42 protein-coding genes and 1 pseudogene (2 of these 43 cut by a window edge) are annotated in these 57,671 nt (G+C 60.1%); 11 read left to right on the top strand and 32 right to left on the bottom strand.

The features are described 5' to 3' along the window. The 4 genes from CKW18_RS12360 to CKW18_RS12345 all read left to right on the top strand — a co-directional run. Positions 1–976, top strand: partial view of an efflux RND transporter permease subunit gene (locus tag CKW18_RS12360; protein WP_095189054.1) — the final stretch only. The gene continues 2,132 nt to the left of window position 1, outside the view; 976 of the gene's 3,108 nt are visible here — the last part of the coding sequence; the start codon falls outside the window, past its left edge; its stop codon occupies positions 974–976. Continuing rightward, positions 973–2,442: an efflux transporter outer membrane subunit gene (locus CKW18_RS12355; RefSeq protein ID WP_095189053.1), complete on the top strand. Its 1,470-nt coding sequence runs from the start codon at positions 973–975 to the stop codon at positions 2,440–2,442. The genes CKW18_RS12360 and CKW18_RS12355 overlap by 4 nt, the downstream gene beginning before the upstream one ends. A 356-nt stretch (positions 2,443–2,798) precedes the next feature. Next, a complete protein-coding gene (locus tag CKW18_RS12350) occupies positions 2,799–4,880 on the top strand; it encodes a bifunctional diguanylate cyclase/phosphodiesterase (RefSeq protein ID WP_095189052.1) in 2,082 nt (693 codons plus the stop codon). Between the two features lie 189 nt (positions 4,881–5,069). Next, the gene (locus CKW18_RS12345; RefSeq protein ID WP_095189051.1) at positions 5,070–5,816 is read left to right on the top strand and encodes an SDR family oxidoreductase; all 747 of its coding nucleotides are present in this window, start codon (positions 5,070–5,072) and stop codon (positions 5,814–5,816) included. A gap of 122 nt (positions 5,817–5,938) precedes the next feature. On the opposite strand, the gene mapR is transcribed toward CKW18_RS12345, so the two are convergent. From mapR to CKW18_RS12330, 3 genes are all read right to left on the bottom strand, one after another. Next, positions 5,939–7,348 carry a GntR family transcriptional regulator MpaR gene (gene mapR / locus CKW18_RS12340; protein ID WP_095189050.1) on the bottom strand — a complete coding sequence of 470 codons (1,410 nt, stop codon included), beginning with the start codon at positions 7,346–7,348 and terminating at the stop codon, positions 5,939–5,941. 143 nt (positions 7,349–7,491) lie between these two features. Further along, complete coding sequence (ccoG, locus tag CKW18_RS12335) at positions 7,492–8,934, bottom strand: cytochrome c oxidase accessory protein CcoG (protein WP_095189064.1); 1,443 nt, start codon at positions 8,932–8,934, stop codon at positions 7,492–7,494. Between the two features lie 195 nt (positions 8,935–9,129). Then, a complete protein-coding gene (locus CKW18_RS12330; protein ID WP_095189049.1) occupies positions 9,130–9,378 on the bottom strand; it encodes a DUF3203 family protein in 249 nt (82 codons plus the stop codon). 122 nt (positions 9,379–9,500) lie between these two features. Here CKW18_RS12330 and CKW18_RS12325 point away from each other — a divergent pair, with 122 nt between their 5' ends. Beyond that, entirely contained in the window at positions 9,501–10,013 is a 513-nt protein-coding gene (locus CKW18_RS12325) for an MgtC/SapB family protein (RefSeq protein WP_095189048.1), read from the top strand. Between the two features lie 126 nt (positions 10,014–10,139). Here CKW18_RS12325 and CKW18_RS30570 read toward each other — a convergent pair whose 3' ends face one another. Continuing rightward, the gene (locus CKW18_RS30570; RefSeq protein ID WP_167394898.1) at positions 10,140–10,298 is read right to left on the bottom strand and encodes a hypothetical protein; all 159 of its coding nucleotides are present in this window, start codon (positions 10,296–10,298) and stop codon (positions 10,140–10,142) included. A 218-nt stretch (positions 10,299–10,516) separates the two neighbouring features. On the opposite strand from CKW18_RS30570, the gene CKW18_RS12320 reads away from it, so the two are divergent. From CKW18_RS12320 to glgB, 3 genes are all read left to right on the top strand, one after another. After that, positions 10,517–12,511, top strand: a complete 1,995-nt coding sequence (locus tag CKW18_RS12320) for an alpha-1,4-glucan--maltose-1-phosphate maltosyltransferase (RefSeq protein ID WP_095189047.1) — start codon at positions 10,517–10,519, stop codon at positions 12,509–12,511. Between the two features lie 169 nt (positions 12,512–12,680). After that, complete coding sequence (treS, locus tag CKW18_RS12315) at positions 12,681–16,022, top strand: maltose alpha-D-glucosyltransferase (RefSeq protein WP_095189046.1); 3,342 nt, start codon at positions 12,681–12,683, stop codon at positions 16,020–16,022. 2 nt (positions 16,023–16,024) lie between these two features. After that, on the top strand, positions 16,025–18,256 hold the full coding sequence (gene glgB / locus CKW18_RS12310; protein ID WP_095189045.1) for a 1,4-alpha-glucan branching protein GlgB: 2,232 nt from the start codon (positions 16,025–16,027) through the stop codon (positions 18,254–18,256). Between the two features lie 124 nt (positions 18,257–18,380). On the opposite strand, the gene CKW18_RS12305 is transcribed toward glgB, so the two are convergent. The 22 genes and pseudogenes from CKW18_RS12305 to CKW18_RS31485 all read right to left on the bottom strand — a co-directional run. Beyond that, positions 18,381–19,451, bottom strand: a complete 1,071-nt coding sequence (locus tag CKW18_RS12305; RefSeq protein ID WP_095189044.1) for an autotransporter outer membrane beta-barrel domain-containing protein — start codon at positions 19,449–19,451, stop codon at positions 18,381–18,383. Between the two features lie 395 nt (positions 19,452–19,846). Continuing rightward, entirely contained in the window at positions 19,847–20,629 is a 783-nt protein-coding gene (locus CKW18_RS12300) for an endonuclease/exonuclease/phosphatase family protein (RefSeq protein WP_095189063.1), read from the bottom strand. Between the two features lie 156 nt (positions 20,630–20,785). Next, complete coding sequence (locus CKW18_RS12295; protein ID WP_095189043.1) at positions 20,786–21,145, bottom strand: DUF6124 family protein; 360 nt, start codon at positions 21,143–21,145, stop codon at positions 20,786–20,788. 564 nt (positions 21,146–21,709) lie between these two features. Then, positions 21,710–23,257 carry a hypothetical protein gene (locus tag CKW18_RS30565; protein ID WP_170947242.1) on the bottom strand — a complete coding sequence of 516 codons (1,548 nt, stop codon included), beginning with the start codon at positions 23,255–23,257 and terminating at the stop codon, positions 21,710–21,712. A gap of 398 nt (positions 23,258–23,655) precedes the next feature. Continuing rightward, positions 23,656–24,015 carry a DUF6124 family protein gene (locus CKW18_RS12285; RefSeq protein WP_095189042.1) on the bottom strand — a complete coding sequence of 120 codons (360 nt, stop codon included), beginning with the start codon at positions 24,013–24,015 and terminating at the stop codon, positions 23,656–23,658. A gap of 472 nt (positions 24,016–24,487) precedes the next feature. After that, complete coding sequence (locus CKW18_RS30560) at positions 24,488–26,812, bottom strand: hypothetical protein (protein WP_170947241.1); 2,325 nt, start codon at positions 26,810–26,812, stop codon at positions 24,488–24,490. A gap of 257 nt (positions 26,813–27,069) precedes the next feature. After that, complete coding sequence (locus tag CKW18_RS12275; RefSeq protein WP_095189041.1) at positions 27,070–27,828, bottom strand: PIG-L deacetylase family protein; 759 nt, start codon at positions 27,826–27,828, stop codon at positions 27,070–27,072. Between the two features lie 186 nt (positions 27,829–28,014). Next, positions 28,015–28,674 carry a glycosyltransferase family 2 protein gene (locus CKW18_RS12270; protein ID WP_095189040.1) on the bottom strand — a complete coding sequence of 220 codons (660 nt, stop codon included), beginning with the start codon at positions 28,672–28,674 and terminating at the stop codon, positions 28,015–28,017. Further along, positions 28,671–29,270: an SAM-dependent methyltransferase gene (locus CKW18_RS12265; RefSeq protein WP_095189039.1), complete on the bottom strand. Its 600-nt coding sequence runs from the start codon at positions 29,268–29,270 to the stop codon at positions 28,671–28,673. The genes CKW18_RS12270 and CKW18_RS12265 overlap by 4 nt, the downstream gene beginning before the upstream one ends. Next, positions 29,267–30,037 (bottom strand): PIG-L deacetylase family protein, encoded by a 771-nt coding sequence (locus CKW18_RS12260; protein WP_095189038.1) that lies wholly within the window; start codon positions 30,035–30,037, stop codon positions 29,267–29,269. Before CKW18_RS12260 ends, CKW18_RS12265 begins: the two co-directional genes overlap by 4 nt. Further along, a complete protein-coding gene (locus CKW18_RS12255) occupies positions 30,034–31,032 on the bottom strand; it encodes an acyl-CoA dehydrogenase family protein (RefSeq protein WP_095189037.1) in 999 nt (332 codons plus the stop codon). The genes CKW18_RS12260 and CKW18_RS12255 overlap by 4 nt, the downstream gene beginning before the upstream one ends. Before the next feature lies 1 nt (position 31,033). Continuing rightward, positions 31,034–33,193 (bottom strand): glycogen debranching protein GlgX, encoded by a 2,160-nt coding sequence (gene glgX, locus CKW18_RS12250; RefSeq protein ID WP_095189036.1) that lies wholly within the window; start codon positions 33,191–33,193, stop codon positions 31,034–31,036. 225 nt (positions 33,194–33,418) lie between these two features. Continuing rightward, the gene (locus CKW18_RS12245; RefSeq protein ID WP_095189035.1) at positions 33,419–33,733 is read right to left on the bottom strand and encodes a DUF2934 domain-containing protein; all 315 of its coding nucleotides are present in this window, start codon (positions 33,731–33,733) and stop codon (positions 33,419–33,421) included. Between the two features lie 27 nt (positions 33,734–33,760). After that, on the bottom strand, positions 33,761–36,532 hold the full coding sequence (locus CKW18_RS12240) for a malto-oligosyltrehalose synthase (protein WP_095189034.1): 2,772 nt from the start codon (positions 36,530–36,532) through the stop codon (positions 33,761–33,763). Then, on the bottom strand, positions 36,529–38,607 hold the full coding sequence (malQ, locus tag CKW18_RS12235; RefSeq protein ID WP_095189033.1) for a 4-alpha-glucanotransferase: 2,079 nt from the start codon (positions 38,605–38,607) through the stop codon (positions 36,529–36,531). Before malQ ends, CKW18_RS12240 begins: the two co-directional genes overlap by 4 nt. Beyond that, positions 38,604–40,406 (bottom strand): malto-oligosyltrehalose trehalohydrolase, encoded by a 1,803-nt coding sequence (gene treZ, locus CKW18_RS12230; RefSeq protein WP_095189032.1) that lies wholly within the window; start codon positions 40,404–40,406, stop codon positions 38,604–38,606. Before treZ ends, malQ begins: the two co-directional genes overlap by 4 nt. A gap of 18 nt (positions 40,407–40,424) precedes the next feature. Beyond that, positions 40,425–42,011 (bottom strand): glycogen synthase GlgA, encoded by a 1,587-nt coding sequence (gene glgA, locus CKW18_RS12225; protein WP_095189031.1) that lies wholly within the window; start codon positions 42,009–42,011, stop codon positions 40,425–40,427. Between the two features lie 619 nt (positions 42,012–42,630). Then, on the bottom strand, positions 42,631–43,584 hold the full coding sequence (locus tag CKW18_RS12220; RefSeq protein ID WP_095189030.1) for a D-2-hydroxyacid dehydrogenase family protein: 954 nt from the start codon (positions 43,582–43,584) through the stop codon (positions 42,631–42,633). Positions 43,585–43,597: 13 nt separating this feature from the next. Continuing rightward, a complete protein-coding gene (locus CKW18_RS12215) occupies positions 43,598–44,650 on the bottom strand; it encodes an alpha/beta fold hydrolase (RefSeq protein ID WP_095189029.1) in 1,053 nt (350 codons plus the stop codon). Between the two features lie 87 nt (positions 44,651–44,737). Next, entirely contained in the window at positions 44,738–45,172 is a 435-nt protein-coding gene (locus CKW18_RS12210; RefSeq protein ID WP_095189028.1) for a YqaA family protein, read from the bottom strand. Beyond that, positions 45,172–45,618 (bottom strand): DUF411 domain-containing protein, encoded by a 447-nt coding sequence (locus tag CKW18_RS12205; RefSeq protein ID WP_095189027.1) that lies wholly within the window; start codon positions 45,616–45,618, stop codon positions 45,172–45,174. The genes CKW18_RS12210 and CKW18_RS12205 overlap by 1 nt, the downstream gene beginning before the upstream one ends. Before the next feature lie 311 nt (positions 45,619–45,929). Then, positions 45,930–46,451, bottom strand: a pseudogene (locus tag CKW18_RS31485) (methyl-accepting chemotaxis protein); the annotation flags it as partial. A gap of 981 nt (positions 46,452–47,432) precedes the next feature. Here CKW18_RS31485 and CKW18_RS12195 point away from each other — a divergent pair. After that, positions 47,433–47,960, top strand: a complete 528-nt coding sequence (locus CKW18_RS12195; RefSeq protein WP_095189025.1) for a hypothetical protein — start codon at positions 47,433–47,435, stop codon at positions 47,958–47,960. A gap of 57 nt (positions 47,961–48,017) precedes the next feature. Here the strand turns inward: CKW18_RS12195 and CKW18_RS12190 are convergent, their stop codons facing one another. The 5 genes from CKW18_RS12190 to CKW18_RS12170 are packed head-to-tail and all read right to left on the bottom strand — an operon-like array spanning position 48,018 to position 55,094. Beyond that, on the bottom strand, positions 48,018–48,959 hold the full coding sequence (locus tag CKW18_RS12190) for a GNAT family N-acetyltransferase (protein ID WP_095189024.1): 942 nt from the start codon (positions 48,957–48,959) through the stop codon (positions 48,018–48,020). Further along, entirely contained in the window at positions 48,947–50,248 is a 1,302-nt protein-coding gene (locus CKW18_RS12185; RefSeq protein ID WP_095189062.1) for a phenylacetate--CoA ligase family protein, read from the bottom strand. Before CKW18_RS12185 ends, CKW18_RS12190 begins: the two co-directional genes overlap by 13 nt. Before the next feature lie 44 nt (positions 50,249–50,292). Beyond that, positions 50,293–52,695, bottom strand: a complete 2,403-nt coding sequence (locus tag CKW18_RS12180) for an aldehyde dehydrogenase family protein (RefSeq protein WP_095189023.1) — start codon at positions 52,693–52,695, stop codon at positions 50,293–50,295. 1 nt (position 52,696) lies between these two features. Next, a complete protein-coding gene (locus tag CKW18_RS12175) occupies positions 52,697–53,827 on the bottom strand; it encodes an acyl-protein synthase (protein WP_095189061.1) in 1,131 nt (376 codons plus the stop codon). Between the two features lie 13 nt (positions 53,828–53,840). After that, positions 53,841–55,094, bottom strand: a complete 1,254-nt coding sequence (locus CKW18_RS12170) for an MdfA family multidrug efflux MFS transporter (RefSeq protein ID WP_095189022.1) — start codon at positions 55,092–55,094, stop codon at positions 53,841–53,843. A gap of 558 nt (positions 55,095–55,652) precedes the next feature. Between CKW18_RS12170 and CKW18_RS12165 the strand changes: the two genes are divergently transcribed. Continuing rightward, the gene (locus tag CKW18_RS12165; RefSeq protein WP_095189021.1) at positions 55,653–55,841 is read left to right on the top strand and encodes a hypothetical protein; all 189 of its coding nucleotides are present in this window, start codon (positions 55,653–55,655) and stop codon (positions 55,839–55,841) included. Positions 55,842–55,859: 18 nt separating this feature from the next. Here CKW18_RS12165 and CKW18_RS12160 read toward each other — a convergent pair whose 3' ends face one another. Next, positions 55,860–56,237: a fe2+ zn2+ uptake regulation protein gene (locus CKW18_RS12160; protein WP_095189020.1), complete on the bottom strand. Its 378-nt coding sequence runs from the start codon at positions 56,235–56,237 to the stop codon at positions 55,860–55,862. Between the two features lie 268 nt (positions 56,238–56,505). Between CKW18_RS12160 and CKW18_RS12155 the strand changes: the two genes are divergently transcribed. After that, positions 56,506–57,671: the 5' portion of an acylase gene (locus tag CKW18_RS12155; protein ID WP_095189019.1), read on the top strand. It continues 1,180 nt past the right edge of the window; the window shows 1,166 of its 2,346 coding nt (coding positions 1–1,166); its start codon is at positions 56,506–56,508; its stop codon lies off the right edge, out of view.

Here is a 57,671-nt window from a genome sequence, read left to right as displayed (position 1 = left end):
TGTCGACCGTGATCAGGCTAAACGCCTGGGCGTGGACATGAATATGGTCACGGCGGTGCTGAATAACGCTTACAGCCAGCGGCAGATTTCAACGATCTACGACAGCCTCAACCAGTATCAAGTGGTGATGGAGGTCAATCAGAAATACGCTCAGGACCCGATTACGCTGAAGCAGGTTCAGGTGATCACGGCCGACGGTGCGCGGATACCGCTGTCGACCATCGCGCACTACGAGAGCAGTCTGGAAGACGACCGCGTCAGCCACGAAGGCCAGTTCGCGTCCGAGGACATTTCCTTCGACATGGCCGAAGGCGTGACCGTGGAGCAGGGCAGTGCGGCTATCGAGCGGGCCATCGCCAAACTCGGCCTGCCGGAAGACGTGATCGCGAAAATGGCCGGTACCGCCGACGCTTTCGCCGCCACCCAGAAGAGCCAGCCGTTCATGATTCTCGGGGCGTTGCTGGCAGTGTATCTGGTGCTGGGTGTGCTGTATGAAAGCTACATTCATCCGCTGACGATTCTGTCGACCTTGCCCTCGGCCGGGGTCGGCGCGTTGCTGTCGATCTACGCGCTGGGTGGCGAGTTCAGCCTGATCTCGCTGCTCGGGCTGTTCCTGCTGATCGGTGTGGTGAAGAAAAACGCGATCCTGATGATCGACCTCGCGCTGCAACTGGAACGCCACCAGGGCATGACACCACTGGAATCGATCCGCAGTGCTTGCCTGCAACGCCTGCGACCGATTCTGATGACCACCCTGGCGGCGATCCTCGGTGCCTTGCCGTTGCTGCTCGGCCGCGCCGAAGGCGCGGAAATGCGCCAGCCATTGGGCCTGACCATCATTGGCGGGCTGATCTTCAGCCAGGTGCTGACCCTTTACACCACGCCTGTGGTTTACCTCTATCTCGACAAGCTGCGCCATCGGTTCAACAAATGGCGTGGCGTGCGTACTGACGCCGCTCTGGAAACTCCGCTATGACTGACCGTTCGCTTATCCAACTGGCCACTGTTCGCGGCTCGCGTCTGTTGAGCCTGTCACTGTGCGTGGCGATGCTCAGTGCCTGCGCCGTCGGCCCGGACTACCAGCGCCCGCAGACAGCCGAAATCGCCCAATACAAGGAAGCCGAAGGCTGGCGTCAGGCCAACCCGAGCGACTCGCTGGCCCGTGGCGCCTGGTGGGAGTTGTACGGCGATCAGCAGCTCAACGGCCTGATCGAGAAACTCAACAACGCCAACCAGACGGTCGCGCAATCGGAAGCGCAGTACCGTCAGGCACAAGCCTTGGTGCGCAGTGCGCGCGGCGCGTTCTACCCCAGCGTCGACCTGAGCCTGGGCAAGACCCGCTCCAGCCAGGGCACCGGCAGCAGCAGTTCGAGCCTGAGCAGCTCCTCCAGCGGCATTCGCGATACGTACAACGCGCAACTGGGCGTGAGTTGGGAAGCCGATATCTGGGGCAAGTTGCGTCGCGGACTTGAAGCCAATCAAGCCAGTGCCCAGGCAAGCTTTGCCGATCTGGCGGCGATGCGTCTGAGTCAGCAGTCGGAACTGGTGCAGAACTACCTGCAACTGCGAGTGATCGATCAGCAGAAACGTCTGCTCGAAGCCACAGTCGCGGCATATGAACGCTCATTGAAAATGACCCAGAACCAGTACCGCGCGGGCGTCTCCGGGCGTGATGCAGTGGCGCAGGCGCAGACACAACTGAAAAGCACCCAGGCCGATCTCGTCGATCTGATCTGGCAGCGCGCGCAGTTCGAGAACGCCATTGCCGTGCTGACCGGGCAAGCGCCGGCCAATTTCAACATCGCTGAAATCCAGACCATTCCGAAGCTGCCGCAAGTGCCGTTGAGCCTGCCGTCGCAACTGCTGGAGCGCCGTCCGGACATCGCCTCGGCAGAACGTTCGGTCATCGCCGCCAACGCCAACATTGGTGTGGCGAAGGCGGCGTACTACCCGGACCTGACCCTGAGCCTCAGCGGCGGTTACAGCAGCAGTACTTCAAATGACCTGATCAGTCTGCCGAACCGCTTCTGGTCGGTCGGGCCAAAACTCAACCTGCCGCTGTTCGATGGCGGTATACGCTCGGCAGAGGTTGACCGTAATGAAGCGCTGTACGACCAGACAGTGGCCAAGTACCGACAGACCGTGCTCGACGGATTCCGCGAAGTGGAAAACTATCTGGTGCAGTTGAAGGTGTACGAAGACGAAGCGGCGGTGCGCCAGGAAGCCCTGGACGCAGCGCGTGACTCCTTGCGCCTGACGGAAAACCAGTACAAGGCCGGGTTGATAGCCTATATCGACGTGGTCGTGGTGCAAGCCACGGCGCTGAGTAACGAGCGCAGTGTGCTGAATGTCTTGCAAAGCCGCTTGATCGCCAGCGTCCAGCTCATCGCGGCGTTGGGTGGCGGTTGGGATGGCCAGCTCGACACGACTGATGCCAACTGAACCATAACCTTCGGTAACACTGTAGGAGCTGCCGCAGGCTGCGATCTTTTGATCTTGATGTTCAGCAGACAAGATCAAAAGATCGCAGCCTGCGGCAGCTCCTACAGGGAGTCAATTGATCGTCCCACGCAGAGCGCGGGAATGATCAGGATCAAAAGATCAGGGAGTTAATCGATCTTTGGGGTGGGCTCTGAAAGGCGGGCCAGAGCCATTCAGGACGATCGAACAAGCGTTTCATCGGGATGATGGCAAATTGATCACTTAGTCAGTGCGTTCTTCTGCGCAATCAGTACAATCGCCGCTTTTGCCCGACCGAGAATGGACGCAGTCCGGATTGGGTAGTCACGAGAATCCCCATGCTCATCGGTAGTTATTCCTCCACCCTGGTTTTCATTTCGCTGTGCGTCGCGATCCTGGCGTCGTACACCGCTCTCGACCTCACCGGGCGCATCGCCACGGCAAGGGGCCGCGCGGTGCATTTCTGGACGGCCGGTGGCGGGTTTGCGATGGGTATTGGTGTCTGGTCGATGCACTTCATCGGCATGCTCGCCTTCAAACTGCCGATCGACCTCGGTTACGACATCACCCTCACGGCGCTTTCGCTGCTGATCGCGCTGCTGTCCTGTGGGTTTGCCCTGTGGCTGGTCAGTCAGCCAAAACTGCCAATCCTGCAATTGGCGTTTGGCGCACTGATCATGGGCGCCGGCATCAGTGCCATGCATTACACCGGCATGGCGGCAATGCGCATGACCCCCGGTATAGATTACGACCCCACACTGTTCAGCGCCTCATTGCTGATTGCGGTCGGCGCCTCTGCGGCGGCACTGTGGATCGCTTTCCGCCTGCGCCAGCATTCGCCTTACGTGCGTCTGATTCGCGCCGGTGCAGCAGTGATCATGGGCATTGCCATCGTCGGCATGCATTACACCGGGATGGCCGCCGCGCAATTTCCTGACGGCAGTTTCTGCGGCGCTACGCTCAATGGCCTGAAGGGCAACGGCCTCGACAGTCTGGTGCTGATCACCACACTGGCGGTGTTGTCGATTGCTTTGCTGACCTCGATCCTCGACGCGCGACTTGAAGCGCGCACAGCGGATCTGGCGCACTCGTTGACCGTGGCCAATCGCGAACTCACGCAACTGGCCCTGCACGACCCGCTGACCGGTCTGCCCAACCGCATGTTGCTGGATGACCGGATCAATCAGGCGATGAAAAAGGTCAATGAGCAGGGCGGCTGCTTTGCGTTGATGTTCATCGATCTGGACGGCTTCAAACCGGTCAATGACGCCTTCGGCCATCACATGGGCGATCAACTGTTACGCGAGGTCGGCGTGCGTCTGCGCGATGACTTGCGCAGCCTCGACACGCTGGCGCGGATCGGTGGCGATGAGTTTGTCTTGCTGGTGCGCCTGACCGAGCCCGATGACGCCTTGGGGCTGGCCGCACGACAGGTCAGCCTGATCGGGCAAGCGTTTCGCGTGGCTGAACATGATTTGCAGATATCGGCGAGCGTCGGCATCGCCCTGTACCCGGGCAATGGTCAGAGCCCCCAGGAACTGCTGATGAACGCCGACGCCGCGATGTATCACGCCAAGGGTGGCGGCAAGAACGGTTACAGTTTCTTTGACGCGTCGATGAACACCAACGCACGCAAACAGTTGCAGCTGTTGCAGGACTTGCGCGCAGCCCTGGAACACAGCCAGTTCAGTCTGTATTACCAGCCCAAGTTCGACGCCGCCAGTCGTCGCCCGGTTGGCGCCGAAGCGCTGCTGCGCTGGCAACATCCGGTTCACGGCATGCTGATGCCAGACAAATTCATCGATTTGGCGGAGAAAACCGGCCTGATCATCCCGATCGGTGAATGGGTGCTCAACGAAGCCTGCCGGCAGATGCGCGAATGGTATGTACTGGGTTATACCGACTGGCGCATCGCGGTGAACCTGTCGGCGTTGCAGTTCTGCCATACCGGGCTGGTGCGAAGCGTGGCCAAAGCGCTGGCCACGCATCATTTGCCGGCCAACAGCCTGACCCTGGAAATCACCGAAACCACGGCGATGAGCGACGCCGACGCGAGCATGACGGTATTGCAGGAGTTGTCGGACATGGGCGTCGACCTGTCGATCGACGACTTCGGCACCGGTTACTCAAGCCTCATGTACCTCAAGCGTTTGCCAGCCAATGAGCTGAAAATCGACCGTGGCTTCGTGCGTGATCTGGAGCATGACACTGATGATGCGGCGATTGTCTCGGCGATTGTTGCACTGGGCCAGACATTGGGTTTGCGGATTGTGGCGGAAGGTGTGGAGACCGGCTCGCAGCAGGATTTCCTCACGCAGCTGGGTTGTGATGCGTTGCAAGGGTATCTGCTGGGCCATCCGATGCCGGCGGATACGTTCATGCAGGGCATTGTACGGGGCGAGAAGCTGACGACAGTCTGATAGACCGCGTCAGCGTTCTTCGCGAGCAGGCTCGCTCCCACAGGGGGCTGCGTTGTGCACAGATCCAGTGTGGGAGCGGGCCTGCTCGCGAAGGCGTCCGGCCGGACGAAACACACCTCATGCAAAACCCGTCAATGGCGGTTATTCTTCCCCCCGACTGTTACGTGTGCATTTGGGGGAAAGGCCAGCATGGATAAAGTCATTGTGATCACCGGCGGCGGGCGCGGAATTGGCGCCGCTACGGCGTTATTGGCTGCCGGGCAAGGCTATCGGATCTGCATCAACTATCAGTCGGATGAACAGGCCGCGCAAAGCGTGCTGGAGCAAGTTCGTGCGTTGGGCGCGCAAGCCATTGCGGTGCGTGCCGACGTCAGTATCGAAGACGAAGTGATCGCGCTGTTTCAGCGGGTTGACGCCGAGTTGGGTCGGGTCACTGCGCTGGTCAATAACGCCGGCACCGTCGGGCAAAAGTCGCGGGTCGACGAAATGTCTGAATTTCGCATCCTCAAAACCATGAAAACCAATGTCCTGGCGCCGATCCTCTGCGCCAAGCACGCGATCCTGCGCATGTCGCCCAAGCACGGCGGGCAGGGCGGCAGTATTGTCAATGTGTCGTCGGTGGCATCACGCCTGGGTTCGCCGAATGAGTACGTTGATTACGCGGCATCCAAAGGTGCGCTCGACTCGTTCACCATCGGCTTGTCCAAGGAAGTGGCGGGCGAGGGGATTCGTGTCAATGCGGTACGCCCGGGTTACATCTATACCGATTTCCATGCCCTGAGCGGCGATCCGGATCGGGTCAGCAAACTTGAGTCGGCGATTCCGATGGCCCGTGGCGGGCGCCCGGATGAGGTGGCTGAGGCGATTGTCTGGTTGTTGTCGGACAAGGCTTCGTATGCCACCGGGACATTTGTTGATCTGGGGGGCGGGCGCTGAGCTTCAAAAGCTGTGTTGCCTGACCCGACCCCTTCGCGAGCAGGCTCGCTCCCACATTTGGAATGCATTTCCTGTGGGAGCGAGCCTGCTCGCGAAAGCAATAGTCAAGGCGACATCGCACTTCAGAACGAGCGCACAATCCGCCCCAACGTCTCCATGGCCTTTTCCGAATCCTCGGTCCACGGGCTGCCGTAGTTCAACCGGATGCAGTTGCGAAAGCGCTGGGTCGGCGAAAAGATCGGCCCCGGCGCAATGCTGATGCCTTGGGCCAGCGCCATCTGAAACAACTTCAATGAATCCATCTGCGGCGGCAGTTCCAGCCAGAGGAAGTAACCGCCGGCCGGTTGGCTGACCCGCGTCTGCGCCGGAAAGTAACGGGCAATCGCCGCGAGCATCGCACTCTGTTGCTCTTCCAGCGCATAACGCAGTTTGCGCAGGTGCCGGTCGTAGCCGCCATGTTGCAAATAGTCGGCAATCGCGGCTTGCGCCGGCATCGAGGCGCACAGCGAGGTCATGAGTTTCAGCCGTTCGATTTTCTGCGCGTAACGCCCGGCGGCGACCCAGCCGATGCGGTAGCCGGGGGCGAGGCTCTTGGCGAACGAGCCGCAATGCATCACCAACCCTTCGGTGTCGAAGGCCTTGGCCGGTTTCGGCGCCTGCTGACCGTAATAGAGTTCTGCGTAGACGTCATCCTCGATCAACGGCACCTGATGGAGACGCAGCAGTTCGACCAGCTCCTGTTTTTTCGCTTCAGGCATGGTCGCGCCCATCGGGTTCTGGAAACTGGTCATGCACCAGCAGGCTTTGATCGGGTGACGCTCAAGTGTCTGCGCGAGCACACCGAGGTCGATGCCGTCACGCGGGTGTACGGGGATTTCCACGGCTTTGAGTTTCAGCCGTTCCAATACTTGCAGGCTGGCGTAGAACGCCGGCGCCTCGATGGCCACCAGATCGCCCGGTTCGGTTACCGCTTGCAGGCACAGGTTCAGCGCTTCGAGGGCGCCGTTGGTGATCAGCAGTTCTTCCATCGGCAGCATCAATCCGCCGACCATATAGCGCAGGGCGATTTGCCGGCGCAGTTGCGGATTACCCGGCGACATGTCGGTGACGACCATGCGCGGATCCATCTCCCGTGCGGCGCTGGCCAGCGAGCGCGACAGGCGTTGCAACGGGAACAGCGTCGGGCTGGGGAAGGCCGAGCCGAACGGTACGGTGCTCGGGTCCTTGATTGATTCCAGCACCGAGAACACCAGTTCGCTGACGTCGACTTCAGTGGAATCGTTGACGTGGCTGCTGATCACCGGCTCCGAGAACGGGCTTGGCGCGTGGGAGTTGACGAAATAGCCGGAGCGCGGGCGGGCGCGGATCAGGCCACGGCGTTCGAGCAGGTAGTAAGCCTGGAACACCGTGGACGGGCTGACGCCGTAGGTCTGGCTGGCATAACGCACCGAGGGCACGCGCTGGCCGGGGCCGAGGACGCCGGAGCGGATCAGTTCAGCGATGTCGTCGGCGAATTTTTCGTAGCGTTTCATCTTGGGTCCGGTTTGATTTCATTCGGGAAGACCGCGTCGCCTTCATTCGCGAGCAGGCTCGCTCCCACATGGGTTTTGTGAACACTGCAGATCCAGTGTGGGAGCGAGCCTGCTCGCGAATGGCTGCGCCGCAGTCTAACGGCTCAGCGATTCATCGGCGCCACAAACCTGCTCTTCGCCACGCTGTAAACCTCAGGCTCATCGCTGTCGGCAATCTTGAAACTCAAGGTCTGCGAGCTGCTGCTCGGCCGATCCGTGGTCATCGCCACCGACACCGGCACATCGACAATCTCGCCCGGCGCCAGGCTCAGTTCGGTTTTGCCTTGCAGCTGGAAGCCATCGCCGTCGACCAGGCTCAGATGGTAATCCTGGCGCTGCTGGGTTTTGTTGATGACCTTAAGGGTGTAGATGTTTTCGATCTGGCCCTGACCGTTTTCGCGGAACAGCCCGCGATCCTTGGTCACGTCCAGCGATACCATCGGCCGCTCGACCAAGGCCAATGCCAGTGCACCGATCATCACCAGCAGCACCGCGACGTAACCGATCAGCCGTGGCCGCAGCAGATGCGTCTTGCCGCCCTGCAATTCGCGTTCGGAACTGTAGCGGATCAGCCCGCGTGGGTAGTTCATCTTGTCCATGATCGAGTCACAGGCGTCGATGCACGCCGCGCAACCGATGCACTCCATCTGCAAACCGTCGCGGATGTCGATGCCGGTCGGGCAGACCTGCACGCACAGCTGGCAGTCGATGCAGTCGCCGAGGCCGGCTTCTTTCGGGCTGACGTCACGTTTGCGCGGGCCACGGTTTTCACCGCGAGCCACGTCGTAGGAAATCGCCAGGGTGTCCTTGTCGAACATCACGCTCTGGAACCGCGCATAGGGGCACATGTGCATGCACACCGCTTCGCGCAGCCAACCGGCGTTGATGTAAGTGGCGGCGGTGAAGAACAGCACCCAGAACAGACTGACACCGCCGATTTGCAAGGTCAGCAGTTCTTCGGCCAGTGGTCGGATCGGCGTGAAGTAGCCGACGAAGGTCAGGCCGGTCATCACGCTGATCGCCAGCCACAGCGTGTGCTTGGCTGCACGCCGCGCCAGTTTGTTCAGGCCCCACGGCGCCGCTTGCAGTTTGATCCGCTGGTTACGCTCGCCCTCGGTGATTTTCTCGCACCACATGAAGATCCACGTCCACGAGCTCTGCGGGCAGGTGTAACCGCACCAGACTCGGCCGGCGAACACGGTAATGGCAAACAGGCCGAACGCGGCAATGATCAGCAGGGCCGAGAGCAGGATGAAATCCTGCGGCCAGAAGGTCGCGCCAAAGATGTGGAATTTACTTTCCGACAAGTCCCACAACACCGCCTGGCGACCGCCCCAGTTCAACCACACCGTGCCGAAAAACAGCAAAAACAGACACCCCGCGCCGCTTATACGCAGGTTGCGGAACAGGCCGGTGAAACTGCGGGTGTGGATCTGGTTGTCGCTGGATTTGGCCGTCGCCTTCATTGGGCGTGCGGGCACCTTCTTTATGTGAGGCGCTATTGTCGGCGTTGCTTCTACGGTTCGGACGGGGATTTGTTCGCTCATGGTCAGTCGCTCATCAGCCTCCATCAGGCCGATGCACTATGAGCGCCGATCTGTTTGCATAACAGACTCAGCTATTTCAATAAAAAGCGTATCAGATGGTCTTTGACGCAGGCCCTGCGACAACTTGAAGCAGCCCGCAGACAAAGGCGCAAACGCCTATCCCAGACGTTTGCGCGGGGTGTTGATCAGGGTCAGTCAAATCACCGAATCACTCTCGTCGGCTTTCAGGTGTTTGCGACCGTCCCTGGCGCCGGCAACCGTCAGCGCGTCGGCTTCTGCTTCGGTGATGTAAACGCGCCGGGCTTCAATCTCAACGAATGACATGGCTTTATCGCTATCTGTCTTGACCTCCAGGGTGTCGCAGATACGAATTTCTTCGCCATTCTCCACGGTGAAAAAACACACTTTGCTCTCAGGATTGGATTCATCGATTCGCAGGGCCATGGGGTTGTCCTTTTTTCACGGGGGTATGGAAGGTTAGGGCGCAGGCTTCGCCAATCGTTCTGCGCAACTGATTAATGGTCGCCGCTGTCCATCCTTTATCGACCCCTTTAAAGGACAGCAGGATGAACGCGTGGTGGCATGAAGTGTGGGTGACCCTGCAAGCGGAATTCGCCGACATCGGCGATGCCTCGCAACTGACGCGGATCACCGTACGCCTGCTCATGGCGGCGGTGCTGGGCGGGATTCTGGGATTTGAGCGCGAGCACAAGGGCAAGGCTGCCGGGGTCCGCACGCATATGTTGGTGGCGCTGGGCGCGGCGCTGTTTGTGCTGGTGCCGCAAACCTCGGGGGCCGAATCCGACGCCATGAGCCGGGTGTTGCAGGGAGTGATTGCCGGGATCGGTTTTCTCGGCGCCGGTACGATCCTGAAGAACAAGGAAGGCGATGAAGGCCACGTCAAAGGCCTGACCACCGCTGCCGGGCTGTGGATGACGGCGGCGATTGGTGTGGCGGCGGGGTTGGGCAGGGAAGCAACGGCGCTGCTCAGTACCGTTCTGGCGCTGGGGATTTTTAGCGTGATGCCGCGCATCGTGAAGCTCTTCGAAAAGGACGAGGAAAAGACTGATGAGCACTGATCATTCCTGCGCGGGATTGATCGTTCCCACGCTCTGCGTGGGAATGCCTCAATGGACGCTCCGCGTCCGCTTGGGGACGCGGAGCGTCCCGGGCTGCATTCCCACGCGGAGCGTGGGAACGATCAGTCAGACGATGACAGGCGGCATCGTGCTCGGTGGCTCTTCTTTAGGCGGTGGCGTGGTGCCTGGCGGTTCCTGCTCGGGGATCGGTTGCGGTTCGGTTTCGGGAATCGTCGGGTTGTCGATGTTCGGATCAGGTGTTTCGGCCGGGATCGGAATGTTCATCGGGTAGACCTCCGTGTGGCACATGGCGTGAGAAGTGCTTAAGTGGATTGACCACTTCGTGGCGAATTCGATCCACATTTTCACCCAGGCAAGTTTCGCTGAACTTTTCCCGGCGCGGGCCGCTCGGAACCTAAGTGAGTTCATGACGGGGCCGGTGTCTCGTTGTGAGGACTGATCCGGCACAAGAGCGTCCTTGGGGCGTTAAGGAGAGATGCTCAATGACTGCTGAAAAACCTTCCGAACAGAGCTACAACCCGCACATGCCGCTGTCGCAGGCGCTGTTGCTGCCGCGCATCGTTATTGAAGACACCATGCCCACCCTCGATGGCGGCCAGTTCGCCGTCAAGTCGATTGCCGGGCGCGATGTGGTCGTGACCAGCAAGGTGTTTGCCGACGGTCACGACAAACTGGCGGTACGCATTCGCTGGCGCGAAGAAGGCGAGCAGACCTGGCAAAGCGAGGTCATGTCCGATCAGGGCAACAATGGCTGGAAAGGCCAGTTCCGCCCTGAACACCAAGGCCGTTTCCTGTACTGCATCGAAGCATGGATCGACCACTTCGCCAGTTTCCAATATGAACTGGAGAAAAAGCACAACGCCGCCGTACCGGTTTCGCTGGAGCTGCAAGAAGGCCGAACCATGGTGCAGCAGGCCGCCGAGCGCAGCGAAGGCCAACTCAGCGAACAACTCGCCGCACTCCATCATGAACTGTCCGGGCTGCTCGAAACCGAGCAGGTCGCGTTGTTTCTGCACTCACGCAGTGCGCAATTGATGGCCCAGGCTGATCACCGCGCCTATTTGAGCGTCAGTGCCGAATTCCCTATGGAAGTCGAACGCGAACTCGCCGAGTTCGCCAGTTGGTATGAGTTGTTTCCGCGCTCGATCACCGACGATCCCAACCGTCATGGCACTTTCAATGATGTGCACTCGCGGTTACCGATGATTCAGGACATGGGCTTCGACGTGCTTTATTTCACGCCGATCCATCCCATCGGTCGCGCCCATCGCAAGGGCCGCAACAATTCCCTGACAGCCGGGCCGGATGATCCGGGTAGTCCTTATGCCATCGGTAGCGAGGAGGGCGGGCACGAGGCGATTCACTCGCAACTCGGCACCCGCGAAGACTTCCGGCGGCTGGTGGCGGCTGCCGCTGACCACGGTTTGGAAATCGCCCTCGATTTCGCCATCCAGTGTTCTCAGGATCACCCGTGGCTCAAGCAACACCCGGGCTGGTTCAACTGGCGCCCCGACGGCACGATCAAATACGCGGAAAACCCGCCGAAGAAATACCAGGACATCGTCAACGTCGATTTCTATGCGCCGGATGCGATCCCGAGCCTGTGGGTCGAGCTGCGTGACATCGTTGTCGGCTGGGTCGAGGAGGGCGTGAAGATCTTTCGCGTCGACAATCCGCACACCAAGCCGCTGCCGTTCTGGCAGTGGCTGATCGCCGATGTGCGGGCGCTGCACCCGGAAGTGATCTTCCTCGCTGAAGCGTTTACCACGCCGGCAATGATGGCGCGCCTGGGTAAGGTCGGTTACACCCAGAGCTACACCTATTTCACCTGGCGCAACACCAAGTCTGAGCTGGCTGCGTACTTCACTGAACTCAACGAATCGCCGTGGCGCGAATGCTACCGGCCGAATTTTTTCGTCAATACGCCGGACATCAACCCGGCGTTTCTGCATGAGTCCGGGCGTCCCGGTTTTCTCATCCGCGCAGCGCTGGCAACCATGGGCTCGGGTCTGTGGGGCATGTATTCCGGTTATGAACTGTGCGAAGCGGCACCAGTGCCGGGCAAGGAGGAATACCTCGATTCGGAGAAGTACGAGATCCGCGTCCGCGACTTCAACGCGCCCGGCAACATCATTGCCGAGATCGCCCAGTTCAACCGCATCCGCCGGCAGAACCCGGCGCTGCACACGCATCTTGGCCTGAAGATCTACAACGCCTGGAACGACAACATTCTGTATTTCGGCAAGCGCAGCTTTGACGGCAGCAACTTCATTCTGGTGGCGGTCAACCTTGATCCGCACAACGTTCAGGAAGCGAATTTCGAACTGCCGTTGTGGGAAATGGGCCTGCCCGATGATGCCACCACCCATGGCGAGGACTTGATGAACGGGCATCGTTGGGACTGGCATGGCAAATATCAGTTCATGCGCTTAGACCCGGCTTACCAGCCGTTCGGCATTTGGCGAATTACTGCCTGAACACAGATCTCCTGTGGGAGCGAGCCTGCTCGCGAAAGCAATTTTGCAGGCGACGTTTTTGCTGAATGTTGATCCGCATTCGCGAGCAGGCTCGCTCCCACAGGTTGCTCATTGAGTTGGAGTCAGGTGATCGGCTCACGGCTTTTCTAGAATTGAACAGGAGTTTCACATGGCGAAGAAACCCAAGGCAGCCACCTTCATCAAAGACCCGCTCTGGTACAAGGACGCGGTGATTTATCAGGTTCACGTCAAATCATTTTTCGACTCCAACAACGACGGGATCGGCGACTTTCCCGGTCTGATCGCCAAACTCGATTACATCGCCGAACTCGGCGTCAACACCATCTGGCTGTTGCCGTTCTACCCTTCGCCACGCCGTGATGACGGCTATGACATCGCCGAATACCGTGGCGTACACAGCGATTACGGCACCATGGCCGACGCCAAGCGTTTCATTGCCGAGGCGCACAAGCGCGGTTTGCGGGTGATCACCGAACTGGTCATCAACCACACCTCCGACCAGCATCCGTGGTTCCAGCGTGCGCGCAAGGCCAAGCCCGGTTCAGCGGCGCGGGACTTTTATGTGTGGTCGGATGATGACCAGAAATACGACGGCACGCGGATCATTTTTCTCGACACCGAAAAGTCCAACTGGACCTGGGACCCGGTCGCCGGCCAGTACTTCTGGCACCGCTTCTATTCGCACCAGCCAGACCTGAATTTCGACAACCCGCAAGTGATGAAAGCCGTGCTGTCGGTGATGCGTTACTGGCTGGACATGGGCATCGACGGCCTGCGACTCGACGCGATTCCGTACCTGATCGAGCGTGACGGCACCAACAACGAAAACCTGCCCGAGACCCACGACGTCCTCAAGCAGATCCGCGCCGAGATCGACGCCAATTATCCCGATCGCATGCTGCTGGCCGAAGCCAACCAATGGCCGGAAGACACCCAGTTGTACTTCGGTGATACCGATGCCGCAGGCCTTAACGGCGATGAATGCCACATGGCGTTCCACTTCCCGTTGATGCCGCGTATGTATATGGCACTGGCCCAGGAAGATCGCTTCCCGATTACCGATATTCTCCGTCAGACCCCGGAAATCCCCGCTAACTGCCAGTGGGCGATCTTCCTGCGTAACCACGATGAACTGACCCTGGAGATGGTCACCGACAAGGAACGCGACTACCTGTGGAATTACTACGCCGCTGATCGCCGCGCGCGGATCAACCTCGGTATTCGCCGACGTCTGGCACCGCTAATGGAACGTGATCGCCGCCGCGTCGAACTGCTCAACAGCCTGCTGCTGTCGATGCCGGGCACGCCGACCCTGTATTACGGCGATGAAATCGGCATGGGCGACAACATCTATCTTGGCGACCGTGACGGTGTACGCACGCCCATGCAATGGTCGATCGACCGCAACGGCGGCTTCTCCCGCGCCGACCCGGCCAGCCTGGTGCTGCCGCCGATCATGGATCCGCAATACGGCTATCTGTCGGTCAACGTCGAAACCCAGGCCGGCGACCCGCATTCGCTGTTGAACTGGACGCGGCGCATGCTCGCGGTGCGCAAGCAGTCCAAGGCGTTCGGCCGTGGCACGCTGAAAATGCTCTCGCCGAGTAACCGACGGATTCTGGCCTACACCCGCGAATTCACCGACGCCGACGGCAAGCACGAAATCATTCTGTGCGTGGCCAACGTCTCGCGCAGCGCGCAAGCGGCGGAGCTGGATCTGTCTGCATACACCGGCATGGTGCCGGTGGAGATGCTTGGCGGTAACGCGTTCCCGCCGATTGGCCAGTTGAATTTCCTCCTGACCCTGGCGCCTTACGGCTTCTACTGGTTCGCCCTGGCGACCGAAAACCAGATGCCGAGCTGGCACGTTGAACCGGCGCAGAGCCTGCCGGACTTCACCACGCTGGTGCTGAAAAAACGCATGGAAGAATTGCTCGAGGCGCCGTCCCGCGCGACCCTGGAGCAGGGCATTCTGCCGAGCTGGTTGCAAAACCGTCGCTGGTTTGCCGGCAAGGACGCCGCCATCGACAAGGTCAATCTGGCGTATGGCGTGCGCTTTGGCGATGCGCAGCATCCGGTGCTGCTCAGCGAAATCGAAGTCACCAGCGCTGGCCAGACCAGCCGTTACCAACTGCCGTTCGGCTTCATTTCCGAAGATCAGGTCGGCGCGGCGCTGCCACAGCAACTGGCCCTGGCCCGTGTGCGCCGGGTGCGTCAGGTCGGTTTGATCACTGACGCCTTCAGTCTTGAAACGTTTGTTCGTGCGGTGTTGCAAGGCATGCAAAACAACACCGTGCTGGAATCGGTCGAGGGCGAAATCCGTTTCGAGCCGACGCCGCACCTGGACAATCTCAACCTCGGTGGCGAGTCCGAAGTGCGTTACCTGTCGGCCGAGCAATCGAACAGTTCGGTGGTGATCGGCAACAGCCTGGTACTTAAGCTGATCCGCAAAGTCGCTTCTGGCGTACACCCGGAACTGGAGATGAGCGCTTACCTGACCGCCGCCGGATTTGCCAATATCTCACCGCTGCTCGGTTCGGTGATTCGCCGCGATGCGCAGGGTCAAGACAATCTGCTGATGATCGCCCAAGGCTATCTGAGCAATCAGGGCGATGCGTGGGAATGGACGCAGAACAACCTCGAACGGGCGCTGCGTGACGAACTGGCCGATGCCATGTCCGAGCAGGAACAGCACTACAACGCGTTGGGCGAACTAAAGGACTTTGCCGCGATGCTCGGCCAGCGTCTGGGCGAGATGCATCAGGTGCTGGGGGCGCCGACCGACAATGCCGACTTTGCGCCGAACGTCAGTACGGCCAAGGACATGCAGGCCACCGGCAAGGACGTCGCCGCGCAGGTCGAGCACGCGTTGAAGCTGCTCAAGCAGCATCAGGGCGAACTCAATGCGGCGGATCAGAAACTGGTCAAACGCCTGCTCGACGAGAAAAAAACCATCCTCGCCCACGTGCAGGATCTGGCGAAAAAAGCCGTCGGCGGTCTGCGTATTCGCGTGCATGGCGACTTGCATCTGGGGCAGGTGCTGGTGATCAAGGGTGATGCCTACCTGATCGATTTCGAGGGTGAACCGGCGCGTCCGCTGAGCGAACGCCGCGGCAAGCACAGTCCGTACAAGGATGTCAGCGGCGTGCTGCGCTCGTTCGATTACGCGGCGGCGATGACCATCAACGTACACAACGTCGATCACAGCGCCGAGTCCGAAGACGCTCGTCGTCGTGTGGCCGAACGTTATCTGCGTGAAGCGCGCGAGGCATTTGTTCAGGCATATCGCCAAGCGGCAGCTAGTCTTGATCATGCTTGGCAAGATCCTGACGGTGCCGACGCCGCGCTGGCGTTGTTCGGCCTGGAGAAGGCGGCCTATGAAGTGGCCTATGAAGCCGAAAATCGCCCGACGTGGCTGCCCGTGCCGTTGCACGGTTTGTATGGGTTATTGACAGGGCTTAAACCCTTTTCCGATCTTGGTGGAGAGTAGTCATGAGTTTCTCGAACAAGGAACAGGGTCACGCTAAAGAAGCGTTACTGCCGTCGGCGAAAGACATCGACGCGCTGGTACGTGCGGAACACCCGGATCCGTTTTCCATTCTTGGCCCACACGGCGATGGCGCCGGCGGGCAATTCATTCGGGCTTATTTGCCCGGTGCGCTGAATGTTTCGGTGCTGGACAAAGACAGCGGTCAAGAGCGCGGCACGCTTGAGCAGACTGAAACGCCGGGGCTGTTTGTCGGCCACTTCGATCAGGCCGGGCCGTATCAGCTGAGTACCCGTTGGGCCGGTGGCGAGCAGGTGGCGGAAGATCCCTACAGCTTCGGTCAATTGCTTGGCGAGATGGATTTGTATCTGTTTGCCGAAGGCAATCATCGCGACCTCAGTTCGTGCCTCGGCGCGCAACTGACCACCGTCGAGGGTGTCGACGGTGTGCGCTTTGCCGTATGGGCGCCGAACGCTCGACGAGTCTCCGTGGTGGGTGATTTCAACGTCTGGGACGGGCGCCGGCATCCGATGCGTCTGCGCCATCCTTCCGGGGTCTGGGAGTTGTTTATCCCGCGCCTGCAAGCCGGGGAGTTGTACAAATACGAAATACTCGGTGCTCAAGGGATTCTGCCGCTCAAGGCTGACCCGATGGCGCTGGCCACCAGCCTGCCACCGGATACCGCCTCAAAAGTCGCCGCGCCGCTGCAAGTCGACTGGCAGGATCACGACTGGATGGACAGCCGCCGTGAACGGCAAAAACATTCGGCGCCGCTGTCGATCTATGAGCTGCATGCCGGCTCGTGGCAATGCGAGCTGGACGATCTGGGGGAAGTCGCGCGCCAATACACCTGGCCGGAACTGGCCGAGCGCTTGATTCCCTATGTGAAGGAGCTGGGTTTCACCCACATCGAATTGATGCCAATCATGGAACACCCGTTCGGTGGTTCGTGGGGCTATCAACTGCTCTCGCAATTTGCCCCCAGTGCGCGTTACGGCACGCCGGAGCAATTCGGCGAGTTCGTCGACGCCTGCCACCGCGCCGACATCGGCGTGATTCTCGACTGGGTGCCGGCGCATTTCCCCACTGATACTCACGGTCTGGCGCAGTTCGACGGTACGGCGCTGTACGAGTACGGCAATCCGCTGGAAGGTTTCCATCAGGATTGGGACACGCTGATCTATAACCTCGGCCGCACCGAAGTGCATGGCTACATGCTCGCGTCGGCGTTGCACTGGTTGAAGCATTTCCACATCGATGGCCTACGCGTGGATGCGGTGGCTTCGATGCTTTACCGCGACTATTCGCGCAAGGCCGGTGAATGGGTGCCGAACCGCCACGGTGGGCGGGAGAATCTGGAGGCGATCGACTTCCTGCGTCACTTGAACGATGTGGTCGAACTGGAAGCGCCGGGCGCGTTGGTGATCGCCGAGGAATCCACGGCATGGCCGGGTGTCAGTCAGAGCACCCAGCAGGGCGGTTTGGGTTTTGCCTACAAGTGGAACATGGGCTGGATGCACGATTCGCTGCACTACATTCAGCAGGACCCGGTGTACCGCGCCCATCATCACAACGAGTTGAGTTTTGGCCTGGTCTACGCCTGGTCCGAGCGCTTTATCCTGCCGATCTCCCACGATGAAGTGGTGCACGGCAAGCATTCGCTGATTGACAAGATGCCCGGTGACCGCTGGCAGAAATTCGCCAACCTGCGCGCCTACCTGAGTTTCATGTGGACGCATCCGGGCAAGAAGCTGCTGTTCATGGGCTGCGAGTTCGGCCAGTGGCGCGAGTGGAATCACGATCAGCAACTGGATTGGTACTTGCTGCAGTATTCCGAGCACAAAGGCGTGCAGAAACTGGTCGGTGACCTCAATCGCCTGTACCGCGAGGTCCCCGCGCTGCACGACCAGGACGACGCGCCGCAGGGGTTCCAGTGGTTGATTGGCGACGATGCGATCAACAGCGTGTATGCGTGGTTGCGCTGGAGCAAGGACGGTCAGCCGGTGTTGGTGGTGGCCAACTTCACGCCAGTGCCGCGTCAGTCGTACCGCGTAGGCGTTCCGTTTGCCGGGCGCTGGACTGAACTGCTCAACAGCGATGCTGATACTTACGCCGGCTCCAACTACGGCAACGGTGGCGGGGCGTTTACCGAAGAAGTGCCAAGCCACGGGCAATCGCTGTCGCTGGAGCTGAACTTGCCGCCGTTGGCGGTGTTGATCCTCAAGCCGGAGGGTTGATCCGAGACCGCGTCGCTGCATTCGCGAGCAGGCTCGCTCCCACATTTGGGATGTATGTCCCCTGTGGGAGCGAGCCTGTTCGCGAAGGCGTCAGTTCAGGCACTTTCAAAATCCGGCCCAGCGCTCACCAGCGCATCCGCACCCCAAGGCTGCCAATCAACCCATTCAGATCATTGTCATCCACATCACTGCTGTAATCGGCACTGACATACAGACTCACCGCCGGCGTCACCCGCGCCACCAGGCCCAATCCCACCTCGACGGTGGATGACTTGCGGCTGCTGCTGATCTTGTCGACCTGATCCAGCGTCACCGTGCTGCCGGTATACACCGTGTGCCAGAGGTTGGTGCGCACGTAAGGTTCGACCGGCAAACCATTCAAGTCATAACTGCCTTTCAAGCGTGCCCCGACGCGGCCGCTCCACGCGGTCAAATCGGTTGAAGACGCATTGCCGGAGCCTGCGTACGGCGTATCGAGGGTGATGCGCTGATTGATCAATTGCGCCTGTGGTTCCACCACCCAGTTTTCGCTCAAGCCAATCGGGTAGCCGCCCTCGACCGAGAAGGTCATGGCGCTGCCTTCGGTGGCCTGCCGGGCGCCTTGTTCATTACGACTGAAACCGCTGACGCGCCCGCCACTGGCCGAAACATCGACATGCCAGCCCTGTGCGCCGGTCAGACTGTAGTAGGCGCCGAGGCTCTGGCCTTGCAGGTTGAGGGTGTCGGTGCCCGGATCGGCGAGGGCGCGGCTGGTGAGCGGCCCGTTGCCATTGGCTTGAATCCGGTTCTCGCCGCCGATCAAGCCGATGGTCTGGGTATGGCCGCTGCCGCTTCGCAGGGTCAGGACGGCGGGGCCTTTGAAATCACCGCTAGCGGAGGTCGCGTAGCCCGAAGTCAGTACATCGGTTTGCGCTTGCCGGGCACTGCGACCGTAGAGTTGCTCCCAAGCCCCTGGCGCAAGGTCTTCGGTAATCAGGTCGCCGCCTCGTAGATCCGGCTGTGGGCTCAGGCGCTGCGGGCCGGGAGTGATCACTGTCGCGGGCAAGGTCATGACCGGGACGTTCTCTCGATACCAAGGCGTGGTTTCATCCGCCACAGGGCTGGCCTGCGCCTCCATGGATGAGCACAGCAAGATAGAGCTCGATACTGTGCAGAGAGTGATTTTAATCTCGTTTGAGTGGAATGAAGTTTTCATGGAGGTCTACCTTGCAAGCGCATGCGGTATCTCGATATGGCGTCTCTCCTACCCCGAACGAGGGGCGACCGAATGGAGCGGGGCGAGCCGTGACCGCTCGATTTCGCGAGTGGCCGAAGGCTCGCCCCGGACAGTGTTTCCGGGGGTAGTAAGGTAGAGATAAGAAGAGTCAGGGCTGCGCGTCAAGAAATTGAACGATGAGCGGTAGTGACAAATCGGGACGTGCAAGCGTTTGTTTTTCTGCACATAACTAAGTGTTTGTTTGCATGGAATATCGCTGGGAAAGCCCCGCTCCAGAGGTGTGCTATTACCGACGGAAGGCTTGCCCGTTGACGCGCACGCCACTATGGCCGAGCGCGGTACGCGGGTCGTTGCTGTCAATATTGCGGCTGTGCTTACAGATGCACCTCAACCGCCAGCGGCAGGTGATCGGAAAGGTGGGTCCACGGTCTGTTGCCAAGAATCTGCGGGTCATGGCTGCTGGCGTTGCGCAGGTAGATACGGTCCAGCCGCAATAAGGGAAACCGCGCCGGATAGGTCTTGGCCGGGCGCCCGTGATGACGTTCGAACGCTTCGTGCAGATAGTCGCGACGGGCGAGGGCAGCGTTGCCCTGAAGTTGCCAGTCGTTGAAGTCGCCGGCGATGATCACCGGGGCGTCATCGGGCAGGGATTCGAGCAATTGGCAGAGCAGTTGCAACTGCAATTGCCGATGGCTTTCCAGCAGACTCAAATGCACGCAGATCGCATGGACTTCGGTGTGACCGGGAACATCCAGCACGCAGTGCAACAGACCCCGGCGCTCGGGGCCGGTGATCGACACGTCGAGGTTGCGGTATTCGCGGATCGGGTATTTCGACAGCAGCGCGTTGCCATGGTGGCCATCGGGGTAGACCGCGTTACGCCCATAGGCGAAATCGCTCCACATGCTGTCGGCGAGAAACTCGTACTGCGACGTCTGTGGCCACTCGTTGTAGCGATTGGAATGCCGCTCATGCTCGCCGACCACTTCCTGCAAGAACACCAGATCGGCCGAGGTACTGCGTACCGCTTCGCGCAGCTCTGGCAAGATGAAACGCCGGTTGAGGGCGGTGAAGCCTTTGTGGGTATTGACCGTCAACACGCGCAAGCGATGGATGGCTGAATCGTCGACGACATGACGTTTGGGATCGCTGGACACGTTCACTCCTCTGAATCCTGACCTTCCTTTTCATGCGACTGACGGGCAGGCGAGCAGTTCCTTCGGTGTTCGGGCCTGTAGGCGCTGGCGAGTGAAACCAGGCGGCGATCGTTGATTGATCGTTCCCACGCAGAGCGCGGGAACGATCAGCCGTTGCTACTGCGGCAACTCCAGGTTATTCAGCACCCGGTTCACCGCCAGTTCCCCCAGCATGATCAGTTGCGCAATCCCCAACACCGTCCGGCGTTGCGGCGCAGGCAACAGGCGGGCGAAGTCGTGGGCGATGGTCTTGGCTGATGCCAGTGTTTCGAAGGCATCGAGTAGCAATTCCTCGTTTTTGGTGTCTGCGGTCGCGGCATACATTCCGCGGGTTTTGCGTGGCGGCGGCGTGGAGCCGGGCGGGCAGAGGTAATGGTCGAGGGCGCGGTCGGCGGCTTCGTGGAGCTTTTTTGAGTCGAGGGATTCGTAGGGGGAGGCGGGGTCGATTTCGGGTGGGTTGGGTGTTGGTTTGATCATGGTGAAGCTCCTGAGGTTATGGAGCCACTTTCCCCTGTCGCTAAACAAGTGAAGGTGGCAGCTGTACGCAGGTTAGCGAACCGGTCACAGGCACCCCGGTAGACCCAAAGGTCTCCCGCATACAGCCGCCATAACGTAATTGCGGGCGAAGAATCCCACAACGAAGCCATGAACGCTGATGCACTGAGGTAGTCCGAGTCGCTAAACCCGATCGCTGATTCGTCAGCGACCGATCCACAATAGAACCCGCCCCCAAAGCGCACAAGCCGGCGGATTCTGGCGTAGCTGTAGGCAAAGGCGCAAGGTTTTGTAGCCTGCGAGAGTGTCTGGATTTGTCTGTTAAACATCGCTGTTTAAGGGGGCGGATAACTAAATCTGTTCCGGTTAATGCCAGGGCAGTCAACCGCCAGAACCGTGAGCCATTGCCACAATCCTCTGTAGGAGCGAGCCTGCTCGCGATAGCGGTGTGTCAGTCAGCAGTGATGCTGAATGACACACCGCAAGCTCGATTAGACAAATACGTCCTCTTTTCCCGTTTTCTTTTCGTAGCAACTTTTTATTCGATTACATTGAAAGTGTAATTCTGTCTATTATGAAATTATCTCCTAGGTCGATAATATCTATATATTTAATTCCAGGTGTTGTAAAAGTTAGTTGCAGTGCGTTAAAAGAATCTGTTGGCAATATCATAAGCGTTTCTAGTTTTACGTTGTTAGTGTCAAAGCTTGTAATTGAGGCTCTTCCTTCGCTTCTGGTATACCATAAGCATGCTTTGTTATATGTTGATTTTAATGTGAGTCGAGCTTTGCCTCTGTAGTCTATAAATAATGTTTGCCTATCTATCTTGCCTGGCACTGAAGGGTTATGCGATTGAGTGCCAACGCGAAAAATTAATTGGGTCCCGATCAGCGAAGATATTGTCATGCTCGCAGTTTTCAGACTATGACCTTCCTCGATTCTCAATTCAGGTAAACTTTCAAAGTCCTCAACTAACTCTATCGGCGTCACACCTGTAACGGTGGCAATAGCAACCCTGGAACTCCCCACCGCATCACCATTGGCTCTGTGCACCTTGTAAGTCACCGTCACAGCGCCGTCAGGAATCACGTGCTCATTAGGTACTTCAACAACACACGGTTTTCTCTGTCCGAACTCGTCCGCCTCCACCGTGCCAGCAGGCGGCGTTACCACGACGTCAGGCTGGCCGGTAACTTTGCAGATGTACGTCACGGAAATCAGGTCACCCACCTGCCAACGTGCGTCACTGGTCAGCACAATGACCAACAGCGGATCGCCGGCCAGTTTCTTAAGGTCGATTTTGGTCAGGTCATCTCCCGGATCGTTCAGGCGTTCGCGCAAAATCGGGCTGTCGAACGTCTCTGCTTCCAGATGAATGTCCAGCCGCTTCTCCGGGGATTTGCTGGGGTTGCCCAACTGGTCGGTGACAATGTATTCGATCACCGCACTCGGGTTATTGCCCGCTGCGAGAAACGTGTCGGTGAACAGCTTGTAAGTGATCGGTGCGTTGCCATCGGGGACATCGAAAGTGACCAGGGTGTCGCCTATCAGCAGTTCGATGCGGTCATAGGGGCGCCGGTTGTTATAGAAGAACCTGAACTCCACGCCTTGCGCTGCGCGTTCGGTACTGACGCCTTCGTTGATCACGTCTGCGGGGATGACAAGATCCAGATTGTCCGGCGTACGCAGGTGATAGAGCACCAGCAGGTCGCGGGAGTCTTCACTGGTATTACCGCCGACGCGGAAGACCTTGTAATGCAGGCGGTTGACACCCTGCCTAAGGTAGCCGTGTGGTATGTACAGACGCTGACGCAGCGCTTCTTCGCCCGGCTTGATGGTCACGCCGGCCACGGGTGTGGGGTCGTCGTTGATGTACAGATCCACGCGATCATCGACCGCCATGGTCCAGGATTGCAGTTGTAACTCAGTCCAGGGGTCGATCAGGCACATCAGGCCTTGAGACTGGCCGTCGTAGAGCACTTGGGGAATGCCACCGTGAGCGATGCCTGCCGGTCTCACCGGGGTGATCCAGCCCTGGATGATCACCGGGAAGAGCACGAACAATTGATTGAGTACGGCGGACTGGATATCCATCACTTGCTCCTGGATGCGAAAAGCCCGAATGCGCTCGGGAAGTGGGCTCATCAAACATCAGGCGGGGCAAGCGGGCTACTGTCAAAGTTGACAGGTAGGAGCCGTTTTCGGACGAGTGGTTAACTCGGTCGGAGGAGCAAGAATGTTCTGCGGGTGTGCATTACGGTGGCGGAGGAAGGCAAAGGATTGCGGTCTGCGGCGGGACTTGGACGTTGTACCGGGCTGGCGCCTGTTTGAATACTGAACCCTGTTGACGTGGGCTTGCCGCGAAAACTCAGCACCCCCAGTAGGAACTGCCGAAGGCTGCGATCTTTTGATCTTGTTTTAAAGATCAACATCTAAAGATCGCAGCCTGCGGCAGCTCCTACAGTGGGGCAATCAATCTGTCCCCTTAAGCGTTAGCTCGGCAATTCCAGGTTATTCAGCACCCGGTTCACCGCCAGTTCCCCCAGCATGATCAGTTGCGCAATCCCCAACACCGTCCGGCGCTGCGGTGCGGGCAGCAGGCGGGCGAAGTCGTGGGCGATGGTCTTGGCTGATGCCAGTGTCTCGAAAGCATCGAGCAGCAATTCCTCGTTTTTGGTGTCTGCGGTCGCGGCATACATCCCGCGGGTTTTACGCGGCGGCGGCGTGGAGCCGGGCGGGCAGAGGTAGTGGTCGAGGGCGCGGTCGGCGGCTTCGTGGAGCTTTTTTGAATCGAGGGATTCGTAGGGGGAGGTGGGGTCGATTTCGGGTGGGTTGGGTGTTGGTTTGATCATGGTGAAGCTCCTTGGTAAATGGAGCCGCTGCCTATTGCTACCAAACATTAGGGTGGCGGCTGAACGCAGGTTGGTAGACCGGGCACCAAGGCAAACCCAGCGCGCCATAAGACGCCCCGCGCACAGCCGCCATAACAAGTCGGTCGACGAAAAATCATCGACAGAATGCAATTGCCGGCGCTGTGCGCCTCGGTTAACTCGGGCTACCAAACCCGATCGCTGATTCGTCAGCGACCGACCCACAATAGAACCCGCCCCCAAGGCGCACAAGCCGGCGGATTCTGGCGTAGCTGTAGGCAAAGGCGCAAGGTTTTGTAGCCTGCGAGAGTGTCTGGATTTGTCTGTTAAACATTGCTGTTTAATGGGGCAGATAATTAAATCTGTTCCGGTTAATGCCGAGCGAGGGCTTCACTGGCGATTAAATAAATGCGTCCCCTTATCCGGCACTCTCCCCACGTCATCTTATTCCGCGCTATTGGTCGATAGGAAATACATCAAGGTAGCGGCTATTTATATTACACACATACAATCGTTTTTGGTTTGGGGTATAGACCATCCTCGATGGTCCAGGGTGGACCATCTCGAAATGTCCAACTTCCTTTCCAGAGACTAGATCAATAATGATGGCGGTTGTGATTTTTGGGTGTGTGAGCAGTATGCGGTCAGTGAATATTGTGGATATGATCATTTGCCCATCGTGAGGGGTTAGTCTGCCTGAAACGGTAATGTTTCGAATCGGTCTCAAGGTTTTTGCCTCGAGCTCTACTATGGTTCCGTAAGTGTAAAATTGATTCGCGTCTACGTCGTAAAGTAATATATATATCCTCGTCCCGTCAGGGCTGAGACCGATTTCACCTATGCCGGAGCGCACGGGGATTGTGTAGCTGTTAATGACTGCGCCGGTCTCTGAATTGACTGCCTGCAGGCTTCCTGACATTGCCAAGATTCTCGAGCCGTCGGAATTAAATTGGGCTCCGTTGAACGCAGACGTTGATAGTGTTCCTGTAACAGTGTCTGTGACGGTTTCTATCATTGTCACGTTTCCGTTATTTCCAATGCTGGAGGCTAAACGGCTACCGTCTGGACTTAATGATAAGTAATGGGAGATAACGGGAATTGTTTTTATGATTCTTCGAGTGGTGGTGTTAAATACTTGTATGCCTTGGTTATAGTGCGTGCCATAAATTTTTTTATTGTCTGGCGTGATAACCATGGCAGACAACCAGTCAGTAATGCCAGTGGGAATCACGCCAACTACACGATTGGTCACGGGGTCGATTTCTACTATTCTTCCACGAGCGTTAACAAAAATACGTGTACCATCCTTTGATATGGCGATTGTATATGGTAGCTCCCCAATATCTATCAATCCCACAGGCCCCTCAGCCAAAACCTCCACCCGCGCCACAACATCACTGGCCCCCTTACTCTTGGCCACCAACTCATGCCCCCCCTCAGCCCCCGAGGCAATAATCCCGGTAACAGTCACCACCCCCTTCGCATCAGTAATGAAATCACGCTCACCACCACCCCCACCCGGAAACTGGAATCCCGATGCAAGGCGTAAAGTAACCACCACATTCGCCTGCGGCACGCCATCACGCGTTAGCAGCAAACCGACATCGAACGTTTTGCCAGCCAAAACCTCATACGGCCCATTGGTGAACACCAATGTTGCAGCCGGCAACGCCTCGCCAATCACCTGCGCCCGCGCAACCCTGGAACTCCCCACCGCATCACCATTGGCTCTGTGCACCTTGTAAGTCACCGTCACAGCGCCGTCAGCAATCACGTGCTCATTAGGCACTTCAACAACACACGGCTTCCTTTGCCCGAACTCGTCCGCCTCCACCGTGCCGGCAGGCGGCGTTACCACGACGTCAGGCTGGCCAGTAACTTTGCAGATGTACGTCACGTAAATCAGGTCGCCCACCTGAAAGCGTGAGTCACTGGTCGGCACAATGATCAACAGCGGATTGCCGGCCAGTTTCTCCAGATCGATTTCGGTCTTGTCATCTCCCGTATCGTCCAGGCGTTCGCGCAAAATCGGGCTGTCGAACGTCTCTGCTTCCAGATGAATGTCCAGCCGCTTCTCCGGGGATTTGCTGGGGTTGCCCAACTGGTCGAAGACAAAGAATTGAATCACCGCACTCGGGTTGTTGCCCGCTGCGAGAAACGCGTCGGTGAACAGCGTGTGGGTGATCGGTGCGTTGCCATCGGCGACATCGAAAGTGACCTCGGTATCGCCGATCAGCAGTCGGATGCGGTCATAGGGGCGCCGGTTGTTATAGGTGAACCTGAACTCCACGCCTTGCGCTGCGCGTTCGGCACTGACGCCTTCGTTGATCACGTCTGCGGGGATGACAATATCCAGGTTGTCCGGCGTACGCAGGTGATAGAGCACCAGCAGGTCACGGGAGTCTTCACTGGTGTTGCCGCCGACGCGGAAGACCTTGTAATGCAGGCGGTTGACACCCTGCCTAAGGTAGCCGTGTGGTATGTACAGACGCAGACGCTGCGCTTCTTCGCCCGGCTTGACGGTCGTACCGGTCACGGGGGTCGTGTTGTCGTTGATGTACAGATCCACGCGATCATCGACCGCCATGGTCCAGGATTGCCGTTGTAACTCGGTCCAGGGGTCGATCAGGCACAGCAGGCCTTGGAGCTGGCCGTCGTAAAGCACTTGGGGAATGCCGCCGTGGGCGATGCCTGCCGGTCTCACCGGGGTGATCCAGCCCTGGATGATCACCGGGAAGAGCACGAACAATTGATTGAGTACGGCGGACTGGATATCCATCACTTGCTCCTGGAGGCGAAAAGCCCGAATGCGCTCGGGAAGTGGGCTCATCAAACATCAGGCGGGAGAAGCGGGCTACTGTCAAAGTTGACAGGTAGGAGCCGTTTTCGGACGAGTGGTTAACTCGGTCGGAGGTGCAAGAAGTGTTGCGGGCGCATTGCGTTGGAGGAGGGAGCGCCGCTGGCTGTGATCTTTAAAAGCCAGATCAAAAGATCGCAGCCTGCGGCAGCGCCTACAGAGACCGGATTGTGCGGCGCTCAGACGAAGACAATCTCATACGGTAAACGCATCCGCTCCAGCAGCACCCGCGGCAACATCGGCGCGATGCCGATCGCCGGTTCGCCATTGAGCTGGCTGGCGTAGGCGTGGATCGCGTGGCTTTTGCGGGCCACGGTCCAGTTGTCCAGACGCAGCTTGCGGGCGCGTTGCCACGGGATCAGCTGCTGGTCGCGCTCCGGCCAGTGCCAGGCCCAGAACGGCACGTCATGGTAGGTCGCACCGACCTGTTGCACGGCTTTGAACGCGGCGCGCCCGACCACTTCATGGTCGTCGCTGCCATCCTCGCGCCAGGTACTGAACACCACGTCGCCGGGGCGCAGGTAGCGGGCGATGAAGGCGGTCAGCTCCGGCTCGCGGTCAAACAGTGCATTATCGGTGAAGCCGCCGCGTACCCATTTCAGGCTGTGCATCGGCAAGCCGAGGCGGCGCAGGGCTTCGACGCTTTCCTGCGGGCGGAAGACGCTCAGACGTTTTTCCGACCATTGCCGTGAACCGGGATGGCTGGCGCTGCCGTCGGTGATGGAGAGTAATTGCAACGGATGGCCGAGGCTGGCGAGTAACTGCAGCAGGCCACCGCTGATGACCACTTCGTCACCCGGATGCGGGGCGATGACCACGACGCGGGCACCGTCGGGGACCAGACTGCGGGTGTTGATGACGGGAATGTTGTCGAGTTGGGGGGCGCTGTTCCATATCTGCGCCGGCAAGCTGCTTTCGCTGAGGGATAACGGTTTCATGGGTGCTACGTCCTTGTTGTGTCTCGCCCTCAGTCACGCGCGCAGCCTTCAGACATCCGGCGCGGCCGACCCGTGAAGGCTGGTTGATTTGCCATGCGACGCTCCGAACCCTGGATTGCCGCGCAGCAGAGTATTGCTCAACAAATGCAGTTCGTCGCGTCGCAGATCAATCTGATCCGGTTTTTTTTACTCGATCTGTGCCAGGTTTCGCAAATAGTCGCCGAATCCTCCGCGTGCACGGCCGTCGAGCCGGGCACTGGTGTGCACCTGCGGACGGTGGCTCCAGGCGATATTGGCGCCGGACAACTCCAGTTGCCGGACCAGGTGCACGTCTTCATCGCAGGCCAGCGGTTTGAAGCCTCCGGCCCAGCGATAAGCGTCGGCGCTGACCCCCAGGTTGGCGCCGTGGATATGCCGATGGCCGTCACACGCCCGGTAGTGGCGGTGATAGCGGATTTGCGCGGCTTTATCGAACGACTCGTGCCAGTGCTCGACGGTTACCGTGCCACACACCGCGTCGGCGCCCAGCCCGAGCTGCGCCACCAGCCAATCGTCAGCGACACGGCTGTCGGCGTCCGAGCAGGAAATCCAGCGTGCGCCGCGCTCCAGCAGCACTTGCGCGCCGGCAGCACGCGCCAGGCCGACATTGCGCGCATTGATGTGCAGGCTCTGCACCGGGTAGGCGCTGACAATCTGCGCCGAACGATCGGTGCAACTGTCGAGCACCACCAGCACTTCGACCCGCTCACCGGCGAGAAGCCCGTGTTTGCTGGCACGCAGGGCAGCGTTGAGGCATTCGTCGAGCAGGTCTTCTTCGTTGTGCGCCGGAATCAGGATGCCGATCATCGTAAGCCCTCCAGCGCTGCCACTGAGCGCGGTTCGCGACTCCAGACCTCCAGAATGAAGTCCGCTTCCTGATGCAGCACCAGCCGCGGCAGGTGCAAGTGTTCGTGTATCAGGTCGTGAACCTGACGCGCATTCAACGGGCAGCCCTCGATGGGCGGACGCCAGTGGCAGGCCAGGAGTTGCCCGTCGGCGGTCAGGGAATCACTGATGCGGCGGATCACTTCTGTCAGATCCTGGGTGTCGAGGTAGTAGCCGATTTCGCTAAATACAATCAGGTCGAATTTTTCTTCCGGCCAGTCGCCGGGCAGGCGACTTTGCCGCACTTGCGCATGGTCAAACGGACTCAATCGGGTGCGCGCCAGACTCACCGCAGCGCTTGCTGTGTCGCAGCACAACAGCCGGTCACAGCGACCGGCCAATTCGGCACTCAACTCGCCATTGGCGCAGCCCGGTTCGAAAATCGCCCGATAGTGCGGGCGCGGCAGCGCGGCGAGGGTGATCGCGCGTTTGCGCTGCTCGTACCAGCGCTGACGAAACGCCCAGGGGTCGTCGTTGCCGGCGAACAGGCCGTCGAAGTAACGATCCTCGACACTCATAAAAACACCACTTCGAACGGTTGCAGCAGGCGATCCAGCACGTAGGGTGCGAGTACCGGGCCGAGTCCGGCATCAGGGTCGCCGTCCAGTTGGCTGGCGAAGGCGTGAACCGCGTGGCGTTTGCGCGCAACGTGTTCCGGCGACAGCAACACCTTGCGCGCTCGTTGCCACGGCACACAGGCGTCTTCAGGTGTTGCCCAGTGCCACGTCCACACCGGCAGTTCATGGCAGGTTGCACCGACTCTGCGCGCCGCTTCGGCACTGGCGCGGCCGACGGCTTCGTGATCGCAATGGCCGTCGTCGCTCCATGTGGTGAACAGCACATCGTCGGGACGCAGATGGCGCTCGATGAAGTCGCTCAGTTCGGCTTCTTGAGCCGCCACTTGCGTGTCAGTGAAACCGCCGCGCAGCCACTTCAGCCGATGCATCGGTACACCCAGACGACGCAGCGCTTCGGCGGATTCCTGTGGGCGGATCACGCTCAGGCGTTCCACCGGCCAGCGAGCGGAACCGGGGTGGCTGGCGCTGCCGTCGGTCACCGAGATCAGTTGCAACGGGCGGCCGGCGGCGGCGAGCAGTTGCAGCAAGCCGCCGCAGCCGAGCACTTCATCGTCCGGGTGCGGGGCGACAATCACCGCCCGCGCGCCTGGCGGCACCAGCTCAAGCACATTGATGCTGTCCAGCTCAGCCAGATGCCGTGAGCCCTGCCATTGGTGCAGTGACGTGCCTTGGCCGACGATCGGATTGTCTTTTTTGACAGCGTTCATAACGTCCAGGCCTCCACGGTTTGAGCGGCAACCAGTTGGCCGAGCGCGGCGAGATCGCGTTCGGCGTGGCTTTGCCGCAGGAACACCGGCAGATCGGCGATCAGACGGGCGAAGTGCCGATCCTTGCAATAAGGCCCGGCCCCCAAAGCCCGCCCGGTTTCGCGGATCACGTGCTCGGCAGATTGCTCCACCACGGCGCGGGCGCGGCGGGCGAGGAGTTCGGCGTTAGCTTCGGGATTAGCATCGATGTGCAAGGCACTGAAACGCAGGACATCGGCGGCCGCCTGCAACGCCGTGTCGACGGCGCCGAGATGGGCGAGGGCGTGCGGCTCGTCACGTTGCGCACAGTGCTGGCGCAACGGTTCGGCGAGCTGCCGCGCGGCGCCGTACCAGCAGGCGGCAATGCCGATCCCGCCTTGCCAGAAGCCCGGACGCTGCAGGTAATCGCCGGGGTTGCCGATGGCCTGCGCCTCGGCGCCGTCGAACAGCACTTCCACGCTGCCAGTGGCGCCCATGCCTACCGCTTGCCAGCCCTGATCGGTAACGGTCACGCCCGGCTGGTCGAGGGCGACGGCGACCAATTGCTGCTGATCATCGGCATCCCACGCGGTGAGCAAGGCATGGCTGAGCACAGAGGCGCCGGAACACCAGGCCTTGCGTCCATCAAGCGTGACCATGTGCCCGGCGGGCCGCACGTGCACCCGCGCTTGTGGCGGTTCTGCCGCCCACATGCCCCAGGTGCTGCCCGGCGTTGGCGAGCCACCGAGTTGCTCGATGATGGCCAGCGCGTCGGTGTGGCCTTCGTAGAGTTTGCACAGGCCCAGATCATGACCGCCGACCCAGGCCAGACGCTGAAATCGCTCCAGCGTATGACCACTGCCCGGCAGTGGCAATCGGTCCAGACCGGCCTCGACCAGCGCCCGCAGACAACCGCCAAGGGCGGCGGTGTCGCGATAATCCGGCGGACGGCGGGCGAGATAGTTTTGCAAGTCCATATCAGTCTTCTTCTTCACGTTGCAGTTCGAACAGCAGCAGCGAGCGTCCGGTGACGGAATATTCGTGGCCGAAATCGAAGCGTTCCTGACCACGAATCGACGGTTGATTGGTGTCGATCATGCACGTCCAGAAACTGCCTTCAGGCACTTCTGGCAAGGTGAAGTTGACGATATCGTGATGGGCGTTGACCACCAGTAGCAGGGTCGCGTCGCCACCCTTGCGGCGAATCCCGGTTTCCTGCGCGCGGCCATCAAGCAGCATGCCCAGGCAACGGTTGTGCGCGTCATGCCAATGCTCGGTGGTCATCTCGCTGGCATCCGGCGCCAGCCAGGTCACGTCCTTGACGCCAATGTCCTCGTTGTACTCGCCGACCAGGAAACGCCCACGACGCAGGATCGGATAGGCCAGACGCAGCTTGATCAGGCGTTTGACGAATTTGAGCAGGGCCTTGCCGTCCTCGCTCAGATCCCAGTTGACCCAACCGATCTCGCTGTCTTGGCAATAGGCGTTGTTGTTGCCGTCCTGGGTGCGGGCGAACTCATCACCGGCGACGATCATCGGCGTGCCTTGGGCCAGCAGCAGAGTGGCGAAGAAATTGCGCATCTGCCGGTGGCGCAGGGCGTTGATTTCCGGATCGTCGGTCGGGCCTTCGACGCCGTGGTTCCACGACAGGTTGTTGTTGCTGCCGTCCTGGTTGTTCTCGTCGTTGGCCTCGTTGTGCTTGTCGTTGTACGACACCAGATCGTTGAGGGTGAAACCGTCGTGGGCGGTGATGAAGTTCACCGACGAATACGGCCGCCGTCCACGCTGATTGAACATCTCACCGGAGGCGGTCATGCGGCTGGCGAAGTCGGCAACCTGGCCGTCGTCACCTTTCCAGAACGCGCGCACGGTGTCGCGGAACTTGTCGTTCCACTCAACCCAGCCCGGCGGGAAGTTGCCCACCTGATAGCCGCCGGGGCCGCAGTCCCAAGGCTCGGCGATCATTTTCACCTGACGCAGCACCGGGTCCTGACGGCAGGCCACCAGGAAGCTGTGACGCTCATCGAAACCGTCGTGATAGCGACCGAGAATGGTCGCCAGATCGAAGCGGAAGCCATCGACGTGCATCTCGCTGGCCCAGTAGCGCAACGAGTCGGTGACCATTTGCAGCACGCACGGGTGACTCAGATCCAGGGTGTTGCCGGTGCCGGAATCGTTGATGTAGAAGCGCTTGTCATCCGGCATCAGGCGATAGTACGAGGCATTGTCGATACCGCGCATCGACAGGGTCGGGCCTTGCTCGTTGCCCTCGGCGGTGTGGTTGTAGACCACGTCGAGGATCACTTCCAGATTGGCTTCGTGCAGGTGCGCGACCATCTCCTTGAACTCGGCAATCTTGCCGCTGGCGAGATAACGCGGGTCCGGGGCGAAAAACGCGATGCTGTTATAGCCCCAATAGTTGGTCATGCCCTTGTGCAGCAGATGCTGGTCGTTGACGAAGGCGTGGATCGGCAACAGCTCGACGGTCGAAACCCCGACATTGCGAATGTGCTTGAGCACATCGTCGTTCATCAGCCCGGCGAACGTGCCGCGCACGTTTTCCGGTACCGAAGGGTGGCGCATGCTGATGCCGCGAACGTGGGTCTCATAAATAATGGTCTTGTCCCACGGCACGCTGACGCGCTGATCATTACCCCAGGTGTGCGCCGGGTCGATGACTTTGCACTTGGGCACGAAGGGCGCGCTGTCGCGTTCGTCGAAGCTGAGGTCGGCGTCGGGGTGGCCGATGGTGTAGCCGAACAGCGCTTCCGACCATTTCAATTCGCCAACCAGTTGTTTGGCGTACGGGTCGATGAGCAGCTTGTTGTGGTTGAAGCGGTGGCCGTTGGCCGGGTCATAGGCACCGTAGACGCGGTAGCCGTAGATCAGCCCCGGATGGGCGTCGGGCAAATAGCCGTGGTAGATCTCGTCGGTGTATTCCGGCAGTTCGATGCGTTCGAGCTCGACTTCACCGGCATCGTCGAAAATGCACAGTTCGACTTTGGTGGCGTTGGCGGAGAACAGGGCAAAGTTCACCCCCAAACCATCCCAGGTCGCACCCAGCGGGAAGGGCAGACCTTCACGAATTCGCGAGGGCTCGGCGTGCGTGACGGGCTCGGCTTTACTTGGACGGGTCATGATTGCTCCTGCAAAACGGATGAATTCTGGGCTGATACAAAACCCTGTGGGAGCGAGCCTGCTCGCGAAAGCGGTGGCCCAGCTAATAGATATGTCGGATGGACCGACGCCTTCGCGAGCAGGCTCGCTCCCACAGGGGAATTGCATGTTTCTTGAGGGCGAACGCCCCCTCGGTGGCGGGTAAACCCGCCACACAGTCATTCAGTTCAATAATCGGGTAGAGCGTCAGTTCGCCGGGGGCTTACGCGGTGCGCGCGGCTTTTTCTCGGCGGCTTTTTCGCCCGGCGGGACGACTTTTGCGGCGCTGGCGGGCTTGGCTTTGGCCGGCGCTTTTGGCTTGGCTGCCGGCGCTTTCACCTCGGCGGTCTTGCCTGCGGTTTTACTGCCCGCAGCCTTCGGTGATTTTTTCGGTGCCAGTGCTTCGGCCTCGGCCAGTTTGCGCGCCATCTCCCAGTGGCGTGATTCCTCGCCTTCGGGTTTACCTTCCGATTCCCAGATTTGATAGGCGAATTCGCGAATGCGTTTATCGTCGGTGCTCATCGCAATACTCCTGAACTGAACCCATGCTTACGTTAAGTGTTGGATAAAGAGATTGACCGGGACATCCCCCAGCGCGTCGCTGATATTCAGCTCCCTGTTTTTTGTGACTGCGCGGCTTTGAAAAAGTCCCTTCAGGTTTGTTTCGGAGGCGGCGAACGGTAAAACCACCCGTGTATCGCCCCAGCGCAGCGCATCGACCTGAGGTACAGCACTGTTTTCCAGCAACGTCGCGCAGCGGATCGGCACGATCACGATGGCTTGCCGGCCCTGGTGTTCACGGGCGAACGCGAGCACGTTGTGTGCCTGTGCGCCCAGCACATCGAGGGCCTGATACGTGCCACGCCGGAACAACTCGGCATGCTCGACGCGCAGGTTCAGCACCTCGGCGATCAAGGCTTGCTTGATGCGCCCGTCACGCCAGTGCGCGAGCCAATCGCCGATGGCCGACGGATCCGCCAGAGCCTGCTCGCGAGCGGCGTAATCCACCGGCCGGCGGTTGTCCGGATCGACCAGGCTGAAGTCCCAGAACTCGTTGCCTTGATACAGATCCGGCACCCCCGGCACCGTCATGCGCAGCAAGGTTTGCGCCAAACCGTTGAGGGCGCCGGCCGCTGCGATGCTGTCGACCGTTTTGTTCAGGGCCGCGCGCAGCAGTTCGCCTTCTTCACCGGTGAGCAGCTTTTCGGTGAAGGCCTGCGCCGCCTGTTCATAGGCGTCATTGGGTGCGCTCCAGCTGCTCTGCAGCTTGGCTTCGCGCAACGCCTTCTGCTGCCATTGCCAGATGCGCTTGGCGTAGTCAGCGAAACCTGCCTGATCGCCATCGTGCAAATCCAGCGGCCAGCTGCCGATCAGGGCTTGATAGAGAATCAGCTCATCACCGCTCGACGGCATTTGATCATCGCTACGAACCGGGCGGGCGAGGGCGCGCCATAGCTCGATCTGCTCGGCGTACCAATGGCTGCGTTCGCTGAGCACGGCCAGACGCGCGCGGGTGTCTTCGCCGCGTTTGTGATCGTGGGTGGCGGTGGCCAGCAGGTTGTCCGGGAACGTCTCCAGGCGTTGTTGATTGAGGGCGTGAAAGTCGCTGACCGGCGCGCTGAACTGTTCGGTGTTGTAACCGACGTCATTGCGTGACAGCAGCACCGCCGAGCGATACAGCGCGGTGTCTTCCACGGCTTTGGCGGCGGCCGGTGAAGTCAGTTGCTGGAAGCGTACACAGGCATGCTTGAGGATCTTGCGCGAGCGCCCGCGCGGTTTTTGTCGCCATGGCGTGCCGCCTAGCCATGCAGCGACGCAGTCAAGCACCGGCCAATCGCCTTCGCCGAGGGTCTGCCGCGCACCGTCCATGGCCTGCTGGAAAAATATCTCGTCCTGCGCCGAGCGGCCCATCGCACTGATGTAGGTGCGATACACCGGAAAGTGCACGATCAACGCCTGCAACACCCGGCGGATGGCGCCGAGAGTCAGGTCACGGGTCATCAGGTCATCGCGGGCCACTTGCAACAAAGCCTGGGCGACGCTTTCGCAGTCGCTGGCCAGCGAGCCGTTGAGGATCTGCTGACGCGCCAACTGAGCCTCTTCGATAAACGCGGCGGGGCGTTCGCTGCGCCGTTGCCACAGGTCACCGAGCACGTATTCGCCGTCCGGGTCGTGTTGCAGCAGCGACAACTGATTCATGAACTCGTAACCGGTGGTGCCGTCCACCGCCCAGTCGCGGCGCGGCGTTTCGCCGGCACCGAGGATTTTCTCGATGTAGATCGGCAAGTGCCGCCCGGGGGCAAGCAGATCGACGCGGCGCCTCAATTTTCGGCAGTAACCGCGCGGATCGGCGAGACCGTCGATATGGTCGATGCGCAAACCATCGACCAGCCCTTCGGCGATCAACTGGAAGATTATGCCGTGGGTCGCTTCGAATACTGCCGGGCGTTCAACGCGCAGACCACCGAGTTCATTGATGTCGAAAAAGCGCCGCCAGTTGATATCGTCCGCCGCCGTGCGCCAACTGGCGAGGCGATAGCTCTGGCGTTCGAGCAACTGATGCAGCGCGTGGAAGCCGTGTTCAGTGGTGGAATCGTAACGCGCCGCCAGACTGTCCTCGATGGCCTGGCCAATCGGTGGTTCGCCGGCCAGTTGCTGCAGTTCTTGCTTCAACGGCCGGGCCAGCGAATGCGCGTCGGTCTGGTAGCTGAGCGCACTGAACCGAGCGGCCAGCGGCTTCAGCGCGTCGACCGCGTTGAGCAACTCGCCATAATCGTTCGGGCAGATCGGGAAGTGATGGTCGTAGTGTTCGACGTAAAAGCTGCCGTTCTGCGCATTGAACTGCAGCTTCAATGTGCCTTCCTGCAAGGCCACGCCGTAGTCGCTGCCGAGAAATGGCAGGAGCAACTGGCCTTCCATCAACGGGTCCGGCGAGTGCCACTGAATGTCGAAGAACTCGCCATAAGGGCTCAGGCGTCCCCATTCGAGTAGATCCAGCCACCACGGGTTGTCATTGCCACCAACCGCCATGTGGTTGGACACAATATCGAGGATCAGCCCCATGCGGTGTTCGCGCAGGGTGCTGACCAGCTTGCGCAATGCAGGTTCGCCGCCGAGTTCCGGGTTGACCTGCGTCGGGTCGACCACGTCGTAGCCGTGCATCGAACCGGCGCGCGCGGCAAGCAATGGCGAGGCGTAAATGTGGCTGATGCCCTGGCGGGCGAAATACGGCACGAGTGGCACCGCTTGTTCGAGGGTGAATCCCTTGTGAAATTGCAGACGCAGGGTGGCGCGCAATGGCTGAGTGAGCGATGAGTTCATTGGTCACGCTCGGCAGCCTGCAGCCGCGCACAGGCGAGCAATTCAAGACGTCGCGCCGCATCAACCCCGTCAAGCAACGCTTCGCTGGTGCCGGGCAGGCGCCGCGACCAGTTCGGATGGGTATCGATGGTGCCCGGCAGGTTCGCCTGCTCGTCGATGCCCAGCGCATCTTCCAGTGGCAGCAACACCAGCGGCGCGCGGGTATGGCCAAGGAAACGCACGCTGGCATCCACGACTTGATCGGCCTCGTGGGACTCCTCACGGAAGTTCTGCGGATCCTGACTCAACGCCCCGCGCAAGCCTTCGCGTTCACGCTGACGGTGGCGGCGCCATTCGATTTCACCGTTGGCGTCGACAAACCCCAAACGGGCATTCCAGTCGATATCGCGACCATGCCACCAGCCGTTGAGCGTCGGCAGATCGTGGGTGCTGGTGGTGGCCAGCGCGTTGTCCGGCCAGTCGAGAATCGGTTTGAAGCGGGTGTTGTCCTGTTCGAACAGCAACACGCGCATGCCGAGCATCGAGCGGGCGATCAGTTTGGCCTGCAAGCCATCGGGCACGGTGCCGAGGTCTTCGCCGAGGACGATGGCCTGGTGACGATGGGATTCGAGGGTCAGCAGGCGCAGCAGATCGTCCACCGGGTAATACAGATAGGCGCCGTCGGCCGGCGCTGAGCCATTGGGAATCACCCACAGGCGTTGCAGGCCCATTACATGGTCGATGCGCAAGCCGCCGGCGTGGGCGAAATTGGCACGCAGCATCTCGATGAAGGCGCGAAAGCCATTGCGGATCAGACCTTCCGGGGAAAACGCAGAAATTCCCCAGCCCTGGCCTGCGCGATTGAGGATATCCGGTGGTGCGCCAACGGTGAGCGAGGCGAGCAGTTCGTCCTGAAAGCTCCAGGCCTGGCTGCCGGCGCCGTCGGCGCCCACGGCAAGGTCAGCGATCAACCCGATGCCCATGCCGGCGCTGCGCGCGGTGGTTTGCGCGCGCTCAAGACAACGATGAATCAGCCATTGGCAGAAGGCGAAATAACCGATGCGCTCGGCGTATTCTTCGGCAAACGCTCCGAGGGCGGCGCCGCGCGGGTCGTGCCAATGCTCCGGCCATTCACGCCAGTCGAGGCTTTCACCGCGGGCGGCGCGCATCTCCTGAATGGCTTCGAAGCGACAGTGATTTTCCAGGGCTTCGCCGCCGGCGTGACGGAAACTGGCGAAGTCCGGGTGCAACGGGTGATCACCGGCCACAAACCCTTCGTACAAGGCGTGCAGCAGTTTCTGCTTGGCCTGCGCGGCGGTTGGCCAGTCGACCAGTTTCAGGTTTTCCAGTTGCGCGAACTGCTCGGCCAGCCCGGCGGCATCGATCGCGTCACGCAAGGCGCGCTCGCCCAGAATCGCCCCCGGCGCGGCATACAGCGAATTGAGGAACAAGCGGCTGGACGGCGAATAAGGGCTGTAACGGCCGGTGTCGGCGCTGAACATCGCGTGCAGCGGGCTGATCGCCAGCGCATCGGCGCCGCGCTCACCGGCCACCCGGCCCAGTTCTTCCAGCGCCTGAGTGTCACCGAAGCCGCCGTCGCCGGGGCGGCGCAGACCATACAACTGCACACTCAGACCCCAGGCGCGGGGAATCGGATTGCCCACCGCATCGCCGACGCTGTAGCAGCGTTCGGGCGCCACGGCGAGGGTGAAATATTGATCGTCGATGTGTACCTGCTGATAGCCGACCGGGATCAGGCCGGGCAATACCGCTTCCGAATCCAGCTTGAGGTTCATCCGCGAGCCGTCTTCGAGATGGATTTCGCATGGGGTTTCAGGGGCGAAATAACGTGCCAGATCGACACCGACGCCGACATCGCTGGTCAGCAGGGGCGGCAGGTGACGGTCTTGTTGCACTTGTTGCAGTTGCAGCAGGCTGGCATCGATTTCCTGCGCGGTGCTGGCCGGGTGGCCGAGGCCGATCAGGACATTGCGCAGTACCGCTGGCGCAACCTTTTGTGCGCGGCCATTGGCGTCGATCCAGTCGACGGCGAGGCCGGCGCGGCTTGCAAGAATTTCCAGTTGCGCATCGCTCATAGGCGCTCTCCAGTCAGAGGTTGCAAAGGGGGGGCGGCCGTGAGGCTGACAAGCGCGCAATACGGGGGCAGCAGGCCCTCGTCCGCCCCCTCGACGGCAGGCGGCTTTTGAAACAGCCACACGGCGCCGGTTCGTGGAGGGTTGACCACCGCCGTATCGCTGAGGTTCAGGTCGATTCGCAGCTCACTGCCATTGCCCAGTCGCCACCGCGCGCTCACGGCGCCATGGCCGAGCATTTGCGCCCCCAAGGCCTGAGTGCCAGACAGGTGGGGGATGATGTGTTGATGGCGTAATTGCAGAAGTTGCCGGTACAGCGCGAGGGTTTCCTGCTGATGCGTGGAGCCATTGCCGATCAGGCGTGGCTGTGAGGCATGGAATGTCTGCTCGGCATTCGGGTCAGGAATCTGCTCGCGCTTGTGCGGGTCGGTGAAGGCACTGAACCCGGCGAACTCGTTGCGCCGACCTTCGCGCACCCGGTCGGCCAGTTCGCCATGGTGACTGGTGAAGAACAGGAACGGCTGCTCGGCTGCGAACTCATCGCCCATGAACATCAAGGGAATCATCGGCGACAACAGCAGCAACACCGTTGCCGCTTGCACAGCACGCGGATCGGCCAATTGATGCAGACGCTCGCCAAAGGCGCGGTTGCCGATCTGGTCGTGGTTCTGCAAGAACAACACGAACGCGGTCGAAGGCAGATGCTCACTCGGCTCGCCCCGAGGTTCACCGTGGCGGGTGATGTGGCCCTGAAACACAAAACCCTGGCTCAGGCAGCGGACCAGTTGCTCGGTGGGCTGCATGGCGTAATCGGCGTAATAAGCGTCGGTTTCACCCGTCAGCAACACATGCAGGGCGTTATGGCCGTCATCAAGCCACTGCGCGTCGTAATCCCGTTCGAGCAGGCTCGACTGGTTCAGCTCGTTCTCGACGGTCAGCCATACGTGGCGCTGCGGATTGATCTGCTGACGAATGCGTTGCGCCATTTCCCGCAGAAACTGCGGGTCTTCGATGGCGTGCACGGCGTCCAGACGCAAACCGTCGAAGCGGTATTCGAGCAGCCACATCAGTGCGTTTTCGATGAAAAACTCACGAACCTCGGCACGGCGGAAATCGATCCCGGCGCCCCACGGCGTGTGCTTGTCCTCGCGAAAGAACCCTTTGGCGTAGCGGTTGAGGTAATTGCCGTCCGGGCCGAAGTGGTTATAGACGACGTCGAGAATCACCGCCAGACCGTGGCTGTGGGCGCTGTCGATCAGATGTTTGAGTTGTTCCGGGGTGCCGTAGGAGGCTTGCGGGGCGTAAGGCAGCACACCGTCGTAACCCCAATTGCGCGCGCCGGGGAATTGCGCCAGCGGCATGAGTTCGATGGCGGTGATGCCCAGTGCCGCCAGCCGCGGCAGATGCTGTTCGACCTCGGCGAAACCGCCGAGTGCACCCACATGCAGCTCGTAGATCACCGCTTCGTTCCACGGCCGACCCTGCCAGGCCGTGTGCCGCCACTGATAGGCCAGTGGATCGACCACCATGCTGGCGTGGTTCAGATCTCCATCTTGTGCGCGGGAGGCCGGGTCCGGCACCTCCTGCTCGCCATCAATCTTGTAACGGTAGCGGGTGCCCGCCGGGCAGCGGGTCTTGATGACAAACCAGCCATCAGCCTGAGGCAGCATCGGCAGGGACTTGCCGTTTTCCATCTCGACGCTTGCGTAAAACGCGTCGGGTGCCCACAGCGCAAATTGGGTGTGTTCGGCGTCCAGCATGATCGCGCCGTGGGGCCAGTTCTCTTGGGTCCGTAACGGCATCGTGAAGAATCTCCCTGATTATTTGTGGTGAGCTTTACCCAGCGCCTTGGCGACCAGTTGTTCGTAGAGTTCAGCGTAAGGTTCGACCGCTTTGCACCAGTTGAACGGCGCCGCCATGGCCCGGCAACGCATGGCGTTGAGCAGGTCGGGGTAGGCGAACACCTTGAATGCGCGGCTCAGGGCTTCGCGGTAGCTGTCGGCAGTGGACTCATCGAAGAGAAAACCGGTAACGCCGTTTTCAATGGTGTCAGCCAGGCCGCCGGTGTTGCGCGCCACCGGCAACGAACCAAAACGTTGCGCATACATCTGGCTCAGGCCGCAGGGTTCGTAACGCGAAGGCATCAGCAGGAAATCGCTGCCGGCAAACATCCGCCGGGCGTCGGTTTCGTTGAAGCCGATGCGTACGCCGATCTGGCCGGGAAAGCGCAGGGCCAGTTCGCGCATGGCGTGCTCTTCTTCCGGCTCGCCACGACCGATGATCGCGATCTGCCCGCCATTCTGCACGATGTACTCGGAGACCGCTTCGGTCAGGTCCAGGCCTTTTTGATAAACCAGACGCGAGACCACGGCGAACAGCGGGCCCTCGGAGTCCTTCAGGCCAAACAGCTCACGCACATGCGCAGCGTTGATGGCTTTGCCTTCCCAGTCGCCAATGGCAAACGGCGCAAACAGATGCGGATCGGTCGAGGCATCCCAGCTTTCGTCGATGCCATTGGGGATGCCACTGAGCAAGCCTTGCTGGGTCTTGGCGGCGAGAAAGCCGTCGAGACCGCAGCCGAAATCCGGGGTGGTGATTTCCTGGGCGTAGGTGGCGCTGACGGTGGTGATGTGGCTCGAATAGGCCATGCCGGCCTTGAGGAACGACATCTTGCCGTAGAACTCCATGCCTTCCTGTTGCAGGGCATGGTTGGGGATGCCCAGTTCCGGGCAGGAGCCGAGGCTGGTCACGCCTTGATAGGCGAGGTTGTGAATGGTGAACAGCGTCGGCGTGCGCTGCCCGCGCCAGTGCATGTAAGCGGGCGCCAGGCCAGCCGGCCAGTCATGGGCATGCACCAGGTCCGGGCACCAGTGGATTTGCGCGAGGTTGGCAGCGATATCGGCAGCGGCCAGACCCAATCGGGCGAAACGAATATGGTTGTCCGGCCAGTCGCGGCCGTTGTTGGCGCCGTAGGGCGAGCCTTCACGCTCGTACAATTCAGGGCAGATCAACACGTAGATCACCAGACCGTCCGGCATGTCCATGCGCCCGATCTTGCACGGCGGCAGCGCGGCATGGCCGCCGAGTTCGCCGATGATATGAATCGGGTTCTCGCTGTGCATCACTTGCGGGTAGCCGGGGATCAACACGCGCACATCGTGCAAATGCGCCATGGCACGGGGCAGGGCGGCGGAAACGTCACCGAGACCGCCGGTCTTGACCAGGTCGGCGATCTCCGAAGTGACGAACAACACTTTTTTCTTGTTGGGATTCTGACTCGCTACCGGCGTCAGCGTCTTGGTGCCGGGGACGTTGATCGATCGGCTGCCGGGAACGCTGACGGTGCTCGCTTCGCCTACTGACTGCTGAACACGTTCTCCCTGAATATCCAATGCCGCACTGATCATATGAATCTCCCGTCTTGTTGATCTGATTCTTGTCTTGAACAAACCCTGTCCATGACCACGTCCTGTGGCCGGGCGCAAACGCGCCACGCATCGGTGAGCAAACGCTACCCAACACGCGCAAGCAGAATGGGTGAAGAGGTCATTGCAAGGAATGAACCAGCCGCGTTCCCCCTGCCTTTCAGATGACCCGCCGCCTTTAGCAAAAGTTTCGATTATTTTGCTGTGGTGTGACCGGCCGGTTTTGCCCCGCGAAAGTCAGTCTAGGCCAGATCCTAGAGCGGGCCAGAGCAAATGGGTAAATTGTTCGACAATCGGTTGCGAGGCAAAGAAATCGGCGGCTTGCAGAGGGAATTGCACCGACGAAGTACAGGTTTTTTTGCGAGGGAGGGCCAAAACGGTGACTGGGTGGTCACGATTTTGTGCTAGCGAGAAAGGCGGATGCACTGTTGTGGTGCGGACAGTTTGTTGATGGGGGGACAGTGAGTGCCCCTTCGCGAGCCTGCTCGCTCCCACATTGGATCTGCGCCGGGAACAGATTTTCTGCCCACTGAAGATCCCCTGTGGGAGCGAGCCTGCTCGCGAAAGCAATGGTCGCTACACCACCGTATTCATGAAGGTCTCAATTCAACAGCCGAAGCGGATTACCTGCCACCCAAGCCTGAATATCCTCGATCATCTGCGAAAAGAACTGTTCATAGTTTTGCCGGCTGACATACCCGACGTGCGGCGTCGCCAGCACATTGTCCAGTGTGCGAAACGGGTGCAGTGCCGGCAGCGGTTCCTGGTCGAACACGTCCAGCGCCGCGCCAGCGATGCGTTGTTTCTGCAAGGCCTTGATCAGTGCGGGCTCATCGACAATCGGTCCGCGTGCGGTGTTGACCAGCAGCGCCGTCGGTTTCATCCAGCCCAATGCCTGAGCATCGACCAGGCCGCGACTGCGCTCGCTCAGCACCAGATGCACCGACAGCACATCCGCTTGTTCAAACAGTTGCTGTTTGCTGACGCGGGTCGCGCCCGCCAGTGCTGCGCGTTCAGCGCTGAGGTTTTCGCTCCAGGCAATCACCCGCATGCCGAACACCTGACCGAACTGCGCCACCCGTTGGCCGATACTGCCCAGACCGAGAATGCCCAGGGTCTTGCCGTGCAGATCGCCGCCCAGCCCTTGCTGCCAATTGCCGGCGCGCAGCGAGTTGGCTTCGTTGAGCAGATTGCGTGTGGCGGCCATGATCAGCGCCCAGGTCAGTTCCGGCGCCGCGTGTTTGTAGCTGTCGGTGCCGCAGACCTTGATCCCCAGCGCCGCTGCTGCCTGCATATCCAATGCCGCGTTGCGCATGCCGCCGGTGACCAGCAACTTGAGATTGGGTAACCGCTTGAGCAGGTCTTCATCGAAACGCGTGCGTTCGCGCATCACGCAGATCACCTGGTACTGGCCCAGACGTTCGGCCAGCGTGGCGTTGTCCGCCGGGTAATCATGTTCGAACGTCACTTCACCGAGGCTATCAAGAACCGCCCAGTCAACCACGTCGCGAGCCACGCCTTGCCAGTCATCGATCACTGCAATCTGCACCGCCATCAGCCTTACCTCATCAACGAACGGGATTGGTTTTGCTCAGCCAGCCCAGCAGCTCTTTGTGGAACTGCGCCGGTTCTTCCATCTGCGGCGCGTGGCCCATGCCGGAGAACTCCACCAGCGTGGACTGCGGGATCAATTTGGCCACCTGTTTGCCCAGCACCTCATAGTGGCCGATTTTCGCTTTCACCTGCGGGGGTGCCAGATCCTTGCCGATGGCGGTGGTGTCGGACGTGCCGATCAACAGCAGGGTCGGCATCTTCAGGTCCTTGAACTCGTAGTACACCGGCTGGGTGAAAATCATGTCGTAGATGAGTGCCGAGTTCCAGGCCACCTGGGTCTTGCCCGGGCCTTTGCTCAAACCGGCAAGCATGTCGACCCAACGGTCGAATTCCGGTTTCCAGCGGCCATCGTAGTAGGTCGTGCGCTCGTACTCGCGGATGCCCTGAGCGTTGACTTTCAGTTCGCGCTGATACCACTGATCGACGCTGCGGTACGGTACGCCGAGGGCTTTCCAGTCTTCCAGACCGATCGGATTGACCAGCGCCAGCTGATCGACCTGTTCCGGGAACAGCAGCGCATAGCGGGTGGCGAGCATACCGCCGGTGGAATGACCCAGCAGCGTGGCTTTCTGGATGCCCAGCGCTTTGAGCAGTTGCTGCGTGTTGGTCGCCAGTTGCTGGAAGGAGTATTGGTAACTGTCGGGTTTGCTTGAGGTGCAGAAACCGATCTGATCCGGTGCGACGACCCGGTAACCGGCCTCGCTCAACGCCTTGATCGAACTGTCCCAGGTGGCGGCGCAGAAATTCTTGCCGTGCATCAACACCACAGTGCGACCGTTGGCCTTGCCGTGGGCGGCGACATCCATATACCCCATCTGCAAGGATTTGCCCTGGGACTGGAAGGCAAAGTGTTTAAGCGTGTAAGGGTATTCGAAGCCCTCCAACTGCGGACCGTAAGCCGGGCCTTCGGCGGAGGTGGCGTAGCCGGGTGTGGCAGCCTGCGCGAACAGGGGCAGGGCGGCGGTCAGGAACAGGCCCGGCAGCCAGCGGGAAAACGTGACAGACATGAGGTCAAACTCCGTTCGAGATTGGCCGATGCTGAAGCGGCCGGATTAGCGCGACGTTAAACACAGGCAATGCCAGTGCCGGAACGTTCAACCGGACCAGCCCAGCGTCAGCAGGGCCAGCACGGCGTAACGCGCGCCTTTGGCAACCGTCACGATCAACAGAAAACGCCCGAGTGGCTCGCGCATCACCCCGGCGATCAGCGTCAGTGGATCGCCAATGATCGGCAGCCAACTGAGCAGCAGTGACCAATGACCGTAGTGTTCATAGTGCTTGCGCGCCGTGGCCATGTGCCTGGCGCTGACCGGGAACCAGCGCCGATTCTGAAATCGTTCAAGCCCACGGCCCAGCCACCAGTTGACCAGCGAGCCGAGTACATTGCCCAGGGTGGCGACCGCCAATAAACCCCAGAGCCAGTAACGGTCGCTGACGATCAAGCCAACCAGCAGCGCCTCGGATTGCAACGGCAACAGCGTCGCCGCGCCGAAGGCGGCAAAGAACAAGCCGATGTAAGCGGCGCCCATCAATGAGCCGGATAATCCGCCACTACCACGTCAGTGCCGTCCTTTTTCAGGCCGATCACCTGATACGCATCGCTCATGCCGTCCATTTCCATGCCCGGTGAGCCCATCGGCATGCCCGGCGCGGCGACGCCCAGCAGGTCATCGCGTTTGCTCAACGCCAGCACTTGTTCAGCCGGTACATGGCCTTCGACGAATTTGCCGTTGATGATTGCGGTGTGGCACGAGGCAAGACGCGGCGGCACGCCATGTTGCTGCTTGAAGCTGCTCATGTCGCTTTCGACGTGGTCCTGGACTTTGAAGCCATTGGCTTGGAGGTGGCTGATCCATTTTTTGCAGCAGCCGCAGTTGGCGTCGCGGTGGACTTCGATGGGGATCAAGTCGGCGGCCTGAGCCAGGGAGGAGATGAAAAGGGTGCTCAGGGCGAGCAGGCGCAGGTGGGTTCGCATGACGGGTTCTCGGCTCGGTTGGCGGTCAAAAAAGAACGTATTTTGACCGGTTTTGCTTGCCCGGCATCAACGGAGTGTTTCCAGTTGCTACAAGACAGACTGGCAGGATTATCGTAGATCACGGCTGACCGCCCGATGAGTGCGAAGTGACAAATCTGTCAGGCTGATCGCCGAACCCTGTGGGAGCGAGCCTGCTCGCGAAAGCGTTCTGTCAGTCGATGCATTGGGCGTCTGAAATACCGCATTCGCGAGCAGGCTCGCTCCCACAAGGGTTATCTGTTTTGCAGAAAGCCATTGTGGGAGTTCATGAATCAGCTGACCTTGAACCGCCCCATGATCGCGCTCACCCGGCTGTTGGCTTCCAGCAGTTGTTGCGTGTTGAGTTCGCTGGCCTGGCCGCTTTGCACCAGTTCGTCGACCATGTGGCGGATCTGCACCATGCTGCGGTTGATCTCTTCGGTCACCGCACTTTGCTGCTCGGCGGCGGTGGCGATCTGTGTGCTGAGGCTGTTGATGTGGCTGACCGAACCGGCCATTTCGTCCAGACCCGAGTTGACTCGCGCGGTGGCGTCGGCTGCCGACTGGCAACTGGCCTGAGTGTTTTCCATGGCGCTGACCGAGGAGCTCACGCCTTGGGTCAGGCGGCTGAGCATTTCGTTGATTTCCGAAGTGCTGGCCTGGGTGCGTGCGGCGAGGGCGCGAACTTCGTCGGCGACCACGGCGAAGCCGCGACCCTGTTCACCGGCGCGGGCCGCTTCGATGGCCGCGTTGAGGGCCAGCAGGTTGGTCTGGCCGGCAATCGCGCCGATGACGCCGAGGATTTCGGTAATGCGCTGGGCGTCCTGTTGCATGTTTTCAACTTTATGGGTGGCGCTGGCCACTTCGTCGATCAGCGCGACCACGCTGTTGGTCGCTTCACCCACCACCACCCGCGAACGGTCGGCGTTTTCGTTGGCGCGTTGGGTGAACGCTGCGGTTTCGGCGGCGTTCTGCGCGACGCTTTCGGCGGTCGAACTCATTTCAGTGATGGCGGTGACGGTCTGGTCGGTTTCCGAAGCGTGGCGCAACAGGATCTGACTGGTGTGCGCCGAGGTGCGTTGCAGGTTGTCCAGGCTCGAGGCCATGGCGCCGGTCGCCTGGGTGACTTCGCCGATCATGTTTTGCAGGTAGGCGATGAAGGTGTTGACCAACACCCTGTCGATGGCGGCGCTGTCGAGCAGCGGGATGGTTTGGGTGATGCTGCGTTGTTGCGCCTGGACCTTGTTCAACTCGCCCTGGATCTGTTCGGCGACCTCGGCGATGCGGTTGAGCACCACCTGTTCTTCGGTATGGCGCAATTTGGGCGCGACCAATTGACTGATGCCGACCACGGTCAGTACCGACAGCAGCAGGATGAACAGAACCAGAAACAACGTGTAGCGAGCCTGTATGGAACGGAATGCGGGCATGGTGACTGGTCCTTGAGCGGCGATCTTATTGTGGGTGTCGAGGTAAACGGCAGGGTTACACCAGCGTATCGTCGGCAAATGTGGAAGCTTTAGGTACTTGCGTCCAAGAATCGACGTCAGTGACCAAAGGCGAGTATCGAGGTTGATACACGCATGGGGCGTCGAGCGATTTGCCGATCAAAAAAACCGTCGAGGAGTTTCAGCGGGGCGGCGGCGAGTCAGTATTTCCGGGCGATTGCTGATTTGTATCGAGATGTACAATAATTGTAACCAAGGGTTGGTGCCATCACTCAGCCGGTAGATACTCCCCGGCATTCATTTGGTTCAACAAGGACATCTCATGTTTATTGCACAGGGAGTTTTCTCATGACGATCGGCATTGTCGGCGGTTGGGAAAGCAAGGCTGGCGTCATGGTGCGCAACACTGGCGCGAAGAAGCAGGTGGCACAAAGTGTCAAGGTGCAGCAGATGCTCACCATGGTCGGCAACGATCCAAATGCGTTGAATACTGCCGAAATGGACAAGCAGGGCCTGCGCAAAAACATCAAGGGCTTTGATCCGGCAAACGTTTCAGTCAAGCAATTAGGCAACTTGAGCGCTTTTCTGCGCACCCGTGGACTGATCTCCGAGATCACTTCCTTTACGTTGATGAACGCCGGTGACAAGTTCGATCGTTTCGGCGTGACCAAAGACGTTGATGCCAAATTCAACGCGCTGGAGTATTTCGCGACCCAGCTCGATGCCATCCAGAACAACGGCCTCAACGGCAATGCTTACGGCAAGAGCCTGATCCCTGAATATAAAAAAGCGATTTACGTCCTGCAGAATCTGAAGACCTACGGCGAAGGCAACGCTGCGAAGCCGGCGGACGAGGGCATCAAGGCCAAGGCTTGAGGCTATAAATGGCCCGCAGCGCAATGCCGCGGGCCTGGTCGATCCGGCGTCGAGTGTTTAATTGCCGGCAGCTGGCGGTTCGCTCAAGTCAGACCTGAATGGCTGTTGCGCCTGATCATGCAAGCGCTGCATGTGCGGGCAATGCAAGGCCAGCTTGCCCGGTCGATAACCACGGTGAAACAGCGCCAGCCATCCTTGGCCCCGATCATCCGGGGCCACGCCGGTAAACATGAAGCCCATCGTCGACAAGCTGCGCATCGCGCTGGTGAAGTCCTGCGCAAGCCTGAGTTTGATGGAAATCATCCAGTGTCGGGGCAATTGGCGCAGTTGTCTGAGCAGGTGGCTGTCGGCGGTTTTCAGAACCACGTCATAGCGCCCTGAAGACTGCTCGAAATGCACCGGTGGTCCCACCCACGGCTTCTGCTTTTCCTGAGTGCCGAACGCCCTGCACAAGTACAGCATGAAGTCGCGACAGCTTTCCGGCCATACCAGTGCAGGGAGCGGGCGCCGGTAATCGTCGATGGCAATGAAGCCGACAACGATCGACTCCTTCTGCGCCCGGTCAAACGGTGACGGAACATAGTCGAGCAACAAACCGGTGCTGACAAAACCCAGGCGTTCAGCCATCCGTTGCGTGTACGGATGTTGAGTGACCTGTTTAATCGTTACACCACGGCAACCCAATGCCTGTGCATGTATCAGCAATCGCTGGCCGAGCTGGGTGGCTACGTTCTGCCCCCGTGTGCTCGGATGCACCAGGCTTAACGCCAGTTCTGCGGTATACGAGTCCTCATTCCTGCATAACGTTGCATGGCCGAGGATCTTTTTACCGGTCACCGCTACCAGTGAATGCCAGCGGCCGTCTACATGGTTCTGGCTGATCATCAAAGGCATGTAAACATGGGGCTGAACGTAATGGTCGCCATAGATTTCCCGAAACAGGCGACTGACCGCTGCCGCATCACCGGGGCGATAACTGCGTAGCGTCACTGTTTCCATAAGGGCTGCTCCGCAGGCGGACTGTCGTAGACACGAAGATCGACGGTTCGCTGGCGCTTGCCGGACCGGGGGTGGCGGGCCAACGCCTCGCCGGTGCAGCAGGTGACCTGTACATCAAGCAGGCGCTCGGCGATCAGTTGTTCCATCACAGGGTAGTGTTCAATCAATGCGGCACGCAGTTGTGCGCTGGTGTTGGACGTATCAGGCGTTAGCACGGCGGACACCCATTTAATGCCGACAACATCCTGGTCCTGCACATGGTCGATGATCAGTTGCCAGTCTTCGCCGGCAGTGATGCGCTGTACGATCGCGCCGATTTCGTCGATCAGCAGAGTCAGGGTGCTGACCCGCACGCGCTGACTGTTCATGCTGCGCCCCATCAGGGCGAACTTGCGCATGGGCGTCGCAGGCGGCTCTCTCCAGCAGGCCAGATCGCCAACGGGATAACGGATCAACGGCATGAGTCGGCGGCTGAAATTGGTAACCACCAGGCGCCCGATTCGGCCACATTCCTCAATCACTTCGCCGCTGTGTTCATCAACGATCTCCACCAGGCTATGGTGAGCCAGCATACGGTGTTCGCCCAACGCGCAGTCGCGGTCGCTGACGCCAATCAAGCCGGCATCGACGCTGGCGTAGCCAATAGAAGCGACCCGCGCGTTGGGAAACACATCGCGCAATACCTGCAATTGCCCGGTAAACAGGCTTTCGCCGCCGTAGAGCAGGGTAGTGACCGCGTTCAGTGTGCGGCCCTGACTGCGCAACCAGCCGGCGAATGTCAGCAGATGGGCCGGTACACCGGCGAGCACATTGATCCGATACTGCACGATCGAGTCGGCCAGCACAGCCGGGTCGACATTGCCGGTGAAAGGGAACTCGGTGACGCCGCTCTGGACATGGGCCAAGGCATCGTGAATGAAGATGAAGCTGGCATACAGGTCGCCGACGAAAAACAGGTTGGCGATTCGCTCGCCAGGGTTCAGTTGCTCGGTGAGGTGATGGCCGAAGTCGCGTACCAGCGTTTGCCATTCCAGGGGGGTGAACACTGATAGTTTGCCGGCGCTGGTGGTGCCTCCTGTTTTGAGCACCAGCGCTTTCTGTACCGACCCCGTCAATACCGGCCATTGATCAAGGTCGTGGCTGGCATGCCAATAGTCCTGCGCATCGGTCAGCGGCAGGTCGCCGGGGTGCGATATCGCTTGTGCAACCTGCTGGAAATGTTTGCGGTAGTAGGGCGAGTGCTGTCGGGCAAAACCGAGCAATGCATTTAATTGAGGTAGTGTGTTCATGCCGATCTCTTCAAATAGGCGCGCATTCAGGCGCAAGCGGCGCATCAACGGCGCGCATCGATTAACAGGGGCGTCTTGCCGCTGTGGCGGTTCCTGAAAAACTGCTCTGGCGCGCATTTTTCAACGTCCACGGTCAGCAGTCCGGTGCGCAGCAGAGTGGCCAGCGTCGAATAGCCTTGCAGGCGTTCATGGATGTCTTGCGGCTCGCACGGGCAGCGCAACAGCAGGCGTTCGACGCCATTGGCGGTGTGATCCATAACCAGTTGAAATGCGCTCTGCAGGTGCTCGGCCAGCGTGCTCAGGCAGATGAAATCAGTGCCGATACGCACCAGCCTGCCGTGTCTTTGCAGCAGCTCGAAACGCGGTGAGGTCAAGCCGCAGGCACAGGGGCCGGGCAGCCATCGCCCGCTGTCGCCGACCTCATAACGCTGGACCCGCTGACCTTCGCGCGCGGTCGAGGTGAACAATAATCTGCCGACCTCGCCGGCCACGACCGGGGTATCGTCATCGAGGGTGACGATTTGCAGATGCTGGATATCGCTCAGCAAGTGAAAGACGCCGTCGCCGCTCGCTGCGCAGGCATGGCCGAGCGGGCCGGCATCGACGCTGCCGTAAACCGCCGAGCGGATACTGCGCACGCCACAACTGTGCAACAGCTCGCGACACTGCTGGCTGAGGTGCTCACCGCCCAGGAAGACTTTTTCGATGGCGCCATAGTCGCGCAAGCGTTGCTGTTCGTTGAGGAACAGGCGCTGCAGGGTGCTCGGCATGCCGATCAGCACGGTCACGTGCTGTTCGACGATCAGTTGGGCGATCTCACTGTAGTCATCATCGGCAGGCGCACCCATCGGCAGGTGCCGGGCGCCTAACTGTTCGAGGACCTTGGCAAAACTGAAAAAGCCGCCGTACAGCCCGCCGCTAAAGAACAGGTTCATCACTTTGTCGCGATGCGGATCAAGACCGGCGGCGAACAAGCCGTCGGCGGTCGCGCGCATTTGGCGCTGGAAGTCGCGATAGCTGAAACCGGACAACGCCGGTGTGCCGCTGCTGCCGCCGGAGCGAAAGTACAACTGAGCAGCGTCTGAAATCGACTGGCTGACAAAAGCCTGTTTGTCCATGATCGGCAGGCCGGCCACGGCAGGTGGCGCCGGCTGCCGGTCGAGGGTGGCGTGCACCGGCAGCTGCATGGCCGGCAGGCTCACCGAGACCCGCCGGCTCAGGCGTTGCAGGGCGTAGACGCCGTCATGGGGTTCGCCGTCATAGCCGTCATGAATCGCATTGATCGGGGCGATGCGCGTCACACCGGCGGCAAGCAATGTGTGCGTCAGTTCGATCACTTGCTGCGCCGGGCACAGCAGCGCGCAACTCTGTAGCACGTTGCGCCAGCTCAGCAAATGACGGGTGATGAGCGCGCGTGGCAGCGGTTTGAGCAGCACCGTGCGAAACAGCGGGGAGGGCGCCAGTTGTTGCTCGTGTGTCCAGATCACGCGCCAGCCCGGCGCGCTCCAGACCTCGGCAGTCAGGCCGGAAAAACTTTCTCCCAGCCGCACCATGGCGGTATGGCTGGTGATCTCGGCGGCTTCCTGCAGGCTCGGTTGCAGCGCCGGCCAGTGTTCGGCGCGGCGCTCGAAGGCCAGGGCCAGTCTGGCGCCGATGTCACGCAGAACGGCGCGATCGTCACTGTCCACCAACACCCATTGCGGGCTGGAGCAGGCTTGCTGATCGAGGCGACAGACTTCATCGGCGATGGCGTCCAGGGCCTGTTCCGTGGCCGCGTCAGGGCTCAGGTATACGAAACTGATGCGGTGCCCCCAGTCGATCCAGCGACAGCCGGCCGGGATCTGTTGGCGAATGGCTTGCAACGCCGCTTCGCCGCCCCAGGCCGAGACACCATTGGCCTGTTTGCACAGTTGGCCGATCTGCGTGGTTGCCACGGGCAATACCGCGACGTAGTGGCCGAGCTGGCCGCTGCAGTCGCACTGCGCCAAGGCCTGCAGCAGGCGCGCACTCAGGCCTTGATCACTGCTGCTGGGGCGCAGCCAGTTGAGGTTGCCGGCCAGCAGGCTTTCCAGCACCGCACAGAACCCGAGCAGTGGCGAGTTTGCCGGCGTGATGTGCACCACCAGTCCCAGTGGGCGCCAGGCTTCATAACGGGGTTGTCGATAGTCAAAGCGGCGCAGCGAATCGGCTTGCTCACCCAGCTCACGTTCAACCTTGCTGTGCAGTGCCGCGGTCTGACAGAAATCGATCAGGGCCAGGCGCAGCTCATCATCCAGTGTCACCGGTGGGGTGGCACTGCGCAGTTGTTCGGCGAAGACCGCCGCCGCATTGACAACGGTTGTGCTGTGCAACGGTGTTTCGAGGTACTGCGCCAACCCTTGCTGAAGTTGGGCCAGGGCGTTGTCGAGGGTGTAGTCGGCGTGCAGTTGTCCGTTGATCAAGTACATATCAATGGCCCCCCAGCAGGTCGGCAGCCGCCATCGCACAACTGCGGCTGGCGCTGGTGCCGGCGCGGCCATGCAGTTCGAACCAGTCGCTGGTCAAACCGCAGGCACAGCTTGAACCGGGGTGCAGGGTGGCCAGGTCACTCATGACCACGGCATGGGCGGGACTGGAGGAAATGTACGGCGAGACGAAGCTCAGCAGGCCGCGTTGGCCATAGGGCAAGACGCTGAAGTCTGCCGTGTCACGTACGTAAACCTTCGAATACACCGGCACGTGGAAATGATGGTGGGCACACTCAACGTACGGCACGGCATGTTCGACCGCGCCATAACCATCGCGGCAGCGGGAGGTGGCAATGCCCAACTGCTTCTGGATGCGTGCATACAGCTGAGCCTTGGGGACTTCTTCGGCCGCGCGGGTTTTCCAGCCGCCGCCGAAGAACGCCAGCGAATGCTCCGGCAATTGCACATCGTCGACGGCAGTGGCCTGCATTTGCTCAAGGGTCTGCCAGAGAAAAGCCGGGAAACCGAAGATCCGCACGGGCAGGCCCTCCTCGGCGAATGCTTGCAGGGCGGCGATCACGCCGAAGACGTCGAACTGATGACCGCCGCCGGTATCGCGCAGGGCATAAACGATACGATTGGCAGGGGCGAAACGGCAGAGAAACTGGTCAGTGTAGGAAGTGCCCAGGGTGATGCGGCCGTGTGGCTCGTAGCTCAATAACAGGTAGTTGCACGGGGTGCCCGGGGTATTCCAGCCGTAGTGGTCGAAAACTCGTTCGACCATGAGTTGGGCGCCCGCAATGCTGCGCTCGTCATAACGCATGCGGCTTTTCTGGCCGCTGGTGCCGGAGGAGGTCAGCTCCAGGGCGTTTTCTCCCGTCGGGCTGAGCAACAGTTGTTGCTTGAAGAAGTTGGCAAAAATCGGCGGCAGGCCGGACCAGTCTTCGACAGTGTGCAGTGCTTCACTGTCGAAGCCGTTGGCCTTCAACCAGTGCTGGTAGCCCGGCGTGTGTTGGCGGTGGTATTGGCAGATTTCCGCCATGGCCCGGTCAAAAAGACCCGGCGGCATGGAGTCGGCGCAGTAGGGTTTGGGCAATGCGCAAAGGGCATCGCCAAGGGGGAATTCATGCATCATCAATAGTCCATTATCGAGGTGTGACAGGGGTGGGCGCGCGAGCGTTGTTGTGCAGAACGCGCCGCAGAAATGGCAGACACAGCAAACCGCCCATGGCTGCCCAGAGTGCGAACGCCTGCAGGTTTTCGCCGCCACCGAGGGCGGCAATCAGCGAGCCACCGGTGCCCATGACGGCAATCGACAGCATGCCGATCAGGGCCGAGACCAGGCCTTTGCTGTCGTCACTGGCAAACAGTGCCAGGCGATACAGCGCGGCATTGCTCATGCCCAGACCGACTGCATACAGCGCCAGGGCGGCAACCAGCAGGGTGACGGAGCTGGCCGCGAGCGCCGAGCCGAGCAAGGCCAGAAGTCCCAGGCAGTACGGCCAGAGCGCCAGGCGAATCAGGCGTGGCAGTGGGTACCGCGGCAGCAATCGATCAAGAATCAGGTTGCCGACAATCACCGCGGAAAATACAGGTATCTGCCACAAGCCATACTGCACAGGCGAAAAGCCGTGCCTCTGGATCAGCAACAGCGGCGTAAGACCGATCCAGGCAATCAGCGGCAGACTCATCAAGCCCAGAGCGAGGCTGGCGCACAGCAAACTTCGATTGCGTAGCAGGGCCAGATAGCGTTCAACCATCCGTCTCATGCACAAGGGCACAGGTGCTTGCTGTCCACCGTCCAAACGTACGGCGCCGATGGTCTCCGGCATGTACAGATAGAGACCGAGCCAGGCTAACGCCGCCGTCAGCCCAAGGCCGAGAAATAGCTGGCGCCAACTCAACCATTCAAGCAACAAGCCGCCGAGCAACGGCGCGAGCAGGGGTGACAGCAACGCGACATTGCCCAACAGGGCCATGAGCCGTACGGCATCGGCTTCGCAAAAGACTTCCTGCAACGCCGGGTAGCTGACCGCGACGACAAACCCCAGGCCCATGCCCTGGATCAGACGCAAGGCATTGAAGGCTTCAATGCTCTGGCTGGCATAGGCCGCAGTAATGGCCACGCCAAACATTGCACTGCCGATCAATAACAGGCGACGTCGACCAAATCGGTCGGACAACGGCCCGATCAGCCATTGCAGGCAAACACCGCCGAGCAAGTAGAGATTGAACGCGTTGGGCACATGCCGCTGATCAGCGGCGAAGTCCTGAGTGACCGTCAGCATCGCCGGCATGATCATGTCACTGGCCATATAGGTCAGCAGTTCAAATAAGGTGATAGCCAGGCAGAAGCCCAAGACTTGCACCGGGCCAATGGGGATTAAAGTTCTCTGCATAAACGTCCCTGTTTTATCGGTCGAGAAGTAGTTCGCAGAGACTAGGTTGAGTCGTTGGGGGAAATCTAACGGTTTGCTGAGACTTTAAATTTCAAATACTTGCAGGATATTTGTAAGACTTTACGTGAATTGAAAGGGCTGGGCCGTCACCGGTGAGCGGGCAAAAAAATGCCCGTCGCATGACGGGCATTTTTGGCTGGACGATGTCGTGTGAGTCACCTGGCTAACAACTTCAGGTGGTCTGGCGGCCCGGTAGGATTGCGCTATCGATGGTAGTAACCGGGTCCGGCAGCGCAGTAGCGGTGGTGGTCGCCATGCCAGCCCCCGTGGGGGAAAATAATGCAGCCACTCAAGGTGAGCACGGCCAGCAAGGGAATCAGCCAGGTGATTCGACGCAGCATTTGAAAATTCCTCATGGTTACGCCGCCATGAAGCCAAAACTCTTCAGCGGCTGTAACATGAGACCCGCCAAATGCCAGCGCATCCCCCTAAAACGGTAAGCGCATGGCATGCAAACCGATACACAGCGGATACATTTCAACGCTTCAGGAACCTTTAATGACTCAGTCGCAACGTTTGAAATACTCGATTCTGATCGCCGTCTCCGTACTGGCGATCATGCTCGGCCTGTCCTGGCTGCAGAACGCCGGGATGATTACTGAAAAGATGTTCCAGTACATCGCCATCGGGGTGGCGGTGATCGTGGTGGTGATCAACGGCGTGATGCGCCGCAAGGTCAAACCTTGACGGCGATCGTCGCGCGCCTCAATCGCTGTTGAGGACCGCAGCAGCCTGCGGATGCAGGCTGTAGCTCTTGTCGGCGTTGAAGGTGATCACGCCTTCGGCGCACAGGCGTTTAAGCACTTCACGCACGCTGAGGAAGGACAGCGGAATGTCCAGATCCAGCAATTGGCTATGCACACCGCGTACGCCGAGGCGGCGCTCACTCTGTGCGGCGACCAGCAAGGCGTCGATGACTTTAAGTCGAATCAGGCTGGTACGCAGGCCGAAACTCTTGAGCAGCAGGCGAATGCGCTCATTGCCGTGTCGTTCGACACGCGCTTGGAAATCGCTCGCGTGAGGGCTCCTGGAAGCTCCTTTTGGCGCCGGGCTACCGTCCGTTGGTAGTTGCGAGTTGTACATGCGGTTACTCCTTTCAGAGCCTGATCAGGAAAGTTTTTTCGTGCTCTCTAAACAAGACGTTTCAGCTCGACAAATCATGAAAGAAAAAATGTAGAAAATTTGTCGCCGATTTGTCCTTTCTCTGTGACACCCCTGCCAAAGCGCAACGCGCAGGCTTAATTTTTTTTCATTGGCTTCGTTTACAGGGAAGGCTCATCGCGCGTGGACGCGTGGGCGTCATAGCGGAGCAGGTGTGCTCCGCACTTCGGCATTTGCATCAGGAGCGAGCGTGATTATTTCCAGGCAGTTAACCGCATTGACCCTTGCCGGCATGTTTCTCGGGCTGAGTCTGTCGGCGCACGCATTGAGCCCTGCGGCGCAAACCGTTGCCGACATTCGCCGCACGACCTTCGGCGTACCGCACATTCGCGCGCAGGACGAGCGTGGTCTGGGCTTTGGTATCGGCTATGCCTACGCGCAGGACAACCTGTGCCTGCTGGCCAACGAGATCGTTACCGTCAATGGTCAGCGTTCGCGCTTTTTCGGCCCGGACCAGTTTACCGTCGAAGAACGGCAGAACCGCGTCAGTGATGTGTTCTTCAACTGGCTCAATACCCCAGAGGCGGTCCAGACGTTCTGGCAGGCGCAACCGATCGAGGTGCGCAATCTGGTGCAAGGCTACGCCGCCGGTTACAACCAGCAACTGGCCGAGCGTCGTCGGCAGGGCCTGCCTGCGCAGTGCCAGGGTGAATGGGTACGGGATATCACCGCCCAGGACCTGGTGAAACTGACCCGTCGTCTGCTGGTGGAAGGCGGGGTCGGCCAGTTTGCCGAAGCGCTGGCCGGCGCCACGCCGCCGCAAGCCAGTGCTCAGGTGACAGGCGAGTCACGCGCCTATCAACTGGCAGAGAGTCGTCAGCAACGGTTTGCCCTGGATCGCGGCAGCAACGCCGTGGCGGTGGGTAGCGAACGCTCCTTCAATGGCCGTGGGATGCTGCTGGCCAACCCGCATTTCCCTTGGGTCGGCGGCATGCGCTTCTATCAGATGCACCTGACCATCCCTGGCAAACTCGATGTGATGGGCGCGGCGTTGCCGGGTCTGCCAATGATCAACATCGGTTTCAACCAGCACCTGGCCTGGACCCACACCGTCGACTCGTCCAAGCATTTCACGCTGTATCGCCTGCAACTCGATCCGAAGGATCCAACGCGTTATCTGCTCGATGGCAAGTCACTGCCGATGCACAAGCAGACCGTAACGGTGCAGGTGAAACAAGCCGATGGCCAAGTGGTGCCGGTCGCGCGGGATATCTACAGCTCGCAGTTCGGCCCGATCGTGCAGTGGCCGGGCAAGCTCGACTGGAACAATCAATTCGCCTATAGCCTGCGCGACGCCAACCTCGATAACGATCGAGTGCTCAAGCAGTGGTACGCGATGAATCAGGCGACAACGCT

This window comes from Pseudomonas sp. Irchel 3E19, from assembly GCF_900187585.1.
Taxonomy (GTDB): Bacteria; Pseudomonadota; Gammaproteobacteria; order Pseudomonadales; family Pseudomonadaceae; genus Aquipseudomonas; species Aquipseudomonas baetica.
This window is presented reverse-complemented; position numbering and strand designations above follow the sequence as displayed.

Excerpts from the sequence above, each read along its gene's own strand:
- CKW18_RS12355 (WP_095189053.1), top strand. The coding sequence starts at position 973 with ATGACTGACCGTTCGCTTATCCAACTGGCCACTGTTCGCGGCTCGCGT.
- CKW18_RS12350 (WP_095189052.1), top strand. The coding sequence starts at position 2,799 with ATGCTCATCGGTAGTTATTCCTCCACCCTGGTTTTCATTTCGCTGTGC.
- CKW18_RS12345 (WP_095189051.1), top strand. The coding sequence starts at position 5,070 with ATGGATAAAGTCATTGTGATCACCGGCGGCGGGCGCGGAATTGGCGCC.
- mapR (WP_095189050.1), bottom strand. The coding sequence starts at position 7,348 with ATGAAACGCTACGAAAAATTCGCCGACGACATCGCTGAACTGATCCGC.
- ccoG (WP_095189064.1), bottom strand. The coding sequence starts at position 8,934 with ATGAGCGAACAAATCCCCGTCCGAACCGTAGAAGCAACGCCGACAATA.
- CKW18_RS12330 (WP_095189049.1), bottom strand. The coding sequence starts at position 9,378 with ATGGCCCTGCGAATCGATGAATCCAATCCTGAGAGCAAAGTGTGTTTT.
- CKW18_RS12325 (WP_095189048.1), top strand. The coding sequence starts at position 9,501 with ATGAACGCGTGGTGGCATGAAGTGTGGGTGACCCTGCAAGCGGAATTC.
- CKW18_RS30570 (WP_167394898.1), bottom strand. The coding sequence starts at position 10,298 with ATGAACATTCCGATCCCGGCCGAAACACCTGATCCGAACATCGACAAC.
- CKW18_RS12320 (WP_095189047.1), top strand. The coding sequence starts at position 10,517 with ATGACTGCTGAAAAACCTTCCGAACAGAGCTACAACCCGCACATGCCG.
- treS (WP_095189046.1), top strand. The coding sequence starts at position 12,681 with ATGGCGAAGAAACCCAAGGCAGCCACCTTCATCAAAGACCCGCTCTGG.
- glgB (WP_095189045.1), top strand. The coding sequence starts at position 16,025 with ATGAGTTTCTCGAACAAGGAACAGGGTCACGCTAAAGAAGCGTTACTG.
- CKW18_RS12305 (WP_095189044.1), bottom strand. The coding sequence starts at position 19,451 with ATGAAAACTTCATTCCACTCAAACGAGATTAAAATCACTCTCTGCACA.
- CKW18_RS12295 (WP_095189043.1), bottom strand. The coding sequence starts at position 21,145 with ATGATCAAACCAACACCCAACCCACCCGAAATCGACCCCGCCTCCCCC.
- CKW18_RS30565 (WP_170947242.1), bottom strand. The coding sequence starts at position 23,257 with ATGGATATCCAGTCCGCCGTACTCAATCAATTGTTCGTGCTCTTCCCG.
- CKW18_RS12285 (WP_095189042.1), bottom strand. The coding sequence starts at position 24,015 with ATGATCAAACCAACACCCAACCCACCCGAAATCGACCCCACCTCCCCC.
- CKW18_RS30560 (WP_170947241.1), bottom strand. The coding sequence starts at position 26,812 with ATGGATATCCAGTCCGCCGTACTCAATCAATTGTTCGTGCTCTTCCCG.
- CKW18_RS12275 (WP_095189041.1), bottom strand. The coding sequence starts at position 27,828 with ATGAAACCGTTATCCCTCAGCGAAAGCAGCTTGCCGGCGCAGATATGG.
- CKW18_RS12270 (WP_095189040.1), bottom strand. The coding sequence starts at position 28,674 with ATGATCGGCATCCTGATTCCGGCGCACAACGAAGAAGACCTGCTCGAC.
- CKW18_RS12265 (WP_095189039.1), bottom strand. The coding sequence starts at position 29,270 with ATGAGTGTCGAGGATCGTTACTTCGACGGCCTGTTCGCCGGCAACGAC.
- CKW18_RS12260 (WP_095189038.1), bottom strand. The coding sequence starts at position 30,037 with ATGAACGCTGTCAAAAAAGACAATCCGATCGTCGGCCAAGGCACGTCA.
- CKW18_RS12255 (WP_095189037.1), bottom strand. The coding sequence starts at position 31,032 with ATGGACTTGCAAAACTATCTCGCCCGCCGTCCGCCGGATTATCGCGAC.
- glgX (WP_095189036.1), bottom strand. The coding sequence starts at position 33,193 with ATGACCCGTCCAAGTAAAGCCGAGCCCGTCACGCACGCCGAGCCCTCG.
- CKW18_RS12245 (WP_095189035.1), bottom strand. The coding sequence starts at position 33,733 with ATGAGCACCGACGATAAACGCATTCGCGAATTCGCCTATCAAATCTGG.
- CKW18_RS12240 (WP_095189034.1), bottom strand. The coding sequence starts at position 36,532 with ATGAACTCATCGCTCACTCAGCCATTGCGCGCCACCCTGCGTCTGCAA.
- malQ (WP_095189033.1), bottom strand. The coding sequence starts at position 38,607 with ATGAGCGATGCGCAACTGGAAATTCTTGCAAGCCGCGCCGGCCTCGCC.
- treZ (WP_095189032.1), bottom strand. The coding sequence starts at position 40,406 with ATGCCGTTACGGACCCAAGAGAACTGGCCCCACGGCGCGATCATGCTG.
- glgA (WP_095189031.1), bottom strand. The coding sequence starts at position 42,011 with ATGATCAGTGCGGCATTGGATATTCAGGGAGAACGTGTTCAGCAGTCA.
- CKW18_RS12220 (WP_095189030.1), bottom strand. The coding sequence starts at position 43,584 with ATGGCGGTGCAGATTGCAGTGATCGATGACTGGCAAGGCGTGGCTCGC.
- CKW18_RS12215 (WP_095189029.1), bottom strand. The coding sequence starts at position 44,650 with ATGTCTGTCACGTTTTCCCGCTGGCTGCCGGGCCTGTTCCTGACCGCC.
- CKW18_RS12210 (WP_095189028.1), bottom strand. The coding sequence starts at position 45,172 with ATGGGCGCCGCTTACATCGGCTTGTTCTTTGCCGCCTTCGGCGCGGCG.
- CKW18_RS12205 (WP_095189027.1), bottom strand. The coding sequence starts at position 45,618 with ATGCGAACCCACCTGCGCCTGCTCGCCCTGAGCACCCTTTTCATCTCC.
- CKW18_RS12195 (WP_095189025.1), top strand. The coding sequence starts at position 47,433 with ATGACGATCGGCATTGTCGGCGGTTGGGAAAGCAAGGCTGGCGTCATG.
- CKW18_RS12190 (WP_095189024.1), bottom strand. The coding sequence starts at position 48,959 with ATGGAAACAGTGACGCTACGCAGTTATCGCCCCGGTGATGCGGCAGCG.
- CKW18_RS12185 (WP_095189062.1), bottom strand. The coding sequence starts at position 50,248 with ATGAACACACTACCTCAATTAAATGCATTGCTCGGTTTTGCCCGACAG.
- CKW18_RS12180 (WP_095189023.1), bottom strand. The coding sequence starts at position 52,695 with ATGTACTTGATCAACGGACAACTGCACGCCGACTACACCCTCGACAAC.
- CKW18_RS12175 (WP_095189061.1), bottom strand. The coding sequence starts at position 53,827 with ATGCATGAATTCCCCCTTGGCGATGCCCTTTGCGCATTGCCCAAACCC.
- CKW18_RS12170 (WP_095189022.1), bottom strand. The coding sequence starts at position 55,094 with ATGCAGAGAACTTTAATCCCCATTGGCCCGGTGCAAGTCTTGGGCTTC.
- CKW18_RS12165 (WP_095189021.1), top strand. The coding sequence starts at position 55,653 with ATGACTCAGTCGCAACGTTTGAAATACTCGATTCTGATCGCCGTCTCC.
- CKW18_RS12160 (WP_095189020.1), bottom strand. The coding sequence starts at position 56,237 with ATGTACAACTCGCAACTACCAACGGACGGTAGCCCGGCGCCAAAAGGA.